At 71.5% G+C, this 55,795-nt stretch carries 49 protein-coding genes and 1 pseudogene; 21 read left to right on the top strand and 29 right to left on the bottom strand.

Annotation, left to right across the window (positions count from 1 at the left end):
- Nucleotides 1-445: 445 nt before the first annotated feature.
- The 3 genes from GIS00_RS25950 (at nucleotide 446) to GIS00_RS25960 (ending at nucleotide 3,379) form a co-directional block, all read left to right on the top strand.
- Nucleotides 446-946, top strand: a complete 501-nt coding sequence (locus GIS00_RS25950; RefSeq protein WP_322098468.1) for a SigE family RNA polymerase sigma factor — start codon at nucleotides 446-448, stop codon at nucleotides 944-946.
- The gene (locus tag GIS00_RS25955; RefSeq protein WP_154771383.1) at nucleotides 943-2,379 is read left to right on the top strand and encodes a hypothetical protein; all 1,437 of its coding nucleotides are present in this window, start codon (nucleotides 943-945) and stop codon (nucleotides 2,377-2,379) included. The genes GIS00_RS25950 and GIS00_RS25955 overlap by 4 nt, the downstream gene beginning before the upstream one ends.
- A gap of 175 nt (nucleotides 2,380-2,554) precedes the next feature.
- Entirely contained in the window at nucleotides 2,555-3,379 is an 825-nt protein-coding gene (locus GIS00_RS25960; protein WP_154771384.1) for a hypothetical protein, read from the top strand.
- On the opposite strand, the gene GIS00_RS25965 is transcribed toward GIS00_RS25960, so the two are convergent.
- The 5 genes from GIS00_RS25965 to GIS00_RS25985 all read right to left on the bottom strand — a co-directional run bounded on the left by GIS00_RS25965 (nucleotide 3,309) and on the right by GIS00_RS25985 (nucleotide 7,240).
- The gene (locus GIS00_RS25965) at nucleotides 3,309-4,064 is read right to left on the bottom strand and encodes an SDR family NAD(P)-dependent oxidoreductase (RefSeq protein WP_154771385.1); all 756 of its coding nucleotides are present in this window, start codon (nucleotides 4,062-4,064) and stop codon (nucleotides 3,309-3,311) included. The genes GIS00_RS25960 and GIS00_RS25965 overlap by 71 nt on opposite strands.
- A gap of 138 nt (nucleotides 4,065-4,202) precedes the next feature.
- On the bottom strand, nucleotides 4,203-4,559 hold the full coding sequence (locus GIS00_RS25970; protein ID WP_322098469.1) for a DUF5615 family PIN-like protein: 357 nt from the start codon (nucleotides 4,557-4,559) through the stop codon (nucleotides 4,203-4,205).
- Nucleotides 4,556-4,786 (bottom strand): DUF433 domain-containing protein, encoded by a 231-nt coding sequence (locus GIS00_RS25975; protein WP_154771386.1) that lies wholly within the window; start codon nucleotides 4,784-4,786, stop codon nucleotides 4,556-4,558. The genes GIS00_RS25970 and GIS00_RS25975 overlap by 4 nt, the downstream gene beginning before the upstream one ends.
- Before the next feature lie 37 nt (nucleotides 4,787-4,823).
- Nucleotides 4,824-5,663: an oxygenase MpaB family protein gene (locus GIS00_RS25980; RefSeq protein ID WP_322098470.1), complete on the bottom strand. Its 840-nt coding sequence runs from the start codon at nucleotides 5,661-5,663 to the stop codon at nucleotides 4,824-4,826.
- A 173-nt stretch (nucleotides 5,664-5,836) separates the two neighbouring features.
- Entirely contained in the window at nucleotides 5,837-7,240 is a 1,404-nt protein-coding gene (locus GIS00_RS25985) for an NAD-dependent malic enzyme (RefSeq protein ID WP_154771387.1), read from the bottom strand.
- 439 nt (nucleotides 7,241-7,679) lie between these two features.
- On the opposite strand from GIS00_RS25985, the gene GIS00_RS25990 reads away from it, so the two are divergent.
- Nucleotides 7,680-8,696 (top strand): PHP domain-containing protein, encoded by a 1,017-nt coding sequence (locus tag GIS00_RS25990; protein WP_154771388.1) that lies wholly within the window; start codon nucleotides 7,680-7,682, stop codon nucleotides 8,694-8,696.
- A 51-nt stretch (nucleotides 8,697-8,747) separates the two neighbouring features.
- Here the strand turns inward: GIS00_RS25990 and GIS00_RS25995 are convergent, their stop codons facing one another.
- From GIS00_RS25995 to GIS00_RS26020, 6 genes are all read right to left on the bottom strand, one after another.
- Nucleotides 8,748-9,656, bottom strand: coding sequence for a hypothetical protein (locus GIS00_RS25995; protein ID WP_154771389.1), 909 nt, complete (start codon nucleotides 9,654-9,656; stop codon nucleotides 8,748-8,750).
- Complete coding sequence (locus GIS00_RS26000; RefSeq protein ID WP_154771390.1) at nucleotides 9,653-11,335, bottom strand: LGFP repeat-containing protein; 1,683 nt, start codon at nucleotides 11,333-11,335, stop codon at nucleotides 9,653-9,655. The genes GIS00_RS25995 and GIS00_RS26000 overlap by 4 nt, the downstream gene beginning before the upstream one ends.
- Nucleotides 11,332-11,865 carry a hypothetical protein gene (locus GIS00_RS26005; RefSeq protein WP_154771391.1) on the bottom strand — a complete coding sequence of 178 codons (534 nt, stop codon included), beginning with the start codon at nucleotides 11,863-11,865 and terminating at the stop codon, nucleotides 11,332-11,334. Before GIS00_RS26005 ends, GIS00_RS26000 begins: the two co-directional genes overlap by 4 nt.
- Nucleotides 11,858-12,658 (bottom strand): hypothetical protein, encoded by an 801-nt coding sequence (locus GIS00_RS26010; RefSeq protein ID WP_154771392.1) that lies wholly within the window; start codon nucleotides 12,656-12,658, stop codon nucleotides 11,858-11,860. Before GIS00_RS26010 ends, GIS00_RS26005 begins: the two co-directional genes overlap by 8 nt.
- Nucleotides 12,658-13,218 (bottom strand): MauE/DoxX family redox-associated membrane protein, encoded by a 561-nt coding sequence (locus GIS00_RS26015; protein WP_154771393.1) that lies wholly within the window; start codon nucleotides 13,216-13,218, stop codon nucleotides 12,658-12,660. The genes GIS00_RS26010 and GIS00_RS26015 overlap by 1 nt, the downstream gene beginning before the upstream one ends.
- Before the next feature lie 938 nt (nucleotides 13,219-14,156).
- Nucleotides 14,157-15,506 carry an MFS transporter gene (locus GIS00_RS26020; protein WP_154771394.1) on the bottom strand — a complete coding sequence of 450 codons (1,350 nt, stop codon included), beginning with the start codon at nucleotides 15,504-15,506 and terminating at the stop codon, nucleotides 14,157-14,159.
- A gap of 217 nt (nucleotides 15,507-15,723) precedes the next feature.
- On the opposite strand from GIS00_RS26020, the gene GIS00_RS28595 reads away from it, so the two are divergent.
- Nucleotides 15,724-16,278: a TetR/AcrR family transcriptional regulator gene (locus GIS00_RS28595; RefSeq protein ID WP_154771395.1), complete on the top strand. Its 555-nt coding sequence runs from the start codon at nucleotides 15,724-15,726 to the stop codon at nucleotides 16,276-16,278.
- Between the two features lie 284 nt (nucleotides 16,279-16,562).
- On the opposite strand, the gene GIS00_RS26030 is transcribed toward GIS00_RS28595, so the two are convergent.
- Nucleotides 16,563-18,155 (bottom strand): PucR family transcriptional regulator, encoded by a 1,593-nt coding sequence (locus GIS00_RS26030; protein ID WP_154771396.1) that lies wholly within the window; start codon nucleotides 18,153-18,155, stop codon nucleotides 16,563-16,565.
- A 29-nt stretch (nucleotides 18,156-18,184) separates the two neighbouring features.
- On the opposite strand from GIS00_RS26030, the gene GIS00_RS26035 reads away from it, so the two are divergent.
- Entirely contained in the window at nucleotides 18,185-19,186 is a 1,002-nt protein-coding gene (locus GIS00_RS26035) for an isopenicillin N synthase family dioxygenase (protein ID WP_154771397.1), read from the top strand.
- On the opposite strand, the gene GIS00_RS26040 is transcribed toward GIS00_RS26035, so the two are convergent.
- The 6 genes from GIS00_RS26040 to GIS00_RS26065 form a co-directional block, all read right to left on the bottom strand.
- Entirely contained in the window at nucleotides 19,170-19,583 is a 414-nt protein-coding gene (locus GIS00_RS26040; RefSeq protein ID WP_154771398.1) for a VOC family protein, read from the bottom strand. The two genes, GIS00_RS26035 and GIS00_RS26040, sit on opposite strands and share 17 nt — an antisense overlap.
- A 2-nt stretch (nucleotides 19,584-19,585) precedes the next feature.
- Complete coding sequence (locus GIS00_RS26045; RefSeq protein ID WP_154771399.1) at nucleotides 19,586-20,776, bottom strand: sugar ABC transporter substrate-binding protein; 1,191 nt, start codon at nucleotides 20,774-20,776, stop codon at nucleotides 19,586-19,588.
- A gap of 238 nt (nucleotides 20,777-21,014) precedes the next feature.
- The gene (locus GIS00_RS26050) at nucleotides 21,015-22,097 is read right to left on the bottom strand and encodes an ABC transporter permease (protein ID WP_196073475.1); all 1,083 of its coding nucleotides are present in this window, start codon (nucleotides 22,095-22,097) and stop codon (nucleotides 21,015-21,017) included.
- The gene (locus tag GIS00_RS26055) at nucleotides 22,094-23,608 is read right to left on the bottom strand and encodes a sugar ABC transporter ATP-binding protein (RefSeq protein WP_154771401.1); all 1,515 of its coding nucleotides are present in this window, start codon (nucleotides 23,606-23,608) and stop codon (nucleotides 22,094-22,096) included. The genes GIS00_RS26050 and GIS00_RS26055 overlap by 4 nt, the downstream gene beginning before the upstream one ends.
- A gap of 214 nt (nucleotides 23,609-23,822) precedes the next feature.
- Complete coding sequence (locus GIS00_RS26060; RefSeq protein WP_322098471.1) at nucleotides 23,823-24,098, bottom strand: 2Fe-2S iron-sulfur cluster-binding protein; 276 nt, start codon at nucleotides 24,096-24,098, stop codon at nucleotides 23,823-23,825.
- Nucleotides 24,099-24,103: 5 nt separating this feature from the next.
- Nucleotides 24,104-25,144 carry an isopenicillin N synthase family dioxygenase gene (locus tag GIS00_RS26065; protein WP_322098472.1) on the bottom strand — a complete coding sequence of 347 codons (1,041 nt, stop codon included), beginning with the start codon at nucleotides 25,142-25,144 and terminating at the stop codon, nucleotides 24,104-24,106.
- Between the two features lie 541 nt (nucleotides 25,145-25,685).
- On the opposite strand from GIS00_RS26065, the gene GIS00_RS26070 reads away from it, so the two are divergent.
- Together GIS00_RS26070 and GIS00_RS26075 are read left to right on the top strand one after the other, a co-directional pair.
- On the top strand, nucleotides 25,686-25,892 hold the full coding sequence (locus GIS00_RS26070) for an RNA-binding S4 domain-containing protein (RefSeq protein ID WP_322098473.1): 207 nt from the start codon (nucleotides 25,686-25,688) through the stop codon (nucleotides 25,890-25,892).
- Nucleotides 25,893-25,967: 75 nt separating this feature from the next.
- Nucleotides 25,968-26,381, top strand: coding sequence for a nitroreductase family deazaflavin-dependent oxidoreductase (locus GIS00_RS26075; RefSeq protein WP_154771403.1), 414 nt, complete (start codon nucleotides 25,968-25,970; stop codon nucleotides 26,379-26,381).
- Here the strand turns inward: GIS00_RS26075 and GIS00_RS26080 are convergent.
- The 9 genes from GIS00_RS26080 to GIS00_RS28180 all read right to left on the bottom strand — a co-directional run bounded on the left by GIS00_RS26080 (nucleotide 26,378) and on the right by GIS00_RS28180 (nucleotide 35,134).
- Nucleotides 26,378-27,454 (bottom strand): ABC transporter ATP-binding protein, encoded by a 1,077-nt coding sequence (locus tag GIS00_RS26080; RefSeq protein ID WP_154771423.1) that lies wholly within the window; start codon nucleotides 27,452-27,454, stop codon nucleotides 26,378-26,380. The genes GIS00_RS26075 and GIS00_RS26080 overlap by 4 nt on opposite strands.
- 8 nt (nucleotides 27,455-27,462) lie before the next feature.
- Nucleotides 27,463-28,497 (bottom strand): ABC transporter ATP-binding protein, encoded by a 1,035-nt coding sequence (locus GIS00_RS26085; protein WP_154771404.1) that lies wholly within the window; start codon nucleotides 28,495-28,497, stop codon nucleotides 27,463-27,465.
- Between the two features lie 5 nt (nucleotides 28,498-28,502).
- A complete protein-coding gene (locus GIS00_RS26090; RefSeq protein ID WP_154771405.1) occupies nucleotides 28,503-29,513 on the bottom strand; it encodes an ABC transporter permease in 1,011 nt (336 codons plus the stop codon).
- A 7-nt stretch (nucleotides 29,514-29,520) separates the two neighbouring features.
- A complete protein-coding gene (locus tag GIS00_RS26095) occupies nucleotides 29,521-30,531 on the bottom strand; it encodes an ABC transporter permease (RefSeq protein ID WP_322098475.1) in 1,011 nt (336 codons plus the stop codon).
- Between the two features lie 128 nt (nucleotides 30,532-30,659).
- The gene (locus tag GIS00_RS26100; protein WP_230314203.1) at nucleotides 30,660-32,387 is read right to left on the bottom strand and encodes an ABC transporter substrate-binding protein; all 1,728 of its coding nucleotides are present in this window, start codon (nucleotides 32,385-32,387) and stop codon (nucleotides 30,660-30,662) included.
- A gap of 350 nt (nucleotides 32,388-32,737) precedes the next feature.
- Nucleotides 32,738-33,436, bottom strand: a complete 699-nt coding sequence (locus GIS00_RS26105; protein ID WP_230314191.1) for a uridine kinase family protein — start codon at nucleotides 33,434-33,436, stop codon at nucleotides 32,738-32,740.
- A gap of 11 nt (nucleotides 33,437-33,447) precedes the next feature.
- Nucleotides 33,448-34,050, bottom strand: coding sequence for a recombination mediator RecR (gene recR / locus GIS00_RS26110; RefSeq protein WP_322098477.1), 603 nt, complete (start codon nucleotides 34,048-34,050; stop codon nucleotides 33,448-33,450).
- A gap of 4 nt (nucleotides 34,051-34,054) precedes the next feature.
- Nucleotides 34,055-34,450, bottom strand: a complete 396-nt coding sequence (locus GIS00_RS26115) for a YbaB/EbfC family nucleoid-associated protein (protein WP_154771406.1) — start codon at nucleotides 34,448-34,450, stop codon at nucleotides 34,055-34,057.
- 210 nt (nucleotides 34,451-34,660) lie between these two features.
- The gene (locus GIS00_RS28180; protein ID WP_230314193.1) at nucleotides 34,661-35,134 is read right to left on the bottom strand and encodes a hypothetical protein; all 474 of its coding nucleotides are present in this window, start codon (nucleotides 35,132-35,134) and stop codon (nucleotides 34,661-34,663) included.
- Between GIS00_RS28180 and GIS00_RS28185 the strand changes: the two genes are divergently transcribed.
- Nucleotides 35,112-35,759 carry an N-acetylmuramoyl-L-alanine amidase gene (locus GIS00_RS28185; protein ID WP_322098478.1) on the top strand — a complete coding sequence of 216 codons (648 nt, stop codon included), beginning with the start codon at nucleotides 35,112-35,114 and terminating at the stop codon, nucleotides 35,757-35,759. The two genes, GIS00_RS28180 and GIS00_RS28185, sit on opposite strands and share 23 nt — an antisense overlap.
- 80 nt (nucleotides 35,760-35,839) lie before the next feature.
- Here the strand turns inward: GIS00_RS28185 and GIS00_RS26125 are convergent, their stop codons facing one another.
- On the bottom strand, nucleotides 35,840-37,612 hold the full coding sequence (locus tag GIS00_RS26125) for an ABC transporter substrate-binding protein (protein WP_196073476.1): 1,773 nt from the start codon (nucleotides 37,610-37,612) through the stop codon (nucleotides 35,840-35,842).
- 510 nt (nucleotides 37,613-38,122) lie between these two features.
- On the opposite strand from GIS00_RS26125, the gene GIS00_RS26130 reads away from it, so the two are divergent.
- Genes GIS00_RS26130 through GIS00_RS26140 form a run of 3 tightly spaced genes read left to right on the top strand, consistent with a single transcriptional unit; the run spans nucleotide 38,123 to nucleotide 40,844 of the window.
- Complete coding sequence (locus GIS00_RS26130; protein ID WP_407666932.1) at nucleotides 38,123-38,455, top strand: bifunctional 3-phenylpropionate/cinnamic acid dioxygenase ferredoxin subunit; 333 nt, start codon at nucleotides 38,123-38,125, stop codon at nucleotides 38,453-38,455.
- The gene (locus GIS00_RS26135; protein WP_154771408.1) at nucleotides 38,455-39,687 is read left to right on the top strand and encodes an NAD(P)/FAD-dependent oxidoreductase; all 1,233 of its coding nucleotides are present in this window, start codon (nucleotides 38,455-38,457) and stop codon (nucleotides 39,685-39,687) included. The genes GIS00_RS26130 and GIS00_RS26135 overlap by 1 nt, the downstream gene beginning before the upstream one ends.
- Before the next feature lie 29 nt (nucleotides 39,688-39,716).
- The gene (locus GIS00_RS26140; RefSeq protein WP_154771409.1) at nucleotides 39,717-40,844 is read left to right on the top strand and encodes an aromatic ring-hydroxylating oxygenase subunit alpha; all 1,128 of its coding nucleotides are present in this window, start codon (nucleotides 39,717-39,719) and stop codon (nucleotides 40,842-40,844) included.
- Between the two features lie 32 nt (nucleotides 40,845-40,876).
- Here GIS00_RS26140 and GIS00_RS26145 read toward each other — a convergent pair whose 3' ends face one another.
- The gene (locus GIS00_RS26145; RefSeq protein ID WP_322098480.1) at nucleotides 40,877-41,647 is read right to left on the bottom strand and encodes an IclR family transcriptional regulator; all 771 of its coding nucleotides are present in this window, start codon (nucleotides 41,645-41,647) and stop codon (nucleotides 40,877-40,879) included.
- A 64-nt stretch (nucleotides 41,648-41,711) separates the two neighbouring features.
- Between GIS00_RS26145 and betA the strand changes: the two genes are divergently transcribed.
- The 9 genes and pseudogenes from betA to GIS00_RS26190 form a co-directional block, all read left to right on the top strand.
- Complete coding sequence (betA, locus tag GIS00_RS26150; RefSeq protein WP_322098481.1) at nucleotides 41,712-43,400, top strand: choline dehydrogenase; 1,689 nt, start codon at nucleotides 41,712-41,714, stop codon at nucleotides 43,398-43,400.
- Nucleotides 43,401-43,741: 341 nt separating this feature from the next.
- Nucleotides 43,742-45,274, top strand: a complete 1,533-nt coding sequence (locus GIS00_RS29225; RefSeq protein WP_154771411.1) for a DUF2786 domain-containing protein — start codon at nucleotides 43,742-43,744, stop codon at nucleotides 45,272-45,274.
- Between the two features lie 90 nt (nucleotides 45,275-45,364).
- A complete protein-coding gene (locus tag GIS00_RS26160) occupies nucleotides 45,365-46,156 on the top strand; it encodes a PIG-L family deacetylase (protein WP_154771412.1) in 792 nt (263 codons plus the stop codon).
- A 226-nt stretch (nucleotides 46,157-46,382) separates the two neighbouring features.
- On the top strand, nucleotides 46,383-47,909 hold the full coding sequence (locus GIS00_RS26165; RefSeq protein ID WP_196073477.1) for an SWIM zinc finger family protein: 1,527 nt from the start codon (nucleotides 46,383-46,385) through the stop codon (nucleotides 47,907-47,909).
- A complete protein-coding gene (locus tag GIS00_RS26170) occupies nucleotides 47,906-49,513 on the top strand; it encodes a DUF5691 domain-containing protein (RefSeq protein WP_154771414.1) in 1,608 nt (535 codons plus the stop codon). Before GIS00_RS26165 ends, GIS00_RS26170 begins: the two co-directional genes overlap by 4 nt.
- Complete coding sequence (locus tag GIS00_RS26175) at nucleotides 49,510-50,607, top strand: ATP-binding protein (RefSeq protein WP_154771415.1); 1,098 nt, start codon at nucleotides 49,510-49,512, stop codon at nucleotides 50,605-50,607. The genes GIS00_RS26170 and GIS00_RS26175 overlap by 4 nt, the downstream gene beginning before the upstream one ends.
- Nucleotides 50,604-53,090: a DUF5682 family protein gene (locus GIS00_RS26180; protein ID WP_322098482.1), complete on the top strand. Its 2,487-nt coding sequence runs from the start codon at nucleotides 50,604-50,606 to the stop codon at nucleotides 53,088-53,090. The genes GIS00_RS26175 and GIS00_RS26180 overlap by 4 nt, the downstream gene beginning before the upstream one ends.
- Before the next feature lie 17 nt (nucleotides 53,091-53,107).
- Nucleotides 53,108-54,313, top strand: coding sequence for a VWA domain-containing protein (locus tag GIS00_RS26185; RefSeq protein ID WP_407666931.1), 1,206 nt, complete (start codon nucleotides 53,108-53,110; stop codon nucleotides 54,311-54,313).
- A 1,283-nt stretch (nucleotides 54,314-55,596) separates the two neighbouring features.
- Nucleotides 55,597-55,795, top strand: a pseudogene (locus tag GIS00_RS26190) (hypothetical protein); the annotation flags it as partial.

Genomic DNA, 55,795 nt, shown 5'->3' on the forward strand with positions numbered 1-55,795 from the left:
AGCCGGCACCCCGACCACAGCCCCGGCACGCCCTCGACCGACGAAACCAATTCCGCAACAGCCCCACCGTGAGGGCAGACGGCCCCGGAAGGCCGGATCTCCCGCCCGGCGGCCTTCGTTGGCCCTTCACCACGGCACCCGACCGCGGACCGCAGATTCGTCAACGAGGTCCCGGTTCTCGCAGGTCCCGGGCCGTCCACCGACGCACCGTGAGGGCAGACGGCCCCGGAAGTGCGCAGGTCCGGACCGGCAGGCGCTTGCACGATCAGGGAGCGGCTCCGGATCCGCCGATGTCCGGCCTCAACCTTTCGGCGCCGCTGGGCGTGGGCATGGTGTGATCGAGATCGATGAACGAACGGCGCCGCTCGCGGTCCTACCGTTTCCCGGCGCGGGGACCGGCGACGAGCCCGTGCGACCGCTCCCCCTGCAGGGACGGCGGACCACGGTGAGCAACTCGGAGTCCGCGTTCGAGATGTTGTTCCGTGCCGAGTACGCCGGGACGGTCCGGCTGGCCACCCTGCTCGGCGCCGACGATCCGGAGAACCTCGCCCAGGAGGCGTTCGTCCGGCTGCACGACCGCTGGGACAAGCTGTCCGACCCGGCAGCCGCCGGTGGCTACCTGCGCGCCACGGTCACCAATCTGGCGCGGTCCCGGCACCGCCACCTCAAGGTGGTCCGCCGGTGGTCGCGGCCGCAACCGGAACCGGTGCACGACGCCGAGCTCATCGCCCTGCAACGGGCCGATCACCGGGCCATCATCGCTGCGCTGCAGCAGCTCTCGGACAGACACCGGGAGGCCCTGGTACTCCGCTACTGGCTGGACCTGTCCGAGAAGGACATCGCCGCCGCCATGGGTGTCGCCCAGGGCACCGTCAAATCCCATGTCTCGCGCGGCCTCTCGGCCCTGCGCACCATTCTCGACACGACTTCCGGAGGACCCTCATGAACCCCGACGAACTGCGTGACGCGCTCGATGCGCACGCCCGGTCGGTGACTCCCGACACCGACGCCGCCTGGCGGTCCTTCGCCGCCGGGCAGTCCTCCGCCGACCCCGCCGGTCGCGGCCACTCCCCTCGGCGGACCGTGGTGCGGCGCTATGCCGGACCGATCCTCGCGGCGGCGGTGGTGGCCGGCATCGCCGCCACGTCGTTCACCCTGCTCCGTTCCACTGACGACGGGCTCGGCACCGGCGGCCCGGGCGACGGTGGCGCTGCGGCACCGTGCCCCACCGTGTCGACCCTTGGGATTCCCTCCGCCGCCGCTCTCACCGAACGACCGACGATCGCTGCGGAGTCGACCGACACGGCTGCGCCGCGCGCCTGGTCGACCACGATCACCGTGACGGCGCAGCCCGGTGCCGACTCCGCTTCCGCCACGGACCTGCCGCTCGCGGTGAGCAGCGCCCCGGTGGAGACCGGAATCGGTGCGGCACCTACGGCTTCCACCAGCGTTGCCGACGAGAGCGCCCCCGCGAACACCACCGAGGTCGCCACGTCCGCACCCCCCGTCACCGGTCGACCGCCCACATCGGCACCGACCGCCGAGGCGCCTGATGTGTCCGCCACCGAGCCCACCGTTTCCGAGCCCACCGCCACCGACACCCGGCCGACCCTGGAGCCGGTCTCGTCCGCGCCGGCCACCGTCGCCCCGACGGCCGGGGCCGAGCCGGTCGTGCCGACGCTGTCCGCCGAGGTCGCCCCGGAGGTGAGCACGATCGTCGACTGCGACCCGGCCACGTCCACCCCGGCTCCGGTGACCACCGACCCGGTCCTGCCTGCCAGCTCGGCCCCGGACGCCACGGCGACGCTCGCGCCGGAATCGACGCCGGCCGTCGCACCGCCGAGCAGGTCGGCCTCCGATGTCCCTGGGCCGTCGACGTCGTCCGAGCGACAGACCACCCCGGAGATGGAGAGTTGGGTCAGGGGCACCGATCCCTGGGCGGCATCGGTCTGCACCAGGCAGGGAGACCAAGCCACGCTGACAGTCGGCGGCGCCGAAAGCACCGTCACGACAACCGGAAGCGTTGCCTGCTTCGACACGGAAAGCAGTCTCGACGCCATCGCGATCTCTGCCTTCGGGATCGAGACGTCGTGGACCACCACCGACACCAGCTTCGTTCTCTGGGGCGTCGCGCCTCAGGATCTCGGTATCACTTCCGTGATCGTCTCCATCAACGACAGTTCGAACGTCGTGACCACGACAGAAATCGACAAGATCGACGCTTTCGCGATCACTGCCCCCTGCGACTCGAGCGTGTCTGTGACCGGGTTGGATTCAGCAGGCAACGAGGTCGTCACGACGACCTCACCCAAGGCCTGCGTCAAGGTCGGTCCGGTCGGGCCCCCGTCGTCGACGACCTCCGCCCCGGCCACCCGCTGACCGAAACGTCGCACGGACGGAAGCGCCCGTGCGAATCCATCCACAACGTCGGTTCCCTCCACAGCCCGCCCGGTCGGTCCTTCGCGGACAGGCCGGGCGGCACCATGCTGGGCCCATGACACGAGAGCGATCCGAGGTTCGGCGCCGGGGAACGTTCTTCGGCCCGGCTGCCTACATGACACCCACCGAACGGCATCGGCTGCAGGTCTTCGAGGTGCTGGCCAGGCTGTCGCAGCCGGCGGTGATCTCGCACCTGAGTGCGGCCGTCCTGCACGGCTTCCCGCTGTTCCGGATCCTGCTCGGCGCTGTGCATGTCACCCGGCCGCCCGGCGGATCCTCCAACGTCTCCAGCGGGATCCACTCGCATGCAGGCACTCTCGAACCGGCCGAGGTCATCACGATCGAAGGCGTCACGGTGACCTCGGCGGCCCGCACGGTGATCGACTGCCTGCGCACGCTCGATCCGGTGGCGGGGCTGATCCTGCTGGAGTCGGCGATGCACCGTGAGCAGGTCACCCGGGCCGAACTCGAGGAGTCCCTGGCGCGCCGCCCGCGACTGGCCGGAAGTGCGGCGATCCGCTCCACCCTCGCCGCCGCCGATCCGGCCTCGACCGGCGCGTTGTGGACGCGCAGCCGGGCCGTGTTCCTGGGCCACCGGGGCAGACTCCCGAGATCCCACGTCCCACTGCAGGATCACACCGGGACAATGCTCGGCTGCGCCGACCTGTGGTTCCCCGGCGGGCTTGTCGTCGTCCTGCACGGACCGGGGCGACGAACGCCGTGTGCGGTGCCCCGCCTGGACCAACAGGCCTGCATCGCAGCGGGTCTCACCTACGAGCAGTGGACCTGGGCCGACCTCGACCAGCCGGGCGAGCTCCGCCGCACGGTCCGGAAGGCGATCGAGAATGCCGCCGACCGGGCGGAGATGCTCAGGATGTCCGGTACACCTTGTGCTGGGCCGCCTGTGCCCGTGGCCGCAGCACGAGCAGGTCGACGTTGACATGGGCCGGCCTGGTGACCGCCCAGCCGATGGTGTCCGCGACGTCGTCGGCGGTCAGCGGTTCGTCCACGCCCTGGTAGATCGCAGCGGCCTTCGCCTCGTCGCCGCCGAACCGGTTCACCGAGAACTCGTCGGTACGAACCATTCCCGGTGCGATCTCGATGACCCGCACCGGCTTGTCGAACAGCTCCAGCCGCAGGGTGGAGGCGATGACATGCGTGCCGTGCTTCGCGGCGACGTACCCGCCACCGCCCTCGTAGGCGGTGAACCCGGCGGTGGACGAGACGAACACCAATGTCCCGGCGCCGCTCTCGATCAGCTTCGGGAGAAGCGCCTGGGTGACGTGCAGGGTGCCCATGACGTTGACGTCGTACATCGCCTGCCAGTCGTCGGGATTGCCGGTTGCGACCGGGTCCGCGCCCAGCGCCCCACCGGCATTGTTGATCAGCACGTCGACCCGGTCCAGCCCGGCGGCGAACGAGTCCACCGCAGCCCGGTCGGTGACGTCCAGGACATGCGCCACGCCGCCGATCTCCGCAGCGAGCGCCTCGATCCGGTCGGCCCGGCGGGCGGCCAGCACCACCCGGTACCCGGCGGCGGCCAGCGTCCGGGCGGTGGCGGCGCCGATCCCGCTGCTCGCTCCGGTCACCACGGCGACGGGTGCATCAGGGCTGGTCTGCGTCATGTCCGGTCCTCACGTCGATCCACGGCCCCGATCGGGCCGCGTCCATCCTGCCCCGTCGGTCCGACGGGTGACCGGTCGGGTCAGGGGACCCGCCGGAGCCTGGACCGTCCGGTGCTCTGTCCTGCAACGAGCCGACGGTCAGCGGTGGCGAACGACCAGTGCTGTCAGGTGCAGTTCCACATGATTGCTGTGATCAAAAGCCTGGAGGATCTCTTCGAGGTATGCGTCCATCAAGGCCAGCAGCTCGGTGTTGGAGATGTTGCCCGTTGCCACGTGGAGAAGTCGGCTCGGTGTGTTGTCGAGGATGTGCGTGTCACGGAAGTCCGAGTCCTTTGACACCACGATCCGGTTCTGCGCGTCAGCTACGGAACAGATGTCGTCGTCCGAGGTTCGGTTCTGGTCGGGAAGCTCCAACGTATGGACGGCATCATGTCCCAGTTCCGTCAGATGGACAGCCAGGCGCCGCGGCAATTGGGCATCGACAAGGAACTTCACGCGGCCCCGAGGGGAACCACATGGCCGCCCGCGGTGAGCGCCCCGAACTCCAGTGCGGCGAGGATGTCGTCCCTTTCCAGGTCCGGGTAGTCCTCGAGAATGTCGTCGATCGACATGCCGCCGGCTAGCAACTCCAGCAGGAAACGAACCGGGTACCTCAGGCCACGGACCACCGGCTGCCCATGGCAGATCGTCGGGTCCGTGGTGATGCGGGCGAGCCGGGACATGCGCCAAGAATAGCCGTCGTGGGCCTCACCTGCGGGTTCAGGCCGCCTCGCGCTCCCGTGCTGCGCGCAGGGCCGGGCCCTCGCGGACCGAGGCGGGCACGGTGAGGGCGACGGTCCGGAGGGTGCGGACGGTGGTGGTCGCGACGAGGTCGGTGGTGGGCAGGCCCGGCAGCCGGTACATCCGGCGGGCCCAGCGCGGGAGCGTCGAGAGGGCGAGCCCGGTCAGCCCACCCCAGGCGACGCGGGCCGGGGTCAGCCACTGCACCCAGCCGGGCATCGGCGGGACGGCGAGCGCCCGGGCACCGGCAGCGGCCTCGGGCAGCAGCGCGAGCTGCGGGCGCACGGTGCGGAAGTACTCGTCCAGCTGCCGGAGATCACGAGGGACGTCGGCCTCCCGGACACCCACCATCACCGCCGGCCGCACCTGCTCCTGCAGGTACGCAGCGGCACCGTCGCGGTCCACCAGACCCACCCGGCGGGCCAGGTCCACGAAGGAACCGACCTCGCAGCAGTGCACCCAGAGCAGCAGGTCGGGCTGGTCCAGCCGGTACTCCTCGCCGGTGAACGGGTCGGTGCCGCGCAGCTTGCGGTGGATACCGCGCACCCGGGCGGCGGCCCGCCCGGCCTCGTCGACGGTGCCCCAGGTCATGGTGGCGACGAACTCGGTGGTCCGGGTCAGCCGCCCCCAGGGATCGGCCTCGAACCCGCCGTGCGCCGCCACCGCGGCCATCGCCCGCGGGTGCAACGCCTGCAGCAGCAGGGCACGCAGTCCGGCAACGGCGAAGACCGGGTCCTCGTGGATCAGCCGGGTCACGCTGTCCGGCGCGAACATCGCGGCAGCTCCCGCTTCGCCGGCGTCGTCCGTCCCCGCATCCACCCTGCCGAGGGTAACCGCGTACCGACCGGGCCGCTCCGACGTTCCTCGGCCGACCAGGCTCTGCTGGGAGATGCCCACGGACGTCCGGGTCGGGCGAGCCGGTGCGGACCGCACCGACCGCCGATCGGGCCGGACCGGACCGCGCTCGGTCCGATCCGCACCTGCCCGCTGCGTCAGCCCCGGGGCTGCGCTGCCGCAGCCTGGGCGGCGGTCTTCACGGCGGCCGCCACCGCTGGGGCGACGGCCGGGTCGAACACCGACGGCACGATGTAGTTCGCGTTGAGCTCGTCGGCGGCCACGCAGTCGGCGATCGCGGTGGCCGCGGCCAGCAGGCAGTCGTCGGTGATCTCGTGTGCCCCGGCGTCGAGCATGCCGCGGAAGAAGCCGGGAAAGGCCAGCACGTTGTTGATCTGGTTCGGGTAGTCGCTGCGCCCGGTGGCGACGATCGCCGCGTGCTGCGCGGCCGCGAACGGGTCCACCTCCGGGTCCGGGTTGGACAGCGCGAACACGATGGCGTCCGGCGCCATGGTGGCGATGTCGTCACCGGTCAGCAGGTTCGGCGCGGACACCCCGATGAACACGTCGGCGCCGGCGACCATCTCGGCCAGCGTGCCCTGCGCCCGCCGCGGGTTGGTGTTGTCGGCGATCCACCGGCGGAACTCGTCCAGGTTCGGGTTGTCCGGCCGCACAGCACCGTGCCGGTCGCAGCCGACGATGTCGGTGTACCCCTGCCGGTGCAGCAGCTGGATGATCGCGTGGCCGGCCGCACCGACCCCGCTGATCACCACCTTCACGTCCGCCGGCTGCTTGCCGACCACGCGCAGCGCGTTGGTCAGCGCCGCCAGCACCACGATCGCCGTGCCGTGCTGGTCGTCGTGGAACACCGGGATGTCCAGCATCGCCCGCAGCCGCCGCTCCACCTCGAAGCACCGCGGCGCCGCGATGTCCTCCAGGTTCACCCCGCCGTAGCCGGGCGCCAGGCAGCGCACGATCTCCACGATCTGGTCCACGTCCTGGGTATCCAGCACCACCGGCCAGGCGTCGACCCCGGCGAACTGCTTGAACAGCGCCGCCTTGCCCTCCATCACCGGCAGCGCCGCGGCCGGGCCGATGTTGCCCAGGCCGAGCACCGCCGACCCGTCGGTGACCACCGCGACCGTGTTCCGCTTGATCGTCAGGCGGCGCGCATCGGCAGGGTTCTCGGCGATCGCCAGGCACACCCGCGCCACACCCGGCGTGTAGGCGCGGGACAGGTCGTCGCGGTGCCGCAGCGGCACCTTCGGCACCACCTCGAGCTTGCCGCCCAGGTGCAGCAGGAAGGTCCGGTCGGACACCTTGCGGACCGACACCCCGTCCAGTTCCTCGATCGCTGCGGAGATCCGCTCCCCGTGCGCCGCGTCGACGGCGTCGCAGCTGATGTCGACCACGATGTGCTGCGGCCGGGACTCCACCACGTCCAGCGCGGTCAACGCACCGCCCGCAGCACCGACCGCGGCGGCCAGGTTCGCGGTGGCCCCGAAGGTGGACGGCGCCTCCGCTCGGATGGTGATGGCGTATCCCGGGCTGGTGGAGGGCATCGGTGTCCTCTTCGTCGAGGTGGGAGCTGTCGGTGTGGGACTCCCGGGCGGTGCAGCGGCAATCGCCGTGGCACATCGGGCCAGAGGTTCCTATCACGGAACGCCGTGACGGTCCTGCCGCCGGTGGTGTGCCTCACGCCGCCATTGCGCCGGCCCGGGCCCACCCCAGGGCGGGGGACGTAGCCGGGGCGCGTACGAAGGTGGCGACTCCAAGCACACCCGTCCCAATCGCGGCAACTTCATACGCGTCGACGATCATGATCCTCGCGCCAGGTGGGGCGGGGTCAGCGGGCGGTGACGGCGGAGGTGAGGGACCGCCGCACCGGGACGACGACTGCGAGCACCGGACCGGCGGGGCTCGATGCGAGGCGTGCCCGGTGTGACAGGACCCGGGAGCTGCGCCGGATCGGTGCGCCCGGTCGCGGGCTATGTTCGCAGCATGGACCCCGTCGCCGCCCTCCGCAGGATCGCGTTCCTGCTCGAACGGCAGGTCGCACCGACGTACCGGGTGAAGGCGTTCCGGTCGGCATCCCTGGTCGCGGCCGGGATGACCGAGGACGAGCTGCGGGCGCGGGCGGCCGCGGGGTCGTTGAAGGACCTGCCCGGGATCGGGCCGAAGACCGCCGGTGTCATCGAGCAGGCACTGGCGGGCGGGACGCCGGACTACCTTGCCGACCTGGAGGCGACCGCCGGGCCGCTGGCCACCGGTGGCGAGGACCTGCGCGCGGCGCTGCGCGGCGACTTGCACTCGCACAGCGACTGGTCCGACGGCGGCAGCCCGATCGAGGAGATGGCCATGACGGCCGCCGAGCTCGGCCACGAATACCTGGCGCTGACCGACCACTCCCCCCGGCTCACCGTCGCCAACGGGCTCAGCGTCGAGCGGCTGTACAAGCAGCTGCGGATCGTCCGGGCGGTCAACAAGCACTTCGACGACTTCACCCTGCTGTCCGGCATCGAGTGCGACATCAACGAGGACGGCACGCTGGACCAGACCGACGAGCTGCTCGGCACCGTCGACATCGTCGTCGGATCGGTGCACTCGAAGCTGCGCGCCTCCTCGGCGGTGATGACGAAGCGGATGCTGGCCGGCATCGCCTCGCCCTACATCGACGTGCTCGGGCACTGCACCGGGCGGTTGGTCACCGGCGGGCGCGGTACCCGCCCGGAGAGCCAGTTCGACGCGGACGCGGTGTTCTCCGCCTGCGCCGAGCGCGGGGTCGCGGTGGAGATCAACAGCCGCCCCGAGCGGCTGGATCCGCCGAAAAGGCTGCTGCGGCAAGCGGTCGAGACCGGCTGCCTGTTCTCGATCGACACCGACGCCCACGCCCCCGGCCAGCTCGACTTCCAGTCCTACGGCACCGCCCGCGCGGTCGAGTGCGGGGTGCCGGAGGACCGGATCATCAACACCTGGCCGCTGGAGCAGTTGCTGGAGTGGACCCGCCGCTCCCGCTGACCGATACGCCGGATCCCGCTGTGCCGCAGCACCTGTCGCCCGATACCGGTATCAGGACGAAACGGCACCCGCAGCCGATCGAGCCGGGACAGTTCCGACGGTCGCACCGGCGATGCCGACGATCCCCCCGGCCGGGATTGCGGGCGCTCCGGCCGGGGTGGCGGGCGCAACGACAAGGCCGCCGTTCGCCGCGACAGGGCCGGCGGCACGGTACTGGGCGAACAGGCAGACCGCACCGGCGACCACGCCGACCGGCACGGCGAGCAGCAGCACCGAGGTCCCGGCGGCCAGGCCGCCCAGCGCTACCGCCGCCCAGGCCTGCACCCCGACGGCCACCGCCACCGACACCGGCGACAGCCGCTCGATCCGGGACAGCAGGCGGCGCAAACGATCCGGGCTCGTCGCGAGCGCACCCAGCAACACCGCGACGCCACGGACCAGTCCGAACAGCAGCCCGAGCAGCAGGGCGGCGACCGGCGATCCGGACAGCACCGCGGTCACCGCGGTCAGGTAGACGGCGCCGGTCATGATGTACGTCGCGAACCCGGACCCGATCTGCACGCCGAACCCGGCCGCGTAGACCCAGCGGCGGTAGCGGCGCAGCCAGGTCTCGTCGACCTGGCGCGGGTGCACCGGCAGCCGGAGCCCGCCGATCCGCAGATCCGAGACCAGGCACACCACCGCAACCACTGCGGCCACCATGATCAGCCCGGCACCGGACCCCGGCGGTAGCAGCCCGATCAGGAACGCACCCCCGGCGCACACCGCCCCCAGCACGGCGCCGCCGAGCAGCGCACCGGCGACGAACCAGGCCGCGGTCAACGGGTACCGGTGCCCGCGGGACCGTTCGCCGAACGGGGTGATCGAGGTCAGCATGGACAGCCCGCACGGCGACCACAGCGACCGGGCCGCCGCCACGACAGCGACGACCGCGGAGATCCAGAGGTACTGCTCGTTCACAGCTCGCTCACCTTCCCGGTTGCCGGGTCGTACACCAGGATGCCGCCCTGGAAGTCACATCTCGTCCGGTCGCCGACCGCGAAGACGTCGGTGCGCGGCAGCCCGAACCGACCACCTTCGGCGCCCGCGGCCTGCCACACCTTGTAGATCGGGCCGTACACCAGGTGCACCCCGTAGGCCGCCGACGACACCATCGCACCGTGCTCGGTGGTCACCCGGCTGCTGCCCGACCGGTCCACCCGGTCGGTGATCGGCAGCCCGAGCCGGCTGTGCACGGTGCTGCCGGTGTTGCGCCACTTCGCCAGGAACGGCTCGAAGATCATGTGCGCGCCGTGTGCCTTGGTGTAGTAGAGGTTTCCCTTCTGGAAGGCCATGGCGTGACTGCCGTTCGGGTACCGCTTCTGCACGCCGGTCGGGTAGCCGAGCGGACCCCGCTCGGCGCCGGTCGCCTTCCAGGCGTCGAAGAGCGGCTGCAGCAGGGCCACCGCACCGCGCTCCGGCGTCCAGTACATCCGGCCCTTCTCGAAGGTCGTGTAGTACTGGCGGCCATCGGTCGGTCGCACCTCGTCGCTGCGCGGAGCGCCGAGAAGCCCTCCGGCGTAGCCCATCTCCCGGTACAGCGACAGGTAGTGGTTGTTCACCAGGAACGGCGGGTAGCCGGGGAAGTCGTAGATCACCCCGCGCTGGAACAGCTGGCGGATGCCGGTGCCGGCAACCGCCTGGTCCTCCATCGGGAACCCGAGCAGGCGGAACCCGCCCATCCGGCGCCAGTGGTCGTACACCGTCCCGCGGATCGCCCGGGTCCAGCCCGGCGCGGCCACGATCATCCCGTGCTGGAAGGTCGCGACGGTGGCGGTGGTCCCGCCGTCGGTGGCGGTGCTCATCGGTGCGCTGATCTCGCCCAGCGGCCCGCGGCTGCCCTCCAGCGCTCGGTATTTCGCGAGCACCGCGCCGGTGGCAACCTGCACGCCACCCGTGCGCAGCTGGTAGATCAACGCCCCGCGGGTGGTCATCACCCGGCCGCCGGCGGCGGAGTTCCGCTCCGGCGCGGTGACCGGACCGTAGCGGCCGCCGGGGCCGCCGCGGTCGTAGTAGAACTTCGTCAGCTCGGACGGGCAGTTGCCCGGCAGGCACGGAGCGGAGTGGGTCACCGTCCGGTTGTCGGTGAGAGAGGTTGCGGTGCAGGAGGCGTCGAACTGCCACGGCGGCGTGCAGGTGACCACCCGGCAGACCACCGGTCCGTAGCAGGCGATCTCCTGGTGGCACTGGCCGTAGCGGAACTGGTTGCAGGCCACCCGGCGCTGGTCGCAGCTGCCGGAACCGCAGCGGCACTGCCAGTCCGAGCCGCACATCGCGTTGCAGTCGATGTAGTACCGGGCCGACCCGCAGCAGAACCCGGAGTTGTCGGCCTTCCACCAGCCCGCGACGAACGACCCGGGCGGGCACTGGTTGGCGCCCGCGTTGATCGAGCAGCAGAACACCGACCAGCCCTGCTCGCACAGGGCGCCCTCGCCGCAGACCGCGTCGTAGGCCGAGATCGGGGTGGTCGCCCAGCGCCACGGCGAGGTGGCCACCGCCGACCCGACCACGGCCGCCCCGGCCAGGAACGACCGGCGGTCCGCCCGGCGGGACCGCCAGCCGGTGGCCAGCTTGTTGACGACGGTCTCGGTGAAGCTCATCGGGCCGCGCCGATCCGGATCCCGCCGAGCACCGACCGGGCGGATCCGGCCAGCGGCACCAGGTTCCGGCTGCCGCCGATCACCACGTACACGCAGAACGCCCGGCCGCCGACGGTGCAGAACCGCTGGTACCCGAGCTGGGACCGGATCTTGTGCTGCAACGTGTTCGGGTCGAAGTCCGTCGCGCCCGGCTGCGGCAGCGAGGGGCGGCGGGCGAACAGCGCGGTGTCCACGTTCTCCGGGCCGTACTCGATCAGCGCCACCAGGCAGTCGGTGGTCCCCATGATATCGACCGCGCCGGACCCGAAGTCGCCGCGGTCGGCGGGCAGCGCGAAGTTGGCGAGATGGGTGACTGGGTAACGGTTCCCGGAGCCGTCATCGGCACCGTCGGCGCCCGCGGCCGCTCCGGCGAGGGTGCGGAGCGCGGGTCCGGTCACGGCACCGGAGAGCACCGGCTGCCGGATCCCGATCCGCCCCTCCCAGCCCGACGGGAGCGGCACGGTGATGCCGTGGCCGACGAGATCAGCCATGGTGGTGGCCGTCCGGGGCATGCCCGTGGGCGGCGGCGACCGGGTCGGCGTACAGGCTCGGGTCACCGGGCAGGATGCCGGCGGCCAGCAGTTCCCGGTCGACCCGGGCCTCACGGTCGCTGTCGCCCAGCGGTTTCCGCACGGTGCGGGCGGTCCCGGGCAGGTACGACAGGTCGCCGGTGGCCTGGGCCAGCAGGTTCGCCACCTGCTCCCAGGACAGCCCGGTGCCCTCCCCCTTGACCCGGCCCGTCGGGCCGTCGATCGCGACCACGTACGGAGATCCCGGCACGTCGAAGTCGGACCAGGCATCGGTGGACATCACCAGGTCGATGCCGGACGGAGCGAGATCCGCCACCGCGGAGACACTCTCCTGATCCGGGCCCTTGGTCACCACGAGCAGCCTTCCGCCCGGCGGGATCCGGACGTTCCGCGGGTCGGCCAGCTCGTCCCAGAAGGTCCGGCAGGTGGCGCACCCCGAGGACAGGAACAGCAGCACCGTGTCGCCGGTGGACCCGGAGGTGCGGACCACCATCGCGTCGTCGCGCAGGCCGGTGCCGACGATGTCCGGGACGCGGGCCGGCAGTGCGGGATCCGGGAGGTCCGCCGGTCCGGTGGCCCGCGGCGCCGGTACGCCCGGCACGGTGTGGAACGGCGCCGACCGGTCCGCCCTGCCGTCGCCGGCGTCCAGCTCGTGCAACCGGCGCAGGATCGTGGCGTGGCTGCGGAGCAGCCCGGCGACCAGGACTGCCAGGATCGCCACCACCACGCCGAGAGTCACCACGAGTGCGGTCATCAGGCCTCCGGTTGTGCTCGTCGGTCTCCGGTCAGCTGTGTCTGCGCCTGCAGCAGCGCGGGGAAGGAGGTGAAGAGCTGCACGGCCAGTGCCGCGAAGAGCGCTCCGCCGCCGATCAGCAGCAGCACCGGTCCGGCGCCGGCCCACTCCGGTAGCGGCGTCGGTGGCAGCGCAATGCCGGTCGCCGCAGCGGCCGCGAAGGCCAGATCGACGACGAGATGGGTGCGACCCAGCGGACTGCGGGCGGCACCGAAGCAGCCGCAGTCGACCACGGCCGCGGTGGACAGCACCCGCGCGATGACCGCGGCGAAGGCGAGGAAGACAAGGGCGATCAGCGCGGATCCGAGGCGGCCGCCGATCCACACCGCGGCGCCGGCCACCACGATCTCGGCGGCGCCGAGCATGCGGACCGGCAGCGGGTGGGCGGCGGACCGGGCGGCGAGCGGGAGACGCAACGCGGCCACCGTGCGCACCGCCGGACCCGGGTCACGGATCTTGGCGATGCCGGCACCGGCGAGCAGCACCGAGAGGCCCAGCAGCACCCCGGTGGTCGGCCCCATGGGCCGTGTCTACCAGCGGACCAGGCCCGATCCCGGGCAGACCCGCCGACGCCGCCCGTTCGGGAGCGCCGGTCGGGCCGTCGCGGGCCGGGAAGGTGGCCGGGGTGACAGGCAGAGCTCACGGGTGCGCTCCGGAGATCCCGGAAGTGTGCCCCTGCGCCCGATCAGGGCCCGATCCGTACCCGATCATGGCCCGATCTGTGCCCTTCGACCGCGGAATGCGCGGTAGAACGGCGCAGATCGGAGCGGTCGGACGTGCGGCCGGCCCAATGTGGCGCGGACCGGAGGGATCTGGCGTCTGCCGGCCGACCGGGCGGACCGGAGCGATCGGGACGTCCGTCGGTCGGCCCGATCCGTACCCGATCCGTGCCCTTCGACCGCGGAACGCGCGGTAGAACGGCGCAGATCGGAGCGGTCGAGACGCCGGCCGGCCCAATGGCGCCCTGGCCGGAGCGGTCGGGGCGTCCGCCGGTCGTCGCGAGCCGTACCCGATCCGTGCCCATCGACCGCGGAACGCGCGGTAGAACGGCGCAGATCGGAGCGGTCGAGACGCCGGCCGATCGACGGGCGCACACCGGAGCGGTCGGGACGTCCGCCAGTCTGCGCCCGATCCGTACCCGGACAGGGCCCGTTCCGTGCCCTTCGACCGCGGAACGCGCGGTAGAACGGCGCAGATCGGAGCGGTCGAGACGTCGGCCGACCCAATGGCGCCCTGGCCGGAGCGGTCGGGGCGTCCGCCGGTCGACGGGCACACACCCCGGGCTCGATCCGCCCGTGCGACAGGGCATCGGCTGACCGGCGTGCCACCGCGACGCCGTGTCCGGCCGCCCGACGATGGAGCGATCAGCGAGGTGGGCGCGGCGCGGGCACCGGTCGACCGACAGATCCGGGGCCTCCCCCCGATGCAGCAGCGGAGGAAGGTCCCGGAATGCGTCGGATCAGCGGGTGGGTGCGGCGTCGTCCAGGACGGCGCCGGCCATCACACCCGCCGGCGCGACGGCGGACACGGCCAGCGCGCCGGGCTCGGCCGGAGCCGCAGCCTCCGCGTCGAGCGGTGCCGGGGCTCCGACGCCTGGCAGCCGGCGGTGCTCCATCGCCCCGCGCTGGGCCCGGCCGAGCGAACGCAACACCAGCAGGGCGAGCAGGCTGGCCAGGATCGCCGAGCCGGAGGTGACCCAGTAGGCCACCGAGGCGCCGGCGGAGTCGATGACCAGTCCGGCCAGCGGGGTCGCGACGGCGATGCCCATCGCCATCCCGGAGCTGGTCCACGAGATCGCCTCGGTCAGCCGGTGTTCCGGCACGATCCGCTCGACCAGCGAGGTGCCGGTGATCAGCACCGGCGAGCAGGCGAGCCCGGCGACGAACAGCCCGATGCCGAGCAGCACCGTGGACTCCAGGAACGGCATCGGTGAGGTGATCACCGCGAGCACGACCACGCCGACGACGAACTGGGTGCGCAGCGAGGCACGCAGCCGCAGCACGCCGAACACCAGACCGCCGAACAGCGAACCGGCCGCGTACAGGGCGAGCAGCAGCCCGGCCACCGAGGAGGCGCCGGCCTCCCGGGCGAAGGCGACCGTGGTCACCTCGAACGACCCGAAGATCGCGCCCAGCAGCACGAACACCCCGGTGATGCCGGCGACGCCGGGCAGCAGGATGGCCGGACGGCCACCGCGCGCCTTCGCCCGGCCGGACGGAGCCGGCTCGGTGCCGCGCTGGGTGAGCAGCAGCAGCGACCCGACGGTCAGCAGGGTGACGGCCAGGATCAGCGCAGCCGACGGGAACAGCTGCAGCGCCACGATGGTGGCCAGCGGCGGGCCGGCGATGAACACGACCTCGTCGAGCAGCGACTCCCAGGCGAACGCCGTACGCAGCTCCGGGGTGCCGCGCAGCATCGCCGACCACCGGGTACGGACCAGTGAGCCGATGCTCGGCTGGGAGGCGCCGGCGATCACCGCGAGCACGAAGATCGGCCAGGTCAGCGGGGTGAAGACGGCGACCGCGACCATGGCGAAGATGGCCGGCACGTGGACAACCAGCTGCCAGGGCACGATCCGGCGCTGACCGAGCACGTCGATCAGCCGGGACAGCTGCGGGCTCACCGCGGCCGCCGACAGGGCGTACAGCGCGGACACGCTGCCCGCGATCGCGTAGGACCCGCGCTCGACCGACAGCAGCATGACCGCGCCGAGGCCGGCCATCGACAGCTGCATACGGGCAAGCAGTCCGGCCGCCGAGAAGCGGAAGGCGCCGGGGCGCCGGAGGACCTGGAAGTACGGGCCGAACACCGGTGGAGCTCCTGTTCTGACGGCGCCGCGGGTGGTGACCGGGCGCTGTGGTTCTGCTGGTTCGTGGTGCTGGTGGTGCTGAAAGCTGGTGGTGCCGAGTCGCTGGTACCGGTACCGCAGTGCAGGTGGCAGGGAGTCCGCAGTTGATACGACGCCGAGGAACCACCCGAATCACTGAACCGTCCAGCCGGTACAGTTATTCCCGTACAGTCTAGGCATGCCGACCGACACCCGCGAACGGATTCTCCGGGCGCTACGTCACCTGCTCGCCACCGGCGGGACGGACGCCGTGACCCTGGAGGCGGTCGCCGCCCAGGCCGGTGTCTCCAAGGGCGGACTGCTCTACCACTTCCCGTCGAAGGCGGCGCTCTATGCCGGCCTGCTCGACGCGGTGCGCGACAGCGTGCGGCGCGAGATGGCGGAGGCGACCGAGCGGTCCGGGGCTGCGCGCGGTTTCCTGGAGTACTCCGAACCGACGGAGGACGACGAGGCCGGCTTCTTCACCTCGTTGATCGCCGCGGTCCGCACCGGCAGCAGTGCCGAGGCCGGCACCGGCACCGAGACCGACGGGGTCGGGCCGGGCGAGCAGCTCGTCGAGATCTTCCGCGAGTGGGAGGACCCGATGCGGGCGGCCGTCCCCGACCCGGTGCAGGCCGAGATCATCCGGCTGGTCGGCTACGGCCTGTACTTCGGTGCTCTCGCCGGCCTGCCGCCGGTGCCGGACACACTGCTGACGCAGGTCTTCGACCGGGTTCTCGACGAACCTTCCTGATCCGTCCGGCCGCTTCGGGACCAGTCGAACGGTCTCGACAGCCTCGTCGACCGGTCTCCGCTGGAATCGTCGCCCGATCTCGGCGTGACCCGTCGACAGTTCTCCGGGGGGCCGTCGTGCCGTCTCACCGCGACCCATCGTGCTGTCCCACGGCGACTTGCCATGCCGTCTCAACAGGACCCGCCGTGCCGTCTCAACAGGACCCGCCGTGCCGTCTCAACAGGACCCGCCGTGCCGTCGCAACGGGACGGTCGTGCTGTCCCAGCGGGACCCGTCGTGCCGTCTCACCGCGACTCGTCGTCCAAGCGGTGCAACTCGAGCGCGACGAACACCGACTGCAGCTTCTCGGCGTCGTCGAGGAACGGCCCGAGCACCGACTCGATGCGGGAGATGCGCTGTCGCATGGTGTTCCGGTGCACGAAGAGGTGACGCGCGGCCTCGGCGACATTGCCCTGGGTGGCCCGCAGCGCCCGCAACGTCCGGCGGGTCTCGGCCGCCTCGGCGTCGGTCCCCGCGGCCGGCCCCAGCACCTCCGCGACGAAGGCGCGGCGTTCGTGTTCGGGCACCTGGAACAGCAGCCGCAGCAGGCCGAGCTTCTCATAGCGGGTGACCTGATTCGCGGCGCCCATCCGTCGGCCGATGGTGGCGGCCCGCCGGGCCTCACGGTGCGCGCCGGGCAGGCTGCGCAGCTCGGCCACCACCCCGCTCACCCCCATCGCCAGCGGCAGCGGCGTGGTGCGGCGGAAGGAGCGGAGCAGCTGGTCCAGGTCGACGGCCTCATCCACCAGCAGCACCACGCCGCCCTCGTGCACGACGGTCACCGCCCGCGGGTCCACGTGCCGGGCCCGCGCGTCCAACGGCGCCGCCAGCCGCTGGAGACCCGCCCGCCCGACCGACTGCGCGAACGGCTCGACCACCAGCAGGGCGACCCGCCGAGTGGGGAACAGCCGTAGCCGGCGGGCCCGGCGCACCGCCGCCTCCCGGGCCTGCAGGTCCTCGCCCAGGATCTGCACCAGGTGGGTCTCGGCCGGCCCGGCCCGGTTGCGGGTGGCCTGCCAGCCGACGACGGCCAGCGCGATCACCCCGGTCACCGCCTGCACCATCACGATCTCGTCCGCGGCCAGCCGCCTGTCCCGGGTGACCTCGATGCCGCCAACCGACTGACCGCCGTGGTGCAGGTCGGTCTGCCACATCTCCCCCGCCGCCGGCCCGTCCACACCGGCAGCGAGAGGTGCTGCGGCAGCGATCATCTCCATCGGACCGAGGGCCTCCGCAGCCACGACATCCGGTCCCTGCGCGCCCTCCGCGCGCCGGGCAGCCGGCGCCGCGGCCTCGACAAGCACCGACCTGCCGGATCCGGTCACCGTCACCGTCGCTCCGAGCATGACCGCCAGCCGGGGCACCAGGACGTCGAGATCGACCTCACCCGCGAGGAGGCCGGCCAGTCCGGCGCCGTCGACCGCGGGCGGCGGCACCATGCGCAGGGTCTCGTTGATGTCGGCGACGACCTCCCGGGCCGCAGCCTCACCGGCCCACAGCAGGCCGACCCCGAGGTCGGCCGCTGCCGCGACCGCCGCGCGGGACGGAGCCCGGCCGCCACCGGTGGCGACCACGAGATTGCGCGCCCCGCTGCGGTGCTGCACCCGGGCGATGACCAGCGCGAGCGGTTGCCGGCCGCGGCGCCGCGCCCCGGACCAGTCCAGCACCGCGAGCGCACCGGGCCCCTCGCTGCTCCCGCCGCCGGGCTGCTGCTCGCGCGCCGGCTCCGGCGTGAGCAGCTCCTCCGGCCGGACCAGCCGGGCGCCGGTGACCTCGCCGCCGTTCGGGGGTGACAGCACCAGCAGACCGGTCGCGCTCGCGACCCGGTTCAGGTCCACGGCCGGACCCGTCGGGCAGGATGGGGCGCATGCGTTCGCTGCCGACCATCGACCTGCGCCCGGCGGCCGACCGACGGGCCGCCGCCCGCCAGCTCGAGCTGGCCTGCCGGCACGTCGGGCTGTTCGAGGTGGTCGGCCACGGGATCCCGGAAGAGCTGACGGAGGAACTGTTCTCGGTCACCCGCGAGTTCTTCGCACTGCCGGACGAGCAGAAGGCGGCCGTCGCACAACCGGCCGCGGACCAGGTGCGTGGCTGGTCGGCGTTCGGCAGCGAGGGGCTGGCCTACTCGCTCGACGAGGAGTCGCCGGCCGATCTCAAGGAGAAGATGGACATGGGGCCGGTGCACACCGGGTCCGGGCCGTACTTCGACCCGGCCGCCGCCGGACCGCACCTGGCGGCCAACCACTGGCCGACGACACCCGCACGGATGCAACAGGTCTGGGAGTCGTACTTCGGTCACCTGGAGCGGATCGGCGCCGCCCTCCTCGCCCTGTGCGCACATGCCTGGGGGCTGCCGGACGACTGGTTCGACGAGCGGATCGACAAGCACATCAGCATGTTGCGTGCGCTGTACTACCCCGAGCAGGTCGCCCTGCCGCTCACCGGCCAGCTCCGGGCCGGGGTGCACAGCGACTACGGCGCCTTCACCCTCGTCACCGCCGAGGACCGCCCGGGCGGCCTGGAGGTGCTGGACCGCGGTGGCGAGTGGATCCCGGTGACCACCACCCCGGGCCGCGTCCTCGGCTGGTTCGGTGACCTGTTCGCGGAGTGGACGGCCGACGAGTGGCCGTCGACCCTGCACCGGGTGGTCAACCCGCCGCGCGGGCTGGCCACCGAGAGCTCCCGGCTGGCGTTCGCCTTCTACCAGGAGCCCAACTACGACATGCACGTCGACATCCTGCCGCCGTTCCGCGGCCGTGAGCAGGACGCCGGGGCGCCGCTGCTCACGGCCGGGGACCACCTGCGGCAGAAGTACCTGCGGCAGACCACCTTCGGCAGCCGCAGCGGTGACCTCACGGCAGGTGGTTGATCCGGAACGCATTGCCCTCGGGGTCGAGCACCACGGCCTGCCAGGCCCCGTAGTAGGTGCGGTGCGGCGCCTGCACCAGGGTCCCGCCGGCCGCGATCGCCACCTCGAGCATCGCGTCGACCTGGTCGTCGGTCTGCGTCTCGAAGGTGATGAAGGTCCGCACCCCGTTGTCGGCCACGGTCGGCCGGGGCAGCTCGAGCAGGTCGTAGGCGGTCTCCGCACGGCTGAAACCGATGACGGTGTCACCGATCTGCAGCCCGCGGAAGTGCTCGGACCGCAGCTCCTCCACCTCCGGCAGGCCGAACACACCCCGGTAGTACTCGAAGAGCCCGACCATGTCGGTGGCGAAGAAACTGGTGAAGGACAGCCCCACCGTCGGGGCCGGGACGGCAGCCATGATCAGAAGCTGACCTTGCCTTCGAACTCCGCATAGCGGTACGGGTGCTCGGCGACCACGGAGTCGGCGTCCGCATCGGTGATCATCGCCTGGAAGATGGGGTTGTCGAAGGTCGGCGTGCCGCCCTCGAGCTTCGCCCGGACCGCCTCCGCGCACACGAGTCCCGTCTCGGCCGCCGAGTAGTAGCGGGCCGCGGCCAGGTAGGGCGTGCCGAAGTAGGTGAACATCTCGTCGTCGGCGTCGCTGGAGATGTGGGTGATGGTGTCGATCGACTGCGCCTTCAGGTACGAGGCGATGCCGTCGCTCATCGAGGCGGAGTAGGCGACGACGGCGGTCGCGTCCGGGTTCGCCTGCAGGCCGGTCTCGACGATCTTCGTCGCCTGGTCGCGACCGAAGAAGCCCTGCTCCCGGACGACGATCTCGAAGCCGCTGCCGTCCAGCGAGGCATCCAGGCCCTCGTCGATCTTCTCCGAGAAGCCCTGGCCGACGATGCCCTGGACCACGATCACCTTGCCGGGCTTGGCGTTCGCCTTCAGGTACTCACCGATCAGCTTGCCGCCCTCGACCGAGTCCAGGTTGGCGACACCGGTGAAGTACTGGTCGGCGTCGGACTCCCCGGGCCACAGGCCGTTGCCCACGGCCACGCCCTGATCGGCGCAGAGCTGCGCGGCCTTGGCGATGGTGGTCGAGTCGGCGGGCAACACGACGAGCCCGTTGATGCCCTGCGACAGCAGGTTCTGGATGTTGCCGAGCTCGGTGCTGGAGTCGAAGTTGCTCTGCACCCCGATGACCTCGTACTCGGTGCCCTCGAGCGCCTTCATCACGCCCTCGGCCACGTAGCCGGAGTAGGCATTGATGCCGTTGAGCGAGATGCCGATGGTCATGCCGGCCCCGGCGCCGCTCGCGGCGGACGTCGCCTCGGACGCCGAGGTCGCCCCGGAAGTCTCCGACGCCGACGACGCCGAGGTGGCCGCGGACGCGGAGGTGGTGCCGGCGGAGGACGCCGTGGTGCCGGGAGTGGTGGTGGCAGCGGGGGTCTCGTCGCTGCCGCAGGCGGCCGCGACACCGCCGAAGGCCATCACGCCGGCCACCAGGCCGGTGCTGCGCAGGAAGGTGCGCCGGTCGAAGCTGCGGCGGTCGATCTTGAAGATCTTCCCGGCCGGGAAGTGCGAACCGGGCTGCTCGTCGGACATGTGGGTCTCCCATCGGTGGCGGATGTCTGGCATGCGAGAGGCGCAGGCCCGGGTGGTGCGTGGTGTCGTGGACAGGGCGGTGGAGCACAGGCGGAGGAGCACGGGTCGTGCGACAGGCGTTGCAGGAGCGGGTGGTGCGGGCATGCGGTGCAGGAACTGCGGGTGGTGCACCGCGGCGTCGGTGACGCGGCCGCCCCCGGCCGACCGGCCGGGAGGAGAACTGTGGGTGGAACGCGGGTCAGCCGGGCGGTGCCGCTCCGGTGACGGACGACGGTGTGGCCGCGGCCCGCCTGGCGAACCGCCGGCCGGACTCGCGGTACCGGTCGGCGAGCGCGGTCGCCAGCACGGCGAAGACGAGAATCCCGCCCGAGACCAGGCTCTGGTAGGCCCCGGGCACCCGGAGGAAGGTCAGCGACGCACCGACCACGCCGAACACCAGGGCGCCGAAGAAGGTGCCGACCATGGTGCCGCGACCGCCGGCCAGGGCGGCGCCGCCGAGCACGGTGGCCGCGATGACACTGAGCTCGAGGCCGATGCCGGACCTGGGGTCGCCGCTGGACAGCCGCGCCATCATCACCAGGCCGGCGATGCCGACGATCAACCCGTTCAGCATGAACAGCTCGACGGTCAGCCGCTTGGTCGGGATGCCGGCGAGATAGGCTGCCTGCGGCGAGGATCCGAGGGCGTAGACGTTGCGGCCGAACTTGGTGAAGTGCAGCACCAGGCCGGCCAGGATCAGCACGACCAGCAGCACGAAGGCCGGTGTGCGGAGCCCTAGCGGCTGGCCGAAGCCGAGCCAGTCCAGGCCCTCCGGGACTGCGACCGGGGTGTTGTTGGCCAGCACCAGGGCGAGCGAGGCGAAGATGCTGAGCCCGCCCAGGGTGAGGATGAACGGCGGCACCTTCAGGAAGGCGACGATGAGCCCCCAGATCGCCCCGACGACCACACCGACGACGAGACACAGTGCGATGACGGCGGGATCGCTCCAGTCGGCACCCAGCATCTTCGCCGCCAGCACGGCGAGGAAGGAGACCATACTGCCCACCGACAGGTCCATCTGGCCGCCGATGATCAGGAACGTCTGGCCGGCGGCGAGGATCCCGAGAGCGGCGATCTGGGTGAGGATGTTGTTGAAGTTGTTCCAGGTCAGGAACGCGTCGTTGCGGGAGTTCGAGAAGATCGACAGCACCACGACGGCCAGCAGCAGCGGCAGCACCGTGCGCAGCGCCGCCAGCGCCGGCGACGACGGCCGGCCGGCCCGCACCGGGGTGGCCGTACTCCTGCCGTCCGGCGCCGGTGTCTTGCTGAGAAGGTCGCTCACGCCGTCACTCCCGTGCCCATTTCCAGTTGGTACAACCGCTCCGGCGACACCTCTGCGCCGTCGACCTCCGCCACCACCGAGCCATCCCGGAAGACCAGCACCCGGTCGGCCAGGCAGGCGATCTCCTCGTAGTCGCTGGAGACCATCACCACGGACAGTCCTTGCGCGGTGAGATCGATGAGCTGCTCGTAGATCTCGAACTTCGCCGCGACGTCGACACCGGCGGTGGGCTGGTCCAGCACCAGCACGTCGCTGCCGGCCAGCAGCCAGCGGGCGAAGATCACCCGCTGCTGGTTGCCGCCGGACAGGGTGGCGACCGGGCGCTGCGGATCATCGGCCCTCACCCGGCCGCGACGCAATGCCTCGCGCGCCGTCGCCAGCGCCCGGCGGGGCCGGAACAGCCAGGTGGACGGGCCGCGCTCCGACAGCAGCAGGTTCTCCGAGATCGACCGCTCCAGCAGCAGTCCCCCGGCCTTGCGATCGGCCGGCACGAACCCGATGCCCTGCGACGCGGCGCCGCTGCGGCCACCCAGCCGGGACCGGCCGACGGTGACCATGCCGGTGTCCGGTCGCTGTGCGCCGGCCAGCACCTCGGCCAGTTCCGACGTCCCGGAGCCGGCCGCCCCGCAGAGTGCCAGGATCTCGCCGCTGCGCAATTCGACGTCGGTGGTGCGCAGTCCGGGTGCGCGGGCCACCCCGTTCGCGGACAGGGTGATCCGGCCGTGGTCGCGATCCGGCCGCGGCAGCCGGGTGTGCGCGACGTCGCGGTCGAACATGATCCGCACCAATTCGTCGGAGTCCGTCTCGGCCACAGCCAGGTCGGCGACGTGCGCGCCGTTGCGCAGGACCGTTGCCCGGTCGACGATCTCGAACACCTCGTGCAGGTGGTGGGAGATGTAGAGCAGCGAGGTGCCGGCCGCCCGCAGCCCGTCGATCACCCGGAACAGCACGTCGACCTCACTGCGTCGCAGCGAGGCGGTCGGCTCGTCCATCACCACCAGCGGCGCCGGCCGGTGCACGGCCCGGACCAGTTCCACCAGCTGCTGCTGGGCGGCGGTGAGATCCCCGGCCAGGGCGCGCGCGTCGACCGCGACGCCCACCCGGTCCAGGTGTTCCTGGGCCAGCCGCACCATGGTGCGGTAGCCGACCCGGCCGGCGGTGGACGGCAGGTCGTCCAGCAGCACGTTCTGCGCCACCGACAGGTCCTTGGCGATCTGCCGCTCCTGGTGCACCACCCGCACGCCGAGCCGCTGGGCGGCCCGCGGGGTGTGCGTGCGGAGCTCCTGCCCGCCGATGAGAACGCTGCCGGTGTCGGGCTTCTGCGCCCCGGTGATCACCTTGATCAGGGTCGATTTGCCGGCCCCGTTCTCACCGAGCAGCGCGTGCACGCTGCCGGCGCCCACGGTCATGTCGACCGAGCGCAGCGCCCGCACCCCGGGGAACGTCACGCTGACGTCCACGACCTGCAACGCCGGCACGCCCGGTGCCGTCGGCGTCGCGGGTGAGGTCATGCGGGCGTCCTCCTGGTGGTGCGTGGGGTGGTGGTGCGCGGGGTGGTACCGGGGTCCGGTGGGGCAGGGAGCGGGCGGGACCTATGGACAATGCACTGTGCGGGCGCCGTGGGCGAGGCCTTGCGCACGATCGAAACAACATGGACACCGCCGGTGACATCCCGGAAACCTGGGCCACCGTCCCGGCCCCGGTCGGCCGGGATGCGCGACCGTGTCACAGATCCAGTACCAGCACGTCGGTCTCGGACCTGCTGACGCAGATGGTGATGCGCTTCCCGGCTTCCTTCGCCCGCTTGCTCAGCACGGTGTCGCGGTGCGCGGGGCGGCCTTCCAGCACCTTCTGCACGCAGCTGCCGCACTCACCCTTGCGGCAGGTGAAGTCGACCGGGACGTGCTTCTCCACCTCCTCGAGAATGGACCGGTCCGGGCCGATCTCCAGGCGATGACCACTGGCCCGCAGCTCGACGACGAAGGAGTCCGGCGGCGGCACGCCGGTCAGCCGCCGGCCACGAGCGAGGCGAGGCCCTGCTGCGGCGCCGGGCCACCGCTGTGCGTCTTGACGAACTTGCTGATCAGGTGATCGCCGGAGGTGACCGGGGCGTACTTCGGCTCCTCACCCTCGGGCACGCAGCTCGGCAGCACCTCGACCAGCGCGTCGTAGTTCGGCTGGTGGAAGAAGACCAGCGACATCCGGCGGCTGTCACCGCTGTCGGCGGGCGGCGGGGCCACCCGGTGCCGGGTGGAGATCCACTCGTCGTTCGTCCACTGCGCCATCAGGTCGCCGATGTTGACGACGAAACCGCCCGGCACCACCGGCACCGGCATCCAGTCGCCGTCCTGGGTGAAGACCTGCAGGCCGCCGGGTGCCTCCTCCTGCCGCACGATGGTCAGGCTGCCGTAGTCGGTGTGCGCGCCGGCCCGCATCTGCCCGGGCAGCGGTGCCGTGCCGGTGTGCGGGTAGTTGATCGCCCGCAGCATGCTGATGTCCTTGTCGATCTTGTCGGCGAAGAAGTTCTCCGGCAGCTCCAGCGCCAGCGCGAAGGCACCCATGATCCGTCCGCAGAGATCGTTCATCACACCGAAGTACTCGGTCCAGATCGATTCCATGGCAGCGGGTTCCGCCGGCCACTGATTGGGCAGGAAGTGACCGCCGGCGTTCTCCACCGAGTAGTAGGGGTCGCCCTTCGGCACGTCGACCGGTCCGACGTCGTACTTCTCGTGCAGGTCCGGCGGGGTGGACACGTCGTCGCTGTAGGCGAAGGACTGCTCGCCGACCGCGCAGTAGCCGCGGATGGTCTCCGGGTTCGGCTGTGCGACGGCCCGCTTGGTGGACATCTCCTGGTCGAAGAAGTTGCGCGAGACGTCGTACATCCGCTGCACCAGGCCGAGGTCCACACCGTGCCCGATGACCTGGAAGAAGCCGATCTCACGACAGGCCTCACCGATCTGTGCCACCACCGCGGCCTTCGCCGCCGGGTCGCCGCCGGTCAACGGTGCGATGTCGATGACCGGGACGACACTCTCCGGGTTGCTCACTGGGATCTCCTTCGGTCCGGTGCTGCTGGTCTGGTCCGGTGCGTTCTGGCTGGTCGGTCGGTGGCGATCCGGGTGCGTCGCCCGGTCCCGCAGCGGCGTGCGGCGATCCGTCGCTGCCGGCCGTCCCCACGTGAACGACACCCGGCCGGCCGGATCCACCGGTGGCGGACCGGGGTGACGCCGGCGTGCGGCGGCGCCGACCCGACCAGCATCGCGGGGCGGCGCACCGACCGGCAATGTCCACACTGCACATCCCGGACCGTCGGATCGGGCCGTGGTGCACACCGGCAATCCGGGCGTCACACCCGGAAACGCGGACCGCCGCCCGACACAAGGATCGGAGCCCGGGCGGGCCCGCCACGGATGGGGACAAGGCAGCCGGACGGCGGACGGCCCGGTCGGCGATCGGCAGCGGCCGGCGCCTGTCAGTGGTTGTCTGCGGTTGTCAGTAGTTGTCAGTAGTTGTCAGTAGTTGTCAGTAGTTGTCAGTGGTTATCAGCGGTTGTCAGCGGCTGTCGGTCGGTTGCGGGAGGATGACCCCGTGCAGGACATCGAGATCTCCGGGGACATGATCCGGCTGGGCCAGCTGCTGAAGCTGGCCGGCGCGGTGGACACCGGCGCGGACGTGCGCCCGCTGCTCGCGGACGGCCTGGTGACCGTCAACGGCGAGGTGGAGACCCGGCGCGGGCGGCAGTTGCACAAGGGCGACGTCATCGCGCTGGACGGCGACCCGGTCCGGCTGGTCTGAGCCGCCCCGTCGCGATCGGCGCGAGCACCACGCCCGCACCGCACCGCATCGCACCGCACTGACAGAGGAGTCCGGATGGACATCAAGAAGGTCAACGAAGGTGTGATCGCGCAGTTCCGCGCGGGCGGCGAGATCGAGGGCATGCACCGGGACCGGCTGCTGCTGCTCACCACCACCGGCCGCCGGTCCGGGCGGCCGCACACCAGCCCGATGATGTTCCACCGCGAGGGGGACGAGGTGCTGGTGATCGCGTCCAACATGGGCGCGCCCCAGCACCCGGCCTGGTATCTCAACCTGGCGGCGGATCCGGCCGTGCACGTCGAACTGCCGGACGAGGAGTTCGACGGCACCGCACACGCGGCGACCGGTACCGACCGGGACCGGCGATGGTCGATGATCACCCAGCTGTACCCGTTCTTCGCCGAGCACGAGCAGCAGACCGACCGGGAGATCCCGGTGGTGGTGCTCACCCGGAGCGACACCGACTAGAGGACGTCGACGTTCTCGCTGCGCGGAGTGATCTCGCCGGAGGCGATCCCGTCGACCCAGTGGCAGGCGACCTTGTGCCCCGGGCGGTGCTCGACCAGCTCGGGCCGCTCGTCGTCGCACCGGGTGGGCTGCCGCCAGGGGCAGCGGGTGTGGAACCGGCAGCCGGTCGGCGGGTTGGCCGGGGAGGGCAGGTCGCCGGTGAGCAGGATGCGCTCCCGGCTGTCCTCGACCACCGGGTCCGGCACCGGGACCGCGGACAGCAGCGCCCGGCTGTACGGGTGCAGCGGCTCGGCGTAGAGCGCCTCGGAGGTGGTCTCCTCGACCAGTGCGCCCAGGTACATGACGCCGACCCGGTCGGCGATGTGCCTCACCACGGCCAGGTCGTGTGCGATGACCAGGTAGGTCAGGCCGAGCTCGCGCTGCAGGTCCTCCAGCAGGTTGACCACCTGCGCCTGCACCGAGACGTCCAACGCGGACACGGGTTCGTCGGCGACGATGAGGTCCGGGTCGACGGTGAGCGCCCTGGCGATGCCGATCCGCTGCCGCTGCCCGCCGGAGAACTCGTGCGGGTACTTGGCCAGCGAGCTGCCCGGCAGCCCGACGGCGGCCAGCAACTGCCGGAGCCGCCGGTTGGTCTCGGCCGCGGATCCGGCCAGGTCGTGCGCCTTCATGCCCTCGACCAGGATGGACTCCACCGACTGGCGCGGGTCGAGCGAGGACAGCGGGTCCTGGAACACCATCTGCATCCGGCGGCGCTCGCGGCGCAGCTCGCCGGTGCCCATCGCGGCCACGTCGACGCCGTCGAACCACACCGAGCCCGAAGTCGGCTCGGTGAGGCGCAGGATCGCACGCCCGAGAGTGGACTTGCCACAACCGGATTCGCCGACCAGGCCGTAGGTCTCGCCGCGCTGCACGGACAGGCTGACCCCGTCGACGGCGTACACGTGGCCGACGGTGCGGTCGAAGAGCACCCCGCGCCGGATCGGGAAGTGCACCTTGAGGTCCTCGACCACCAGCAGCGGACCGGCCGGGTCGAGCGCCGTCCCGGCCGCACCGGCACCGGCGTCGGGCAGGTCGGCGGTCACGAGATCTCCTGTTCCAGCACGGCGACGTCCGCGTAGACCTCGGGCGCGTCCGCGGACACCGGGTGGTGACAGCGGAGCCAGTGCCCGGCCGGGCGTTCCATCGCGATCTCCAGCTGCGGTGTGGTTTCCCGGCAGGCGGCGACCTCCCGGTCGCAGCGCGGCGCGAACGCACATCCGGACGTCCACGGGATGTTGTCGGACACCGACCCGCGGATCGGGGTCAGCCGCTGCTCCAGCGCGTCCAGTCGCGGGATCGACCGCAGCAGGCCGTGCGTGTACGGGTGACCGGGCGAGGAGAACAGGTCGTGCCGGCCGGCCCGCTCCACGATCCGCCCGCCGTACATCACGTTGACCTCGTCGCACAGCCCGGCGACCACGCCCAGGTCGTGGGTGATCATGATCAGTGCGGTGCCGTGGTCCTGCACGAGACTGCGCAGCAGGGAGAGGATCTGGGCCTGGATGGTGACGTCCAGCGCGGTCGTCGGCTCGTCGGCGATCAGCAGCCGCGGCCGGCAGGCCAGCGCCATGGTGATCAGCGCCCGCTGCCGCAGCCCGCCGGAGAGCTGGTGCGGGTACTCCTTGAGCCGCCGGTTCGGGTCCGGGATGCCGACCTGGTCGAGCAGGTCGGCCGACTCGCGCAGCGCCGCCGAGCGCTTCATCCCGCGGTGCCGGATCAGCACCTCGGCGACCTGGATCCCGATGGACACCACCGGGTTCAGGCTGGACAACGGGTCCTGGAAGATCATCGCCAGGTCCCGGCCGCGCTTGTCCCGCATGGCCGGCCGGGACAGGGTGAGCAGGTCGGAGCCCTCGAACAGCACCTTCCCCTGCACGCGGGTGTTGCGGCCGGACAGCAACCGCATGATCGCCAGCGAGGTGACCGATTTCCCGGAGCCGGACTCCCCCACGATGCCCAGCGTGTGCCCGGGCGTGAGCCGGAACGACACCCCGTCCACCGCGGCGAACGGTTCCGTCCCGCGGCGGCGGAACTCCACGCGCAGGTCCTCGACGGACAGCAGCTCCTCGGACATCGCGCTCACCTCCGGTTCTTCGGATCGATGGCCTCGCGCAGCGTCTCGCCGAGCAGGGTGAAACCGAGCGAGACCACGATGATGCAGCCGGCCGGCCAGAACGCCAGCCCGGGGTGCGAGTCGATACGGTCCTGCGCCTCGCCCAGCATCTGTCCCCACTCCGGCGTCGACACGTCCTGGGAGCCGAGACCGAGGAAGGACAGCGCGGCCGCGTCGATGATCGACACGGCGACCACGAGGGTGGCCTGCACGATCACCGGCGACAGCGAGTTCGGCAGCATGTGCCGGAAGACGATCGCCGGCCGCCGGACGCCGAGGGACCGTGCGGCCAGCACATGGTCGGACTCCCGCTGCGCCAGCATCTGCCCGCGCAGCAGCCGGGCGAAGACGGGTATCTGCACCACCGAGACGGCGATGATCACGGTCGTCAGGTTGGGGTTGGCGAACAGCACCGAGATCGAGATCGCCAGCAGCAGCGAGGGGATCGAGAGCATGACGTCCACGATCCGCATCACGACGGTGTCCACCACACCGCCGAACGCGCCGGCCAGGATGCCCAGGATCAGGCCGCCGGTCAGCCCGATCAGCGTGGCGAACACACCGACCAGCAGGGTCTGCCGACTGCCGAGGATGAGGCGGGAGAACAGGTCCCGGCCGAGCGTGTCGCCACCGAGCGGGAAACCCGGTTGGGACGGGGCGATCTGGTTGCGGGCACGCGACGTCTGGCCGATCAGCAGCTGCTCGCCGGGGTCGTGCGGGGCGATCCACGGCGCGACGATCGCCAGCAGCACGAAGGCCACGATGATCACCGCGCCGACCCAGAACACCGGGCTGACCCGCAGCCGCCGCCAGGCCTCGGCGATCAGCGAGACTCCGCGCTCGGAGCCGGCGGCGGAGTCGTCGGGGTCCGGCGCGCCGAGGGCGGCGAGCCGGTCGATGCGGTCCTTGCGGCCGGCGCCGACCGCCGAGAGCGGCGACAGCGCGGGCTTCTCGAGACCCGAGGGGGTGTCACTCATCTGCGTCTCACCGTACCCGGATCCGGGGGTCGATCACCGCGTACAGCAGGTCGACCACGAGGTTGATGATGACGAAGGTGGCCGCCGACGCGAGGATCAGCAGCTGCAGCACCGGGTAGTCCTTCCTGGTGAAGGCGATCGACGTCGCCTCGCCCAGACCCGGGTAGGCGAAGACCTTCTCGGTCAGCACGGCGCCGGCGAGCAGGGCACCCGCCTGCAGGCCGGTGACCGTCACCACCGGCAGCATGGCGTTGCGCAGCACGTGCCGGTTGCGGATGGTGCCGCGCTGCAGGCCCTTTGCCTCCGCGGTCCGGATGAAGTCCTCGTGCTGCACCTCCAGCACCGAGGACCGGGTGATCCGGAAGATCACCGCGAAGGGGATGGTGCCGAGCGCGATCGACGGCAGGATCAGGTGCTCGACGGCGTCCCAGGAGGCGTCCCACTCCCGGGTCATGATGCCGTCGAGGATGAAGAAGTTCGTGACGCGGGTGGCGTCGATGTCCGGCGACTGCCGGCCGGACGGCGGCAGCCAGCCGAGTTTCACCGCGAACACGAACTTGAGCACGTAGGCCAGGAAGAACACCGGCACCGCGATGCCCAGCAGCGAGACGACGACACCGGCGTTGTCCACGATGCCGCCGCGGCGGCGGGCGGCCAGGTACCCGAGCGGGATGCCGAGGATCAGCGCGAAGAGCATCGCGCCGATGGCCAGCTCGATGGTGGCCGGGAACCGGTCGCCGAACACCTCCAGCGCGCTGGAACCCGGTGCCACGGCGGTGGACTCACCGAAGTTGCCCTGCAGCACCCGGCCGAGGAACTTGAAGTACTGGACGATCAGCGGCTGGTCCAGACCGAGGACCGCCTCCAGCTCGAGGCGCTTCTCCGGGGTGGCGCGGTCACCCAGCATCGCGGTGACGGTGCCACCGGGCAGGCTGCGCAGCCAGACGAACAGCAGCAGGGAGAGCACCAGCAGGACCAGGACCAGCTGGAGCAGTCGGCGGACGGTGTATCTCAACACGAGGAGAACCTCACGGCGGCGGTGTCCTTCGGTGGTGCCGGTGCGGACTGCCCGTCCACGCGCAGCCGCCGGGGTCCGTGGCGGTACGGACCCCGGCGGCGTCGATCACGCGGGACGGAGCAGGTGGATCACTCCGACTTGAAGACCGTCATGAACTTCTCGTCGGTCAACGGGCTGGGCACCAGACCCTGCACCGTCGACGCGACCACGATGGCCGGCGGCGAGTGCGAGATCGGGATGGCGGGGAGGTACTCGGCCATCAGCTTCTTGTTGAGCGCGACGTACAGGTCGTTGCGCTTGGTGTCGTCCGGCTCCGAGTCGGCGGTGGCCAGCTCCTCGGAGAGGGTGGTGCCCCATGGGGCGTCCTCGGTCGAGAAGCGGCTGGTCGGGTCGGAGAAGAACGTCCCGATGAAGTTGTCCGGCGTGTTGTAGTCACCGGTCCAGCCCAGCAGGAACAGGTCCGGCTGACGACCGTCGACACCGTCGAGATAGCCACCGTTCCACGGCTTGCTGGTCTCGTTCACGGTGATCCCGACGTCCTCGAGATCGGCCTTGAACGCGGTGAACACGGCCTTGGGGTCCGGCATGTACGGCCGCGACACCTCGGTCGGCCACCAGAAGTTCAGCGTCAGGTTCGCCTGGCCGGCCTCGGCCAGCAGGGCCTTGGCCTTCTCCGGGTCGTAGTCGTACTTCTCGACGTCGGTGGTGTAGCCGTCGACGGTGTCCGGGTAGTACTCCAGCGCGACCTGGGCGCCCTCGGGCAGCTGCGAGGTCACGAACTCCTCGCGGTTGAGGGCGTAGGCGATGGCCTGGCGGACCTTGAGGTCCTGCAGCGCCGGGTTGTTCTTCTGGTCGATGCCCAGGTACAGGATGTTGAACGCCGGGCGGACGGCGACGTTGAAGCCCTCGTCCGTCAGCCCCTGCCAGTCGGCCGGGTTCGGCAGGTCGTAGCCGTCGATGGTGCCGGCCTGCAGCTCCTGCTTGCGCGCCGTCTCGTCCGGGATGATCTTGAAGATCAACTGGGCGACCTTGGCCTTCTCGCCCCAGTAGTCCTCGTTGCGGACCAGCGTCACCGTGTTGTTCGCGGTGTCGTAGGAGTCGAAGGTGAAGGGGCCGGTGCCGGTCGGGTGCTCGGTGGCGTAGGCCGGGTACTCGAAGGAGTCACCGACGGCCTTCACGTCGTTGGCGTCGTACTCGTCGAGAGCCTTCGGCGACTGGATCGAGAACGACGGCAGACCCAGGATCGCCGGGAACTTCGAGGTGTACCGGGTCAGGGTGATGACCGCGGACGCGGCATCGGTGGCCTCGCAGGACTTGTAGAGGCTGGGCGTGGAACTGCCCTTGAAGCCGCCCATGGTGTCCGACCAGTACTGGGCCTGGGTGGCGCCGGCCTCGGTCTGCGAGTACATGCGCTCGAAGTTGTAGCAGACGGCCTCCGCATCGAGATCCGTTCCGTCGGCGAACTTCACGCCCTGGCGGACCTTGAACGTCCAGGTGAGGCCGTCCTCGGAGCTCTCCCACGACTCGGCCAGCAGCGGCTCGACATCGGCGGTGCCGGCCTTGAAACCGACCAGCCCCTCGGACATCTGGCGGGTGACCCGGAACGTCTCTCCGTCGGTCGCGTAGAGCGGGTCGAACATGCTCGGGGCACCGGCAGCGCCGAAGATGAAGGTCTGGTCGGTCTCGCCACCGCCCCCGGACGAGCTGGTCGCCGATGCGGACCCTTCGCCGGTTCCGCCGGACGAGGTCTCCACCGCGGAGGAACCGCCGGAGGCCGAGGTGGCCGGTGCGGCGTTCGACGACGACGTCGCGTTGTCCCGGTCGGAGCTGGCACAGGCAGCCATGCTCATCGTCATCGCGGCGGCGAGTCCTGCCGCTGCCCAAGTCCTGCGTGTCACGGTCTTGCGTCTCACCCTGTCGACCTTTCACATTCGCTCGGTGTGCGCGGGTATCCACGGGGCACGCGGCGGCGCCCCGGGATATCGGGGGACCGTACGTTCCGCGCACTGCGGACTCCTAGGTTCGTGACCCTATCGTTACCTTCGCGGTGCCACACCGGGACACCCGTGGGCCGAAGACCTGCAGGGGCGGAAAATCTGTGGCTGTCCGCGTGCCGGGCAAAAGATCGTCCGTCACACCGTTGCCGCTCGATGGAACGGCATTCGCGTCCCGACCAGCGGCCACCGGTCGCCGCAGTCGGACCGTCTCAGTCGGGCCGGACCGTCAGGTCGGCCCGGGACGAGGTCAGATCCCTGGCGAAATGGCCCGTTTCGTCCTGTTGCCAGCGGGTCAGATGGTCGCGCTCCGACTCCCCGTCCCGTCCCACCGATCTGGCCAGACGCTCGGCGGTGGAAGGGATCTCGACCCAGATGAGGGCACTGGTGCGGTCCGACACGGCTGACCTGCCGGCCGACACCCCCTCCAGCACCAGCACCTCGGGCAGCCGGACGGTCACCGTCCGGCCGGGCCGGGGCACGCCGGAGCTCCAGTCCTGCACCACCACCGCACCGTCCTCACCTCGTGACAGCGGTTGCAGCACACCGACTTCCAGCCTCGGCCACCACCCGAAGGGGTCGTCCCAGGTGGCCAGCAGGTCGGTGGAGAACACCGCCCGGCGGATCCCCCGCCGGCGGAATTCGCCGGCCAGTGCGGTGGCGAAAGTCGTCTTACCGGATCCGCTGGGACCGTCGACCGCCACCAACCGCACGGATCCCAGCCGGGGCGGTGCCGCCAGGGTCAGATCGGCGGCGCGGCGGACCGGGTCGTCGGCCGCGCTTCCTACAGGGTCGTCGGCGAGGCGGTACGACCGGTCATCGGCAGGGTCCGGCCGGCCGTCGGCAGGGCGGTCCGGCCGGTCGTCGGCAGGATCCGGCCGGCCGTCACGACCGTCGGCCGGTTCCGGCATCCGCGTCGGGGTCAGGCATCCACGGCGCGGCGCCCGGAGAACGCCCGCCCGAGAGTGACCTCGTCGGCGTACTCCAGGTCGCCACCCACCGGGAGCCCGGAGGCGAGCCGGGTGACGGCGAGGTCCGGGAAGGTGCGGAGCAGTCGCACCAGGTAGGTGGCGGTGGCCTCGCCCTCGAGGTTGGGGTCGGTGGCCAGGATGACCTCGTGCACACCCGGTTCGGCGATCCGGCGCAGCAGCGGCGCGATGCGCAGCTGGTCCGGCCCGATGCCGTCGATCGGCGAGATGGCGCCACCGAGCACGTGGTAGCGGCCGCGGAACTCCCTCGTGCGTTCGACGGCGGCGACGTCCTTGGGCTCCTCGACCACGCAGATGGACCCGGCGTCCCGGCGCGGGTCGCTGCAGATCCGGCACAGGTCGCCCTCGGCGACGTTCCCGCATTCCGTGCAGAACTTGACCTCGTCCTTCACGCGCTGCAGGGCCGCCTGCAACCGGGTCAGGTCGGCGACCTCGACGGTGAGCAGGTGGAAGGCGATGCGCTGCGCGGACTTCGGGCCGATGCCCGGGAGCCGGCCGAGCTCGTCGATCAGGTCCTGGACCGGACCCTCGTACACCGCGTCAGACCTTGTCCGGGCCGGCGTCGATGACGCCGGGCGCGCCGGGGCCGCCGAAGCCCAGCCCACCCAGGCCGAGCCCACCGGCCAGACCGGCCATCTGGTCGGTCACCGCGCCCATGGTGCGGGCGGCCAGCTCGCCGGCCCGGCGCTCGGCGTCACGGACGGCGGCGACGACCAGGTCACCCAGGGTCTCCACGTCGTCCGGGTCGACGACCGACGGGTCGATGACCACGGCCTGCAGCCGGCCCTCGCCGTTGACCACCGCGGAGACCAGACCGCCGCCGGCGGTGCCGGTCACCTCGGCGTCGGCCAACGACGCCTGCGCCGCCGCCATGTCCTCCTGCATCTGCTGGGCCTGCAACATGATCTGGGACAGGTCGGGCATGCCGGGCTGCATGGGTCTCCTCGTTCCGGGTGATTCGACACTTCTCCCGCCGGTGCTGTCCATCCGTCAGGGACGGGCGCCGGCGGCGTCCCGGGCACCATGAGGTCCCGGTGCTGCCAGGGTACGGGCCGCAGCGATCCCGACCGGTTCGCCGTGTCGGCCACGCGGCCGGGTCATCTGCTGGCACTCTGTTCAGGTGTCCCAACAGTCACATCAGTCACATCAGTCACCGCGCCGTCGTCGTGTCGCCCTGATCGCCGCCCTCGGGGTGATCACGCTGACCGCCGCGGCCTGCGGGCAGATCTCCGCGAACGCCCCCACGGCCACCGTCTCGACGAGTTCGTCGACCGCCCTGCCGTCGGCGCCCGCTCCGTCCTCCGGCGCCCAGGTCACCGTGCCGTCGCTGGGCGCACCGCCGAGCAGCGTGTCCAGTGCCCCGACATCCTCGGCCACGCCGTCCGCGACGCCGACCAGCTCGAGCTCCACCCCGCCTCCGCCGCCGCCGACCACGACGTCGGAGGAGACGACCGAGGAGCCCCCGCCGGAGACGACGGAGTCGTCCGAGGAGACGAGTGAGGCACCGCCGGAGACCACGACCCAGGCACCGCCGACCACCCCCGCCCCGCCGAAGACGACCCCGAAGCCGGCCACCGGCGCGGTCGCCGGCAAGGTGGTGGCGATCGATCCCGGGCACAACGGCGGGAACTCCTCCGCACCGGACATCATCAACCAGGAGATCGACGGCGGGAACGGCTTCACCAACGTCTGCAACACCGTCGGCACCGAGTCCACCGACGGCTACCCGGAGCACGCCTTCACCTGGGCTGTCGCCAAGTACCTCAAGGCGGATCTGGAGGCGCAGGGCATCAAGGTGGTGATGACCCGCAACTCGGACGACGGGGTCGGGCCGTGCACGCCGGACCGGGCCAAGACCGAGAACGACTCGGGGGCCGCCGCCGTCATCTCCATCCACGGCGACGGCGCCGACTCGGGCGACCGCGGGTTCCACGTGATCACCAACGGCGACCCGACGGAGATCAGCGCACCGGAGGCGGACGCGTCGCAGGCACTGGCCGTGAGCATCCGGGACGCGATGGTGAACGAGGGCTTCCCGACCTCGAACTGGCTCGGTGAGAACGGGCTCTGGACCCGGGACGACCTGACCGGCCTGAACTTCTCCTCGCGCCCGAAGATCCTCATCGAGTGCGGCAACATGAAGAACGCCACCGACGCGAACCTGATGAGCACCGCGGACGGTCAGCGGCAGTACGCCGCCGGTCTCGCCGCCGGGACCATCGCCTTCCTCAAGTCCCAGGGCTGATCAGGGGGTCGTCGATCGCCCGGCGGCCGGACCGGCCGCCGGGCTCCGATCGGTACCGGTGGGTCCCGCCCGCCCGCCGCTCAGTTGACGGTGACCCCGGCCAGCGACTCGACCGAGATGGGGCCGGGCTCGAAACCGTCGATCCCGGCGCCCACCGCGTACCGGTCCGGCGTGCTGTACAGCGGCAGGGTGATCCGGCGCTGCAGGTAGGTGGCCTCCACCTCCGCGGCCATGTCCCGGCGGTCGGTGGTGTCCACGGTGTCCAGCGCGTCGATCAGCAGGTCGTCGAGGTCGGTCCGCCACTGGGCGCCGACGACACCCTCGACCGTGTCGAGCGAGGGCAGGATGCTGCGCAGGAAGTCGACCGGGTCGGCCGTGTACGGCAGGAAGCCGATGGTCCCGAGGTCGGACACGGTGCCGTTGTCGAAGATCGCGAAGTACTCCGAGGCGCTGGTGACGTTGCGGATCTTCACGGTGAATCCCGCCTGCTCCAGCCAGCCCTTGATCAGGTCGTTCATCTGCCGCTGCACCGGGGCTCGCTGCCCGTAGTCGCGGCCGAGGAGTGTCAGCGTCGCCTTCTTCGACCCGACCAGCTGCTTGGCGCGGACCAGGTCCTGACCGGTGGCCGGGTCGGCGGTCCCGGAGGTGGTCGCCATCGGCGGCACCAGGTCACCGGTCGGCTCGCTGCCCTCGTCGGCGAGCTCGGCGAGTGCCTGCCGGTCGATGGACAGGTCGACCGCTTCGCGGAGCGCGGGGTCGGCCAGCGGGCGGCCCTTGGTGGCGTTGACCCACATCATCGTCATCAGGCTGGGTGCGCTGAGCGCCGTCTGCTCGCCACTGCCGTCGTCACCGGCCGGCAGCGGGCCGGCGATGTCGAGCTGACCGGAGGCCACCTGGGTGGAATCGGCGGCGACGACGAATTCGAGCGAAGCGACTCCCGCACGGCTGTCCGCGGCCTCGAGCAAGACCCGGTCGGCGTCGCCGCGCTCCCAGGTGAAGGGTCCGGAGCCGACCGGTTCGGCATCCGCGCCCTCGTCGAGCATCGACTGCGCGCGGATCCCGAAGTTGGGCAGGGCAACGACGTCGGGTAGGAAGCCGAGTGGTCGGGACAGTTCGAGTTCGAGCGTCGTGTCGTCCTCGGCCCGGCAGGTCCGGTAGGTCATCGACGACGCGTCATCGGCGAACCCGCCGAAGTAGGCGGACCAGATCGTGGCGTCGGCCTGCAGGTCGGCCGGGATCTTGCTCCAGGCGTCGAAGTTGGCGCAGACCACCTCGGCGGTCACCGGCGTGCCGTCGGTGAAGACCGCGTCGCCGCCGAGCCGGAAGGTCCACCGGGTGCCGTCGGAGTTGGCGGTCCAGCTGTCGGCCAGGCCGGGCTCGAGGTCGTGGCCGTCCTGCGAGATGGCGACGAGGGTCTCGTAGACCTGCGCCAGCACCTGCTGCGGGCCGGTCGTGTAGGCGAGCATCGGGTCGCCGGAGGTCGGCAGCTCGGTGACGCCCATCCGCAGGCTGCCGGTGGTCGGCGGGGCACTGCTGGAGCTGGAGCTGGTCGTGGTCGTGGTGCTGGTGGTGCTCTCGCTGGTGCTGGTGGTCTCGCTGGTGCTCGTGCTCGACGTGCTGGTCGAGGTGGTGCTGCTGGTAGTGACCGGCGGGACGGCCCCGGCCACGGTCTGCGCGGTACCGCCGGTGGTCGACGGGTTCGCGGACTGGACGATGACCACGACCACCGTCGCCAGCGCGATCACGCCGGCGGCAGCGCCGCTCGCGAGACCCAGTCGGGAGCGGCCGCGCGGCGGCGGGGTCCAGCCCGGTCCGCCCTGTCCCCCGTACGGCGTCCCCGGCCCGACTGTCATCCCTGCTCCTCTGCTGGCTGCGCTCGGCGTTGCCCTGTACTGCGCGTTGCGTGCTGCGTCCGGGAGTCCGCCCGAACTGTCCGGTCCACACCGTAGGCAGGAGATCCACCGTCCCGGCACCGAACCTGCTGATCCGCATGGTTCCACGCCCGGTCCGCCGCCGGATGTCCGGTTCCGGGAGTCTGTTGCTGGGTCTCCGGTGCCGGCGAGTGGCTCGAAGCATTCGCGCGGCAGGAACACCCGCGCGGAGCCCGGCATGAACACTCGGCTCTGCCGGCGATGAACACCCCGGCGGAGCCCGGCAGGAACACCCGGCTCTGCCGGCGATGAACACCCCGGCGGAGCCGGGCATGAACACCCGACTCTGCCGGCGATGAACACTGTGTATCGAGGTGGTCGATCGTCTTGACAGGGTCCGGCGAGCACCACCAAGCTGTTGCGTAGTACGAATCCCGTTGTGCCTAGCGCAAAGGATGCAAGGTGCCACCCGGTCATTCCGCCGCTGTCCGGATCTGTCCCCTCGCCGAGCTCGCCGAAGGCGAAGCCGTGCGAGTCGACACGGTCTCGCCGCCGATCGCCGTGTTCCACACGGACGACGGCGAGTTGTTCGCGATCGACGACACCTGCACGCACCAGGACGCCTCGCTGGCCGACGGCTGGTTGGAGGGCTGCGAGGTGGAGTGCCCACTGCACGCCTCGAAGTTCGACCTGCGCACCGGAGCGGTCGACGCGCCGCCGGCCAAGGTCGGTGTCCGCACCCACGGCGTCGAGGTCGCCGACGGTGACATCTGGGTGACCCTGTCCACCGCCGCCCCCAACCTGCCGCCCGGGGTCACCGCCTGATGACGACCGCACCCCGGTCGGTGGTGGTGGTCGGCGCGAGCCTGGCCGGCCATGCCACCGCGCGCGCCCTGCGGACGCAGGGGTTCGACGGCCGGATCACGATGATCGGCGACGAGCCGGAGCGGCCGTACGACCGGCCGCCACTGTCGAAGGAGTTCCTGGCCGGGACGATCGACGAGGCGGCGCTGTCGTTGGAGGGCATCGACGAGAACCTCGGGCTCGACTGGGAGCTGGGCACGCCCGCCACCGGGCTCGACATCGCCTCCCGCACGGTGCATCTCGCCGACGGGCGGAGCATCGACGGCGACCACGTGGTCATCGCCACCGGTTCGCACGCCCGTCGGATGCCGTCCGCCCCGCCGGGCGTGCACACCGTGCGCACCCTGGCCGACGCCCGCGTCCTCAAGGCCGACCTGCTGCCCGGCAGTCGGCTGGTGTTGATCGGGGCCGGCTTCGTCGGTGCCGAGATCGCCTCCACCGCAGTCACCCTCGGCCTGGACGTCACCGTGCTCGAGGCGGCCCCGACACCACTGGCCGGCCCGCTCGGGGTGGAGATGGGCGCTGCGGTGGCCGCGCTGCACCAGGCCAACGGTGTCACCCTGCTCTGCGGTGTGCCGGTCGCCGGCCTGGTCGGCTCCGATCGGGTCACCGGTGTCGAGCTCGCCGACGGCCGGGTGCTGCCGGCCGATGTCGTGGTGGCCGGGATCGGCGCGGTCCCGGCTGTCGGCTGGTTGGCCGGATCCGGGTTGGACCTGTCGTCCGGGGTGGTGTGCACCGCGCACGGCGCCACCGGCGCGCCCGGGATCTGGTCCGTCGGCGACTGCTCGGCCTGGTACGACGAGCACCGCGGCCGCGAGCACCGGGTCGAGCACTGGACCGACTCCCGGGAGCGGCCGGTCGCCTTGGCGAAGGCCCTGCTCGGCGAACCCGGCGGAGTGCTGCGGGCGCCGTACTTCTGGTCCGATCAGTACGGTGTGCGCATCCAGTTCGCCGGCCGCCGGACGGGCGCCGAGGACATCACCGTCGAGGCGGGCAGCGCGGAGTCCGGCGATCTTGTCGCCGTGTACCGCCGCGGCCCCGAGATCGTCGCCGTCCTGGGAATGAACCAGCCGAAACTCTTCATGCGCCACCGCAAGTCACTTCCCGCGTCGTCCGCGCTCGCCGGCCCTGCGCAGGATTCACGGACAGTCCCACCAGCACCCGCAACAGCACCCGCCGCAGTCCCGGGCTGAGCCCGGCCCTTCGAGTACCGGAGTCGCACATGACCAGCACGCAGCTCCCCGAGTCGCTGATCTCCACGCTGCCCGGGCACTACTACACCGACCCCGGCATCTTCGCCCTCGAGCAGGCGAAGATCTTCGAGGACATGTGGTTCTGCACCGTCCGGGGCAGCGACATACCCACCCCCGGCTCGTTCCGCACCGTCCAGGTGGGCTCGGAGTCGTTGATCGTCTCCCGCAACCGCAAGGGCGAGGTGCGGGCCTTCTTCAACGTCTGCCGGCACCGCGGCGCGAAGATCTGCACCGACGACACCGGCAGCGTGGCAAGGGCTTTCCAGTGCCCGTACCACGCCTGGACCTACGATCTGGACGGCAAGCTCATCGCCGCGCCGAACCTGACGAAGATGCCCGACATCGACCGGGTCGAGTACGGCCTGCGCCGGGTGCACCTGCGGGAATGGCTGGGCTACGTGTGGGTCTCGCTCGCCGACGAGCCGCCGTCGTTCGACGAGACGGTGATGCAGGAGGTCATCGACCGGCTCGGCGAGGTCGAGAACCTCGACCACTACGAGGTCGCGAACCTCTCGGTCGGCCGCCGGATCGTCTACGACGTCAAGGCGAACTGGAAGCTCATCATCGAGAACTTCATGGAGTGCTACCACTGCGCGACCATCCACCCGGAGCTGACCGAGGTGCTGCCGGAGTTCGCGGACGGCTACGCGGCGCAGTACTTCGTCAACCACGGCGCCGAGTTCGGCGAGGAGATCAAGGGTTTCACCGTCGACGGGTCCGAGGGCGTCGACCTGCTGCCGGGCATCGACCCGGACCAGGACCGCAAGTACTACGCGATCACCGTGAAGCCGCAGGTGTTCGTCAACATGGTCCCGGACCACATCATCTTCCACCGGATGTTCCCGATGGCCGCCGACCGGACCATCGTCGAGTGCGACTGGCTGTTCCTGCCGAGCGTGGTCGAGTCGGGCAAGGACGTGTCGAAGTCGGTGGAGCTCTTCGACCGGGTGAACCTGCAGGACTTCGAGGCGTGCGAGCGGACGCAGCCGGCGATGTCGTCCCGGATGTACCGCGACGGCGGCGTTCTCGTGCCGAGCGAGCACCACATCGGGACCTTCCACGACTGGCTGCTCGACAAGATCAAGATCGCACCGTGACCGGCGGACCCGGGTGGCCGGGCCGCCCGGGGTCAGCCCGACCAGCCCATCCGCTCACTGACCCGCAGCGCGGCGGCGACCACCGCGTGACCCAGGGTCGGCAGGGCGGAGGCCGGCAGCCGGTAGGCGGGAGCCGACACGGACAACGCGGCCACCACCACACCGTCCGACCGGAACACCGGCGCCGCAACGGCATTCAGCCCGATTTCCAGCTCACCGACGGTCATCGCGTATCCGGCACGGCGCACCTGCTCGAGCTGGCCGGCGAGCACCACCGGGTCGGTGACCGTTTCGCCGGTGAACGGCTGCAGCTGGGCGAAGGCCCGCTCCCGGATGTCCTCCGGGGCGTGGGCGAGCAGCACCTTCCCGGACGAGGTGGCGTGCAGCGGGGTGGGCCGGCCGATCCAGCTGTCGACCGAGATGGCCCCGCTGCCGTCGGACTGGTGCACGTTGACGACCACCTCGCCCTGTCGCACCGCGAGGTTGACCGTCTCGCCCGACTGCGCGGCCAGCTCCGCGCAGATCGTCGCGCCCTGGGTGGAGACGTCGAGCCGGCTGCCCATGGCGCCGGCCAGCCGGAGCACGCCGGGGCCGAGCCGGTAGCGTCCGCGCTCACCGGCGGGTTCCACCAGATCGCGCGCGTGCAGCACGGACATCAGCCGGGACGCCGTGGACTTGTGCACCCCGATCACGGTGGCGATCTCGGACACCCCGGACTCGCCGTTGCGCGCCAGGTGCTCCAGTGCGGTGACCGCGCGGTCGACCGACTGCACGGCCCCCACGTCACGGGTCGGGTTGCTCACAGCGCAACTCTACGGCCGATCTGAACGACATCACCACCGACCGTCAGCGAACAGGAGATCACCGGTGACCGAACATCCTCCGAACACCGCCTACGACCACGTGATCGTGGGCGGCGGCAGCGCCGGCTGTGTGCTCGCCGCCCGGCTGTCCGCCGGCGGGGAGCGATCGGTGCTGGTGCTGGAGGCCGGCCGGTCGGACTTCCCGTGGGACCTGTTCATCCAGATGCCCGCCGCCTTGACGTTCCCGTCCGGCAACCGGTTCTACGACTGGCAGTACGAGTCGGAGCCGGAGCCGCACATGAACGGGCGGCGGATCGCGCACGCCCGCGGCAAGGTGCTGGGCGGGTCCAGCTCGATCAACGGGATGATCTTCCAGCGCGGCAACCCGCTTGACTACCAGCGCTGGGGCGCCGATCCCGGGATGGACGACTGGGACTTCGCGCACTGCCTGCCGTACTTCCGGCGGATGGAGAACTGCCTGGCCGCGGAGCCCGCGGACATGTTGCGCGGGCACTCCGGGCCGCTGGTGCTGGAGCGCGGCCCGGCCCGGAACCCGTTGTTCGGGGCCTTCTTCGATGCCGCGGTGGAGGCCGGCTATCCGCTGACCGACGACGTGAACGGTTACCGCCAGGAAGGTTTCGCCGCCTTCGACCGGAACGTGCACAAGGGCCGGCGGTTGTCCGCGTCGCGGGCGTACCTGCGGCCGGTGATGGGGCGACCCAACCTCACGGTGCACACCCGGGCGATGGTCACCGGGATCACCATGCAGGGCAATCGGGCCACCGGGGTCAGCTACCGGCGCAACGGGCGCAACCACACGGTGTCCGCCGGCGAGGTGATCCTCTGCGGCGGCGCGATCAACTCACCGCAGCTGCTGCAGCTGGCCGGTATCGGGCCGGCGGACGTGCTGAAGCCGCTGGGCATCAGGCAGGTCGCCGATCTGCCCGGGGTCGGCGCGAACCTGCAGGACCACCTCGAGGTCTACATCCAGTACGCCTGCACCCAGCCGGTCACCATGCAGCCGGTGTTCATGCAGAAGTGGCGGATGCCGTTCGTCGGGCTCGAGTGGATCCTGGCCCGGAAGGGTCCGGCCGCCACCAACCACTTCGAGGGCGGCGGCTTCGTCCGGTCCAACGAGGACGTCGACTACCCGAACCTGATGTTCCACTTCCTGCCGATCGCCGTGCGCTACGACGGGTCGGTGACCGACGAGGTGAAGGCGCTGGGGCACGGGTACCAGGTGCACATCGGACCGATGTACTCCGACGCCCGCGGCACACTGAGGATCACCTCCACGGATCCGATGAAACACCCTGCGCTGCAGTTCAACTACCTCTCCACGGACCAGGACCGGCGGGAGTGGGTGGAGGCCGTCCACATCGCCCGGGACATCCTGAACCAGCCGGCGATGGCGCCGTTCAACGGCGGCGAGGTCTCCCCGGGGCGGAAGGTCGGCACGGACGCCGAGATCCTGGACTGGGTGGCCGAGGACGCGGAGACCGCACTGCACCCGTCCTGCACGGCGAAGATGGGGCCGGCGTCGGACCCGATGGCGGTGGTCGATCCGGCCACGATGAGGGTGCACGGGGTCGAGGGGCTGCGCGTCGTCGATGCCTCGGTGATGCCCTACGTGACCAACGGCAACATCTACGCGCCGGTGATGATGCTCGCCGAGAAGGCCGCCGACCTGATCATGGGCGTCCCGCCGCTCGCGCCGTCCGCCGAGCCGTTCTACGAGCACCGCAAGGCGTAGGGCGCTGGTCTTGTCCGGGCCGGATCCGCCGGTCCGTGGCCTGGACATCGGGTTTCCTTTCACGGCAGACTCCGGTCCGGATCCTGTCCAGGGCTGGTCAGGTCAGGTCTGGTCCTGTCCGGGACCGGGTCCGATCCAGAGCTGTGTCCGGTCCAGGAATGGTTCGATCCAGAGCTGGTCCTGTCCAGGACCAGGTCCGGGCCGCTGGACGCGGTCGGTGAGTCCGGCTCTCCCAGCGGCCCGGCCCACCGTGCCACCCGTTCTGTCCACAGGACTCTGGTTGTCCACAACCCCTGCGGACAGACTGTCTTGCGGCCGGACGCGCACCGCAGAATGGCCGGGTGGGCAAGAACAACCAGGCGAAGCGGGCGGCGAAACGACGCGAGCGGGCGCGGCAGTCCGCCCGGCCGACACCTCCGCGGGGAACAGGGCAACCGGGGTGGCAGCCGAGCGGCGGCCGTCCGTACCCGGGAGGGCCGGCCGACCCGTTCGACATCGGCTTCTACCCCGACGACGACGGAGGGGAGTACCCGTCCTTCGACGAATCGGACGACGACGGACCGCTGACCGCCCAGGACGCACAGGATCTCGCCCTGACGATGCTCGGCGGAGTGATGTACCCGGAGTCACTGCGGCAGCTCGGTCGGCAGATCGAGGCGGTCGAGGAGACGATCGGGCACTTCATCCGGTTCGGCGCGACCCTCGGACCGGAGTTCACGTCGACGCCCGCGGACGTCGCGACCGACCGCTTCTGCATCAGGCTCGGTGAGCTCTACGAGAACGGTTGGCAACCGGAGGATCTGATCCACGTTGCCGGCCGGATCCAGCGGATCGCGAAGGAATCGCCCTGGGTGGCCCACCTGGCCGGGCGCACGACGGCCGCCGCGGTGACCGCGGTGATGTGTGCCGGGATCGCGGTGGAGGCCGAGCGGTCCCGGGCCCGCGAGCGGGCACCCGAGGAATGGGTGTCGCAACTCCCGACCGACGTGGCGCCCACGTTGCTCCGTGCCGGTGGTCCCGACCCGTGGAGCGGGTGGGAGGCGCTGTTCGCGACCCTCACCTTCGTCCACACCCTCGGGCGGATCGAGCTGCTCGCCCCACCACCGTCCCGGTGGGACTCCCTGCGGACGAAGGCATCTGCGTCGGGATCTCCCCGAGAACGGTCCGGCCGGGGGGACGGATCCGGTGGTGGCTCCGGCAGAGCCGGCCACGACCCGAAGATGCTGACCCGCATCCGCGCACTGCTGGCCAAGGCGGAGGCGACCGAGTACTCGGAGGAGGCCGAGTCGTTCACCGCCAAGGCCCAGGAACTGATGACCCGGTACGCCATCGACGAGGCGCTGCTGGCGCCCCCGGAGGAACGGGTCGACGTACGGTCGCGGCGCATCACCCTCAACGACCCGTACGTCGAGGAGAAGGCCACCCTGCTCAACGTGTGCGCCACGCAGAACCACTGCCGGGCGATCCTGCTGTCCGGCATGGCCATGTGCACGGTCGTCGGTCCTCCGCTCGATCTCGACATGACCGAGATGCTGTTCACATCGTTGTTGGTGCAGGCGGTCTCGGCGATGCACGAGGCCGGACAGCTGCACCGGGGCGACCGGTCGCCGTCGTTCCGCCGGGCGTTCCTGGTGTCCTACGCAAACCGGATCAGCGCTCGCCTCACCGAGGCCACCACCCGGGTCGAGTCCGAGGCCGGCGCGGCGCTGGTGCCGGTGCTCGCCCGGACCCGGGCGGCGGTCGACGAGGAGTTCGAGCGGATCTTCCCGAAGACGGTCCAGCGGGGTCCACGGAGTTACGACACGCGCGGCTGGCACGCGGGCGCCGATGCCGCGGACCGGGCCCGGCTCGCCCGTGGTCAGGTGGACGGGTGAACCGTCCGTTCGGCACCGAGGCGTGCGCCGTGAGCTGAATCGGCCCGTAGCGCCGCGATCGGTGTCGGGCGGGCGTCCTACTGTGCAGCCATGGCAACGTTGGTGTCCTTCCAGGCACATCCGGACGACGAGTCGATCACCACCGGCGGCGTGATGCGCAAGGCCGCCGACGAGGGCCACCGGGTGGTGCTCGTGGTTGCGACGCGTGGTGAGCTCGGGCTGGTGCCCGGTGACCTCGCCGAGGGCGAGTCGCTGGCCGACCGACGGGTGCTGGAGACGGCGGAATCGGCCCGACTGCTGGGGGCGCACCGGGTCGAGTACCTCGGGTACACGGATTCGGGGATGGCAGGCGACGCGACCAACAACGACCCCGGCACCTTCGCCACGGCGGACGTCGAGGAGGCCGCCCGGCGGCTGGCCGACCTGCTGGTGGAGGAAGACGCGCAGGTCCTCACCATCTACGACGACCACGGCGGCTACGGCCACCCCGACCACGTGCAGGTGCACGTGGTCGGCGCCCGCGCCGCGGAACTGGCCGGGACGCCCCGGGTCTACCAGGCGACGCAGAACCGGGACGAGATCCGGGCCGGGATGAAGGAGATGATCGAGGCGAACCCCGACCGGGCCGGCGAGGGCCCGGACATGGAGTTCGTCGAGACGCTCGGTTCGCCTTCCGACCTGCTCACCGCACGGGTCGACGTGTCCGCCTGGACCGACGTCATCCGAGCCTCCATGCGGGCACATCTGAGCCAGATCGATGAGCAGCACTGGTTCCTCACCATGCCGGACGAGGCGTTCCGCCGGTCCTTCGGCGTCGAGTGGTTCATCCGGGAGGGGCAGGGGCCGGGCATCACCGAGACCGACCTGATGGCCGGCCTCTGAGCTGCCTGTCCTCGTCGCCCCCGGCCGTCCGCGGCAGGACAGGACGACGTCCTGCCGCAGACAGGACGCACCGTGCCCGGTCCGCCGACCCCTGCCACCGATCTCCGTTGCTCCCCCGCCTGTGCCGTCCCGTCCCGCCACGGGTGGCGGCGGAGCAACCGCACCCGGACAGCCCGCGCCACCCGGGTGCCTGCTGCTGTCGGTGGGCTGCGGCAGCATGGAGCCCGTGAACGGGGACGGAGGTGGCGCGGTGATCGCTTCCGGCACCGACACCGCGGGCTCGGACATCAACGCTGCATCGGTCGGCTCCACCGGATCGCTTCCCACCGATGCCGCGGAGACCACCGCCGGACCGGGGGGCACGGTCGGACCGGAGGGCACGGTCGGACCGGAGTCCACGGTCCCCACCACCGGTCCACGGGTGCGCTCGGTGCCGGAGGTCCTCGCACTCACCGCTGACCCGGCCACAGCGGTGGCGGCCACCGGATTGGCGACCACCGGGCGCTGGCCCGCATTCGGACGGATCGTCGATCCGCACCCGGTACTCTGGGGCACCTGCCGATCCTCCGGCGCCGCGGTCTACGACGTGCTGGTCGACCCGACGGAGCCCGCGTTCCGCTGCACCTGTCCCGCCCGGAAGTCGCCCTGCAAGCACGCGCTCGCCCTGCTGCTGCTGGAGGCCGACGGCCGGATCGCCGGCCCACCCGAGGACGCCCCCGCGTTCGCCACGAGCTGGGCCAAGGCCCGGGGCGCCGCGGCGGCCAGGGCTGCTTCCGGCGCCGTCGACGATCCGGAGCGCGCCGCGAAGTCGGCGAAGGCGGCGGCCCAACGGGTGGAGCTGCGCCTGGTCAAGGTGACAGCCGGACTCGCCGAGCTCGACCTCTGGCTGCAGGACCAGGTGCGCGCGGGCTTCGCCGGCATGACCGACGCCTACCAGCACATCCAGCTGATGGCGGCACGGATGGTCGACGCACAGGCGCCGGGTATCGCCTCCGCGTTGCGCCGGCTGTCGCTGCTCCCGCAGTCCGGCGGCAACTGGCCGGAGCGACTGCTCGCCGAGTACGGCCGGCTGCACCTGCTGGTCTGCAGCTTCGGCCGCGACGACCTGCCCGCCGACCTGGTCGCCGCCGCCCGGTCGCGGATCGGCTTCCCGGTGTCCCGCAGCGACGTCCTCGCGACCCCGCCGGTCACCGACACCTGGCGGGTGCTGGGCTGCCGGGAGATCATCGGCGACCGGGTCCACACCCGGCGCAGTTGGCTGCAGGGCGTCGAGACGACCCTGACGACAACGGTGCTGGAGTTCGGCCCTGGCGGCACCTTCCTCGAGGGACCGGACACACTGCCGCCGCCGGGTCTCGCCGTCCGCGCCGAGCTGCATCTGTTCCCCGGACCGACACCGGGGCGCGCTGCGGTCGGCACCCGACACGGGGATCCGCTGCTGCCCGCCGAGCCGCCGGCGGCGGTCGGTCTGGAGGAACTCCGGGCGCAGTGGGCCGCGGGAGTGGCCGCCGACCCATGGCGCTCCGAGTGGCCGGTGGTGCTCGACGCCCTGCCAGTCGAGCGCGGCGGGCACTGGTTCCTCGCCGACGGTTCCGGTGCCGCCACGCCGCTGCGCGCAGACCGGACCGGCCTGCTGCGCCTGCTCGCCGTCACCGACGGCCGGCCCGTGCCGGTTGCGGTCGAGTGGTCGCCGGACGGCGCCACCGCACTCACCGCCTGGCACGGGCGCCATCCGGTGGAGCTGAGTACATGAGCGCCCCCGCAGGGGATCTCGCGGATCTCGCCGTCGTGGCCGCTCTCGGCCTGGACCACCGGCACTGGGAGATCAGCCCTCCGGCAACGGCTCCGGGCACCGACGGCCTGCTGTCGGACGACCCGGCCACCGCACTGCTGGAGGCCGCGGTCCTCGCCGACATCGCCGCCCGCGCCGGAGCCGTCCTCGCAACGGTGCCGGTGCCCACCGCGCCGGTCCGCGATCCCGGGGAGTGGCCGGAGTGGAGCACGACGGCATCCGCCGCGCTGATGGCAGTGCTGGGCCGATCCCCGGGACTGCTGGCCGACCTGCTCCGGGCGGCCGCCCGCGCCGGCTTCCGCGCCCCCGCCCCGTTGCTGCCGGACCTGCTCGACGGGGTGCTGCGCCGGGCGGAGCCCGCACGGGCGGTGCTGGCCGTTCTCGGGTCCACCGGACGCCGACTGCTTCCGCGTGACCCCGCCTGGGCCGCCCTGCACATCGCCGCTTCCGTCGATCTCGACGCGGACAACCTGTGGCACACGGGATCTCGCGACGAGCGCCGGGCCCATCTCATGGCCCTGCGCCGACACGACCCGGCGCGGGCCAGGGAGCTGCTGGCGGCCGGATGGCCCGCGGAGACCGCACCGGACCGGTCGATGTGGCTGGACGTGCTGCGCATCGGGTTGTCCGGGGCGGACGAGGAGTTCCTGGAGGCTGCGCTCGACGACCGATCTGCCGCCGTCCGTGCCGGGGCCGCCGGACTGCTCGGAACGATGCCCGGCTCCCGGTACGTCGCGCGGGCCATCGGCCGGGCCGGTTCGATGATCGAACTCGGGTCCGATCGGTTGCAGGTGCTCGCGGCGGGGCCACCGGACGACGCGTTGTTCCGGGACGGCGTCGCGGTCGGTGGGATCCGTGGGGGCGGGATCACCTCGCTGCTGGCTGCGGTCCCCCCGTCGCACTGGCCGGCGGCGCTCGGACTCCCGCCCGCCGGGTTGCTCGAGATCCCGGTCGACAGCGGATCACCGATCACCTCGGACGACCTGCACGAGGCCTGGCGGGTCGCGGCGGTCCGCTTCGCCGACCCCAGCTGGTCCGAGGTCCTGCTCGACCATGCGGCAGCCGATCGGCCGGGAGCGACCGTCGGTCACCCGCTCGACGGCGACCTCGCCCGGATCGTCGCCGGGTCCTGGCCCGCTACGGAGGCCGCGGACCGGACGGTCGCGCTGCTCCGGGCGGGAGGGGGAGTGGCGGTCGTCGAGTCGTCGCTCTCGGTGCTGCCGGGGCCGTGGCCTGCCGGGGTCGCCGAGGCCCTGCCCGAGTGGCTGGCCGACCAGATCTGGGCGAATGCCCCTGTCGGCGCAGGGTTCTACGATCTGCTCGCCCGCCGACTGCCGACCGACGGACCGCATCTGGCGCTGTGGCAGCAGATGCTGGACGAGGGGGTGGAAGGTCCGCCCGCCGCTGCGCGGGCAGCGGTCCGGGCCCTCGACGGGATGATGCTCTCGCTCGGCCTGCGGCGGGCCTTCCTGGCGGCGGTCGGGCTGTCCGGGTGGGACGGCGGGCAGCTGACAGGATCGACGGGACCTGTTGGATCGACCGGAGGACCGGAGGAGGACGGATGACAGCACCGGATCAGGCCGAGCTGCTGCGGCCGCATGCGGAGCAGACGTTCGCGACCGAGCTCGCGGCGCTGGCCGCCGTCGACGACCGCCCGCGACCGCCGTCGTGGAAGCTGTCCCCGTCCGCCGTGGTCACCTACCTGCTGGGCGGTGTCCTTCACGACGGGACACCGATCACCCCGAAGTACATCGGCCCGCGCCGACTGATGGAGGTCGCCGTTGCCACCCTGGCCACCGACCGGGCGCTGCTGCTGCTCGGCGTGCCCGGGACAGCGAAGACCTGGGTGTCGGAGCACCTGGCCGCGGCCGTGAGCGGCGACTCGACCCTGCTGGTGCAGGGCACGTCCGGGACCGCGGAGGAGTCGATCCGCTACGGCTGGAACTACGCGCGGCTGCTCGCCGAGGGGCCGACCCGTGGCGCCATGGTGCCGTCCCCGGTGATGACGGCGATGCAGCAGGGCGCGATCGCCCGGATCGAGGAGCTCACCCGCATCCCGTCCGACGTGCAGGACGCCCTGATCACCGTGCTGTCCGAGAAGACGCTCCCGGTACCGGAACTCGGCATCGAGGTGCAGGCGCGTCGTGGCTTCAGCGTGATCGCCACCGCCAACGACCGCGACCGCGGCGTCAACGATCTGTCGTCGGCGCTGCGCCGCCGGTTCAACACCGTGGTGCTGCCGCTCCCTGCGACCGCCGAGGAGGAGGTCGAGATCGTCACCGGGCGGGTGGCGGCTCTCGGCGAGTCGCTGCAGCTGCCGGAGCTGCCGTCCGCGGCGGAGGAGATCCGTCGGGTGGTGACCGTGTTCCGCGAGCTGCGGGCCGGTCGCACCGAGGACGGGCGGACAGCGCTGAAGTCACCCAGCGGGACACTGTCGGCAGCAGAAGCGATCTCGGTCGTGACCAGCGGCATCGCGCTGGCCGCGCACTTCGGTGACGGGGTGCTGCGGGCCGGTGACGTCGCCGGCGGGATCGTGGGCGCGGTGGTCAAGGACCCCGGGCCGGACGGGGTCGTCTGGAACGAGTACCTGGAGGCGGTCGTCCGGCAGCGCCGCGACTGGGCGGACTTCTACCGCGCCTGCCGCGACCTGGGGTCGTGACCGCCGCCGCGGCCGCCGACCGGGTCGTGGTGCTCGGGATCCGGCACCACGGACCGGGTTCGGCGCGCTCGGTGCTCGCAGCACTCGACGAGCTCCGGCCGTCGATCGTGCTGGTGGAGGGACCGGCCGATGCCGGTCCGTTGCTGGAGTGGGCGCACTCCGACGACATGCAGCCGCCGGTGGCGCTGTTCGCCCACGCCGTCGACCGCCCGGGGCACGCCGTCTTCTGGCCGTTCGCGGTGTTCTCGCCGGAGTGGCAGGCGATCCGCTGGGCCGCGGAACATGCTGTGCCACTGCGGTTCTGCGACCTGCCGGCGTGGTCCGTGCTGGCCGGCAGCGGCGTGCGGCACGTGGCTGCGGATGCCCGGCCGAACGCGAGTCCGGCCGCCCGGGTCCCGGACGGCGGCGACGCCGAAGGCAGTGGTGCCGGAGCTTCCGGAACATCCGGTCCGGCCCGCCGGGTTCCAGTCGGCGACGCCGAAGCCAGTGGTGCCGGAGCTTCCGGTCCGGCCCGTCCTGCAGAACGCCACCGTCCGGACGTGTCCACCGGCAGTGCCGAAGCTTCCGACCCGAACATCGGTGCAGCTCCCGACGAGGAGATCGTCGTCGCCGACGACAGCCGCGGTGACCCGATCGCCCTGCTGGCCGGGGCCGCCGGGTACGACGACCCGGAACGCTGGTGGGACGACGTCGTCGAGTCGCGCACCGGAGGACTCGCGGCATTCGACGCGCTGACCGAGGCCATGGCCGAACTGCGGACGGTGGTGCCACCGGACTCTCCGCGCGAGGCAGCCCGCGAGGAACGGCGCGAGGCGCACATGCGGCAGGCGATCCGCACCGCACTCAAGGACACCGACGGTGTCATCGCCGTGGTCTGCGGCGCCTGGCACGCCCCGGCGCTCGCGGGCAGGCTTCCCCCGGCCTCCGCCGACATCGCCACGCTGAGGGGACTGCGCCGGCGCAAGGTCGCGCTGAGCTGGGTCCCGTGGACGCATTCCCGGCTCGCCGGATCCTCCGGCTACGGCGCCGGCGTCACCTCCCCCGGCTTCTACCACCACCTGTTCACCGCCCCCGACCACCCCGCCGAGCGGTGGCTGACCGCGGTCGCCGGCGCCCTGCGTGGTCACGACATGCCGGTCTCCACCGCGCATGTCATCGAAGCCACCCGGCTGGCCGATACTCTCGCCGGCCTGCGCGGCCGCCCCTCCCCCGGCCTGCTCGAGGTGCGCGACGCCACCCTGGCCGTGCTCTGCGACGCCGATCCCGTCGCCGCAGGCTTCGTCACCAGCGAACTCGAGGTCGGCGAACTGCTGGGCCGGGTGCCGGACGACGCCCCCGCTGTTCCCCTCGCCGCCGACCTCACCGTGACCGCCCGGTCACTGCGACTGAAGATCGACCCGCAGGAGAAGATCGTCGACCTGGACCTGCGGAAGCCGCAGGACCGGGCGAAATCGGCGCTGCTGCACCGCCTCCTGCTGCTGGGCATCCGGTGGGGCACCCCGACCGAGCCGTCCCGGCAGAGCACCGGAACGTTCGGCGAGACCTGGTCGCTGCGTTGGGATCCCGAGCTGGCGGTCGCAGTGGCCGAGGCCGCGGGATGGGGAAGTACGGTGCCGACGGCGGCGGCCGCGAAGGTCGCCGACACCGCACGGACGTCCACGGATCTGGCCTCGCTGACCCAGCTGTGCGAGCAGGTGCTGCTGGCCGACATCGCCGAGGTCCTGCCGGAAGTGCTGCAGGAGCTGGACCGCCGGGCCACCCACGACACCGACGTCGGTCATCTGCTGCAGGCCGTGCCGGCGCTGGTGCGGGCCGTGCGCTACGGCGACGTCCGGGGGACTGCGACCGACGGGCTGGGCGAGCTGGCCCGGCAGCTCGTGGCCCGGGCGATCGCCGGATTCCCCTCGGCCATCAGTGGTCTCGGCGACACCTCGGCGGTCACCATGCGGGACCGCTTGGACAGCTGGCACGCCGCGGTCGACCTGCTGGTCCGGACGGGCCGAGGCGAGCCCGAGCGGGAGTCCTGGTTCCGGATGCTGGCCGAACAGCTCGACCGCACCGACGTCCATGGTCTGCTCGCCGGCCGGATCGCCCGCGTGCTGATCGATCGGGGTGTGGTCCCGGCCGACGAGGCTGCGCGCCGCCTCGCCGCCCGACTGTCCGTGGGACCGACGGCGTCCGACAAGGCGAGGTGGATCGAAGGATTCCTCTCCGGGACCGGCCTCCTCCTGGTGCACGACCGCGACCTGCTGAGGGTGCTGGACGGGTGGCTGACCGCTCTGGACCCGCTCGACTTCCTCGAAGTCCTGCCGCTGCTGCGCCGGACCTTCGGCGAGTTCGCCGCGGCCGAGCGGGAGAACATCGGCGCGGTGCTCGCCGATCTGGACTCCGAGGTCCGCCACGATGCCGGCGAACTGCCCGACATCGGCCGCGCTGCCGCCGCTCTCCGCACGGTCGCGCTGATCCTGGGCGGTGGTCGGTGAGCGGCACAGGCGTAGGCGTGGGCGGCACGAGCGGCTTAGGCGGCGCGAGCGGCGTAGGCGGCGCGAGCGGCTCTGCCGCCGACGAGTCCGAACGTCGACGTCGGTGGCGGCTGCTGCTCGGCGCGGAAGCGGAGGACCTCGGGGAGCTGTCCGGGGAGGACGTGCAGATGGACTCTGCGCTCCGGGTGCTGTACGACCGCCCGTCGGAGTCGCCGGGCGCAGAGGGCCCGGGTACCCGCGGCGGCTTGGGCGGCTCCGCTCCCGGTGTCGCCCGGTGGCTGGGCGACATCCGCACCTATTTCCCGGCATCCGTCGTGCAGGTGATGCAGCAGGACGCCATCGACCGACTCGGGCTGCGGGAACTCCTGCTGGAGAAGGAGATGCTGCAGTCCGTCACCCCGGATGTCGCACTGGTGAGCACACTGGTCGGACTCAACCGGCTGATCCCGGAGACGACCCGGGCCACCGCACGACAGGTCGTCGGTACCGTGGTCTCCGACATCGAGCAGCGCATCGCCCGGGCGACCCGGTCCGCGGTCTCGGGCGCGGTCAATCGTGCGGCCCGCAGCCGCCGGCCGCGGCACCGCGACATCGACTGGAACCGAACGATTGCCGCGAACCTGTCCCGGTACCTGCCGGAGTACCGCACGGTCGTGCCGGAGCGGCTCGTCGGCTACGGCCGGCACCAGCGCAGCATCGCGAAGGACATCGTGCTGGCGGTGGACCAGTCCGGATCGATGGCCTCGTCGGTGGTGTACGCGTCGGTGTTCGCCGCCGTGCTGGCATCGATCCGGTCCTTGCGGACGTCGCTGGTCTTCTTCGACACCGCCGTCGTCGACATGACCGACCAGCTCACCGATCCCGTCGACGTGCTGTTCGGTACCCAACTCGGTGGTGGCACCGACATCAACCAGGCCGTTGCATACTGCCGCGGGCTGATGACCCGTCCCCGGGACACCGTCTTCGTCCTGGTGTCGGACCTGCTCGAGGGTGGCGTGCGGGAGCAGCTGCTGGCGCGGATCGCGGAGATGACCCGGTCCGGGGTGCGGTGCGTTGCGCTCCTGGCCCTGTCCGACGGCGGCGCGCCGGTGTACGACCACGACAATGCCGCCGCCCTTGCCGCTCTCGGCGTCCCCGCCTTCGCGTGTACTCCCGACGCCTTCCCGGAACTGCTGGCCAAGGCCATCGACGGCGGCGACCTGATGGGTGCCTACGGCCGCTGATCGGCGGAGAGTTGGTCGCGCCATGCCGACACGACCAGCTCGGGAGCCGTTGACGGCCGGATGGCCGCGGAGACCGCACCGGGACTGGTTCATGTGGATGGAGGTGCTCCGCATCGGCTTGTCGGGCGCGGACGAGGGGTCCCTGGAGTCCGCGCCTGACGAACGGCCGGCCGCGGAGGCCGCACAGGGGACTGGTTGATATGGATGGACTTGCTCCGCACTGGGTTGTCGGGTGCGGACGAGGGGTCCCTGGAGTCCGCGCCCGACGGCCGTTCGGCCGCGTCCGCACCAGGGTGACCGATCGGCGGAGTCGGCGTGGCGTCGACGACGAGAGTCCCTCGTTGATAGGCAGTCCCACCTGTTCTGGCCGATGAGCTGACCGGGTGGGCGGCGAGCCGATCCGATCCAGCGAGCTGCAGTGACATCGTCGCAGCATCGGCGGCGGCGACCTGAAGGATGCCTGCGGCCGATGATCTCGGCGAGATGGCCACACATCCGACGCACCGAGCTGCGGTTGTATCGCCGCAGCAGGAGATCTCACCGACCGACCCGCCAGCGCCGCGGTCCTTCGACGCGGACTCTCGACCTCTACCGGATCCTTCTTGTTGTCGGAGCACACCGAGAGGCCTCCGGCTGCCGATTCGCATGTGCTGCAGCGCTATTCGCGTGATTCCTGTTGCACGAGGTGACTCGTGGTACGGAAGTCGACGAGTTCGCAGATGCCACAACGCGTTCGATCGCGACGACCACGACCTGGTTCGACAGTGAGTTATCCACAATCTGTCTCGTGACAGGTCGACTGTCGGTGGGTGGTTGTAGCGTGCAATGCATGGAAGAGATGGCGCCTCTCGGAGCCGAGATCGGCGCGACTGCTGCGCGTCTCGACCATCGACTTCTCGCCGCGATGGCCGCCCTGGTACTCGGGGGCCATCGTGACTGACCCGCACTCCGATCCCGTGACCGATCTCGACGGGGCGATCCCGAACAACCCGCACGCGGACCCGGCGCCCGATCAGGACGCCCCGGTCCCGAACGTTCCGAACACAGATCTCCCACCGGCCCTCCTGCCCGACGAAGGCGGGCCGGTTCCGGACAGTCTGCACGCAGACCACGGTCTTGACCCAGGTTCCTGCCCGGTCGCCGACGCCGACATGGCAGCCCACGAGATCGGTCCCGCCCCGGGCGATCCGGGCGCGGATCCGCACACCGACCCGGAGCCCGCACCGTTATCCGACCCGGCACCCGGCCCAGTCTCCACGCCGCAGCCTGATGGTGACGGGTCGGTGCCGTACGACCTGGACGAGGTGCTGGCGCTGGTCGAGGCGGCGACCGATGCCTACACCCGCCTCGGGACGGCGGCGTGGTGGAAACTGGCGCCGGACGGGTTGGACGAGATCTCCCGACGGCTGGAACACAGCACCCGGCTGGCCTGGGCGGCGCAGGTCGCCCTGGCCGGCGAGTACGAACAACAATCCGTGGCCT

Source organism: Nakamurella alba, from assembly GCF_009707545.1.
Classification (GTDB): Bacteria; Actinomycetota; Actinomycetes; order Mycobacteriales; family Nakamurellaceae; genus Nakamurella; species Nakamurella alba.

Coding starts and splice junctions, on each gene's coding strand:
- GIS00_RS25955 (WP_154771383.1), top strand. CDS start 943: ATGAACCCCGACGAACTGCGTGACGCGCTCGATGCGCACGCCCGGTCG.
- GIS00_RS25960 (WP_154771384.1), top strand. CDS start 2,555: ATGACACCCACCGAACGGCATCGGCTGCAGGTCTTCGAGGTGCTGGCC.
- GIS00_RS25965 (WP_154771385.1), bottom strand. CDS start 4,064: ATGACGCAGACCAGCCCTGATGCACCCGTCGCCGTGGTGACCGGAGCG.
- GIS00_RS25975 (WP_154771386.1), bottom strand. CDS start 4,786: ATGTCCCGGCTCGCCCGCATCACCACGGACCCGACGATCTGCCATGGG.
- GIS00_RS25985 (WP_154771387.1), bottom strand. CDS start 7,240: ATGCCCTCCACCAGCCCGGGATACGCCATCACCATCCGAGCGGAGGCG.
- GIS00_RS25990 (WP_154771388.1), top strand. CDS start 7,680: ATGGACCCCGTCGCCGCCCTCCGCAGGATCGCGTTCCTGCTCGAACGG.
- GIS00_RS26000 (WP_154771390.1), bottom strand. CDS start 11,335: ATGAGCTTCACCGAGACCGTCGTCAACAAGCTGGCCACCGGCTGGCGG.
- GIS00_RS26005 (WP_154771391.1), bottom strand. CDS start 11,865: ATGGCTGATCTCGTCGGCCACGGCATCACCGTGCCGCTCCCGTCGGGC.
- GIS00_RS26010 (WP_154771392.1), bottom strand. CDS start 12,658: ATGACCGCACTCGTGGTGACTCTCGGCGTGGTGGTGGCGATCCTGGCA.
- GIS00_RS26015 (WP_154771393.1), bottom strand. CDS start 13,218: ATGGGGCCGACCACCGGGGTGCTGCTGGGCCTCTCGGTGCTGCTCGCC.
- GIS00_RS28595 (WP_154771395.1), top strand. CDS start 15,724: ATGCCGACCGACACCCGCGAACGGATTCTCCGGGCGCTACGTCACCTG.
- GIS00_RS26035 (WP_154771397.1), top strand. CDS start 18,185: ATGCGTTCGCTGCCGACCATCGACCTGCGCCCGGCGGCCGACCGACGG.
- GIS00_RS26040 (WP_154771398.1), bottom strand. CDS start 19,583: ATGGCTGCCGTCCCGGCCCCGACGGTGGGGCTGTCCTTCACCAGTTTC.
- GIS00_RS26045 (WP_154771399.1), bottom strand. CDS start 20,776: ATGTCCGACGAGCAGCCCGGTTCGCACTTCCCGGCCGGGAAGATCTTC.
- GIS00_RS26055 (WP_154771401.1), bottom strand. CDS start 23,608: ATGACCTCACCCGCGACGCCGACGGCACCGGGCGTGCCGGCGTTGCAG.
- GIS00_RS26075 (WP_154771403.1), top strand. CDS start 25,968: ATGGACATCAAGAAGGTCAACGAAGGTGTGATCGCGCAGTTCCGCGCG.
- GIS00_RS26085 (WP_154771404.1), bottom strand. CDS start 28,497: ATGTCCGAGGAGCTGCTGTCCGTCGAGGACCTGCGCGTGGAGTTCCGC.
- GIS00_RS26090 (WP_154771405.1), bottom strand. CDS start 29,513: ATGAGTGACACCCCCTCGGGTCTCGAGAAGCCCGCGCTGTCGCCGCTC.
- GIS00_RS26100 (WP_230314203.1), bottom strand. CDS start 32,387: ATGACGATGAGCATGGCTGCCTGTGCCAGCTCCGACCGGGACAACGCG.
- GIS00_RS26105 (WP_230314191.1), bottom strand. CDS start 33,436: ATGCCGGAACCGGCCGACGGTCGTGACGGCCGGCCGGATCCTGCCGAC.
- GIS00_RS26115 (WP_154771406.1), bottom strand. CDS start 34,450: ATGCAGCCCGGCATGCCCGACCTGTCCCAGATCATGTTGCAGGCCCAG.
- GIS00_RS26125 (WP_196073476.1), bottom strand. CDS start 37,612: ATGACAGTCGGGCCGGGGACGCCGTACGGGGGACAGGGCGGACCGGGC.
- GIS00_RS26135 (WP_154771408.1), top strand. CDS start 38,455: ATGACGACCGCACCCCGGTCGGTGGTGGTGGTCGGCGCGAGCCTGGCC.
- GIS00_RS26140 (WP_154771409.1), top strand. CDS start 39,717: ATGACCAGCACGCAGCTCCCCGAGTCGCTGATCTCCACGCTGCCCGGG.
- GIS00_RS26160 (WP_154771412.1), top strand. CDS start 45,365: ATGGCAACGTTGGTGTCCTTCCAGGCACATCCGGACGACGAGTCGATC.
- GIS00_RS26170 (WP_154771414.1), top strand. CDS start 47,906: ATGAGCGCCCCCGCAGGGGATCTCGCGGATCTCGCCGTCGTGGCCGCT.
- GIS00_RS26175 (WP_154771415.1), top strand. CDS start 49,510: ATGACAGCACCGGATCAGGCCGAGCTGCTGCGGCCGCATGCGGAGCAG.